This is a genomic window from uncultured Maricaulis sp. (genome assembly GCF_905480005.1).
Lineage (GTDB): Bacteria > Pseudomonadota > Alphaproteobacteria > Caulobacterales > Maricaulaceae > Maricaulis.
Window position 1 is genome coordinate 1 of sequence record NZ_CAJQOO010000040.1, and the last position, 55,572, is coordinate 55,572.

49 protein-coding genes and 1 pseudogene are annotated in these 55,572 nt (G+C 64.1%); 39 read left to right on the top strand and 11 right to left on the bottom strand.

What is annotated here, in order from left to right:
• Window positions 1–569 (bottom strand): annotated as a pseudogene (locus tag QZ266_RS04805) (12-oxophytodienoate reductase); the annotation flags it as partial.
• Window positions 570–742: 173 nt separating this feature from the next.
• Here QZ266_RS04805 and QZ266_RS04810 point away from each other — a divergent pair.
• The 6 genes from QZ266_RS04810 to QZ266_RS04835 all read left to right on the top strand — a co-directional run bounded on the left by QZ266_RS04810 (window position 743) and on the right by QZ266_RS04835 (window position 7,000).
• Complete coding sequence (locus QZ266_RS04810) at window positions 743–1,759, top strand: hypothetical protein (RefSeq protein WP_295692082.1); 1,017 nt, start codon at window positions 743–745, stop codon at window positions 1,757–1,759.
• Window positions 1,756–3,072, top strand: coding sequence for a cyanophycin synthetase (locus QZ266_RS04815; protein WP_295692083.1), 1,317 nt, complete (start codon window positions 1,756–1,758; stop codon window positions 3,070–3,072). Before QZ266_RS04810 ends, QZ266_RS04815 begins: the two co-directional genes overlap by 4 nt.
• An 81-nt stretch (window positions 3,073–3,153) precedes the next feature.
• Window positions 3,154–4,647: an NAD(P)/FAD-dependent oxidoreductase gene (locus tag QZ266_RS04820; RefSeq protein WP_295692084.1), complete on the top strand. Its 1,494-nt coding sequence runs from the start codon at window positions 3,154–3,156 to the stop codon at window positions 4,645–4,647.
• Complete coding sequence (locus tag QZ266_RS04825; RefSeq protein WP_295692085.1) at window positions 4,644–5,498, top strand: SDR family oxidoreductase; 855 nt, start codon at window positions 4,644–4,646, stop codon at window positions 5,496–5,498. The genes QZ266_RS04820 and QZ266_RS04825 overlap by 4 nt, the downstream gene beginning before the upstream one ends.
• 3 nt (window positions 5,499–5,501) lie before the next feature.
• The gene (locus QZ266_RS04830) at window positions 5,502–6,467 is read left to right on the top strand and encodes an alpha/beta fold hydrolase (protein WP_295692086.1); all 966 of its coding nucleotides are present in this window, start codon (window positions 5,502–5,504) and stop codon (window positions 6,465–6,467) included.
• 80 nt (window positions 6,468–6,547) lie between these two features.
• On the top strand, window positions 6,548–7,000 hold the full coding sequence (locus QZ266_RS04835; RefSeq protein WP_295692087.1) for a hypothetical protein: 453 nt from the start codon (window positions 6,548–6,550) through the stop codon (window positions 6,998–7,000).
• 317 nt (window positions 7,001–7,317) lie between these two features.
• Here the strand turns inward: QZ266_RS04835 and QZ266_RS04840 are convergent, their stop codons facing one another.
• Entirely contained in the window at window positions 7,318–10,758 is a 3,441-nt protein-coding gene (locus tag QZ266_RS04840) for a pyruvate carboxylase (protein WP_295692088.1), read from the bottom strand.
• A gap of 554 nt (window positions 10,759–11,312) precedes the next feature.
• Between QZ266_RS04840 and QZ266_RS04845 the strand changes: the two genes are divergently transcribed.
• The 6 genes from QZ266_RS04845 (at window position 11,313) to QZ266_RS04870 (ending at window position 15,823) form a co-directional block, all read left to right on the top strand.
• Window positions 11,313–11,702, top strand: coding sequence for a helix-turn-helix transcriptional regulator (locus QZ266_RS04845; protein WP_295692089.1), 390 nt, complete (start codon window positions 11,313–11,315; stop codon window positions 11,700–11,702).
• A complete protein-coding gene (locus QZ266_RS04850; RefSeq protein ID WP_295692091.1) occupies window positions 11,699–12,289 on the top strand; it encodes an SRPBCC domain-containing protein in 591 nt (196 codons plus the stop codon). The genes QZ266_RS04845 and QZ266_RS04850 overlap by 4 nt, the downstream gene beginning before the upstream one ends.
• Before the next feature lie 2 nt (window positions 12,290–12,291).
• A complete protein-coding gene (locus tag QZ266_RS04855) occupies window positions 12,292–12,861 on the top strand; it encodes a DUF4287 domain-containing protein (RefSeq protein WP_295692093.1) in 570 nt (189 codons plus the stop codon).
• A gap of 304 nt (window positions 12,862–13,165) precedes the next feature.
• On the top strand, window positions 13,166–14,440 hold the full coding sequence (locus tag QZ266_RS04860) for a threonine ammonia-lyase (protein ID WP_295692095.1): 1,275 nt from the start codon (window positions 13,166–13,168) through the stop codon (window positions 14,438–14,440).
• Between the two features lie 90 nt (window positions 14,441–14,530).
• Window positions 14,531–15,184, top strand: coding sequence for a fructose-6-phosphate aldolase (gene fsa, locus QZ266_RS04865; RefSeq protein WP_295692097.1), 654 nt, complete (start codon window positions 14,531–14,533; stop codon window positions 15,182–15,184).
• 204 nt (window positions 15,185–15,388) lie between these two features.
• Window positions 15,389–15,823 carry a hypothetical protein gene (locus tag QZ266_RS04870; protein WP_295692099.1) on the top strand — a complete coding sequence of 145 codons (435 nt, stop codon included), beginning with the start codon at window positions 15,389–15,391 and terminating at the stop codon, window positions 15,821–15,823.
• A 1,187-nt stretch (window positions 15,824–17,010) separates the two neighbouring features.
• Here QZ266_RS04870 and QZ266_RS04875 read toward each other — a convergent pair.
• Window positions 17,011–18,084, bottom strand: coding sequence for a DUF2855 family protein (locus tag QZ266_RS04875; protein WP_295692101.1), 1,074 nt, complete (start codon window positions 18,082–18,084; stop codon window positions 17,011–17,013).
• A 260-nt stretch (window positions 18,085–18,344) separates the two neighbouring features.
• Between QZ266_RS04875 and ccoN the strand changes: the two genes are divergently transcribed.
• From ccoN to ccoS, 8 genes are read left to right on the top strand one after another with little or no spacing between them, the layout of a single operon-like run.
• Window positions 18,345–19,997: a cytochrome-c oxidase, cbb3-type subunit I gene (gene ccoN / locus QZ266_RS04880; protein WP_295692103.1), complete on the top strand. Its 1,653-nt coding sequence runs from the start codon at window positions 18,345–18,347 to the stop codon at window positions 19,995–19,997.
• A gap of 9 nt (window positions 19,998–20,006) precedes the next feature.
• Entirely contained in the window at window positions 20,007–20,765 is a 759-nt protein-coding gene (ccoO, locus tag QZ266_RS04885; protein WP_295692105.1) for a cytochrome-c oxidase, cbb3-type subunit II, read from the top strand.
• A gap of 4 nt (window positions 20,766–20,769) precedes the next feature.
• Window positions 20,770–20,967, top strand: coding sequence for a cbb3-type cytochrome c oxidase subunit 3 (locus QZ266_RS04890; RefSeq protein WP_295692107.1), 198 nt, complete (start codon window positions 20,770–20,772; stop codon window positions 20,965–20,967).
• Window positions 20,954–21,877 carry a cytochrome-c oxidase, cbb3-type subunit III gene (gene ccoP, locus QZ266_RS04895; protein ID WP_295692108.1) on the top strand — a complete coding sequence of 308 codons (924 nt, stop codon included), beginning with the start codon at window positions 20,954–20,956 and terminating at the stop codon, window positions 21,875–21,877. The genes QZ266_RS04890 and ccoP overlap by 14 nt, the downstream gene beginning before the upstream one ends.
• Before the next feature lie 41 nt (window positions 21,878–21,918).
• Window positions 21,919–23,400 (top strand): cytochrome c oxidase accessory protein CcoG, encoded by a 1,482-nt coding sequence (gene ccoG, locus QZ266_RS04900; RefSeq protein ID WP_295692110.1) that lies wholly within the window; start codon window positions 21,919–21,921, stop codon window positions 23,398–23,400.
• Window positions 23,400–23,870 carry a FixH family protein gene (locus tag QZ266_RS04905; protein WP_295692111.1) on the top strand — a complete coding sequence of 157 codons (471 nt, stop codon included), beginning with the start codon at window positions 23,400–23,402 and terminating at the stop codon, window positions 23,868–23,870. Before ccoG ends, QZ266_RS04905 begins: the two co-directional genes overlap by 1 nt.
• On the top strand, window positions 23,858–26,053 hold the full coding sequence (locus QZ266_RS04910; RefSeq protein WP_295692113.1) for a heavy metal translocating P-type ATPase: 2,196 nt from the start codon (window positions 23,858–23,860) through the stop codon (window positions 26,051–26,053). Before QZ266_RS04905 ends, QZ266_RS04910 begins: the two co-directional genes overlap by 13 nt.
• Window positions 26,053–26,229 (top strand): cbb3-type cytochrome oxidase assembly protein CcoS, encoded by a 177-nt coding sequence (ccoS, locus tag QZ266_RS04915; protein ID WP_295692114.1) that lies wholly within the window; start codon window positions 26,053–26,055, stop codon window positions 26,227–26,229. The genes QZ266_RS04910 and ccoS overlap by 1 nt, the downstream gene beginning before the upstream one ends.
• A gap of 18 nt (window positions 26,230–26,247) precedes the next feature.
• On the opposite strand, the gene QZ266_RS04920 is transcribed toward ccoS, so the two are convergent.
• Entirely contained in the window at window positions 26,248–27,000 is a 753-nt protein-coding gene (locus QZ266_RS04920) for a DUF2189 domain-containing protein (RefSeq protein WP_295692116.1), read from the bottom strand.
• A 128-nt stretch (window positions 27,001–27,128) separates the two neighbouring features.
• Between QZ266_RS04920 and QZ266_RS04925 the strand changes: the two genes are divergently transcribed.
• The 6 genes from QZ266_RS04925 to QZ266_RS04950 all read left to right on the top strand — a co-directional run bounded on the left by QZ266_RS04925 (window position 27,129) and on the right by QZ266_RS04950 (window position 37,298).
• Window positions 27,129–27,842, top strand: coding sequence for a sulfite exporter TauE/SafE family protein (locus QZ266_RS04925; RefSeq protein WP_295692118.1), 714 nt, complete (start codon window positions 27,129–27,131; stop codon window positions 27,840–27,842).
• A gap of 125 nt (window positions 27,843–27,967) precedes the next feature.
• A complete protein-coding gene (locus tag QZ266_RS04930) occupies window positions 27,968–32,833 on the top strand; it encodes an alpha-2-macroglobulin (protein WP_295692120.1) in 4,866 nt (1,621 codons plus the stop codon).
• Window positions 32,834–32,835: 2 nt separating this feature from the next.
• Window positions 32,836–34,896 carry a penicillin-binding protein 1C gene (pbpC, locus tag QZ266_RS04935; protein ID WP_295692121.1) on the top strand — a complete coding sequence of 687 codons (2,061 nt, stop codon included), beginning with the start codon at window positions 32,836–32,838 and terminating at the stop codon, window positions 34,894–34,896.
• Between the two features lie 94 nt (window positions 34,897–34,990).
• Complete coding sequence (locus QZ266_RS04940) at window positions 34,991–35,512, top strand: hypothetical protein (RefSeq protein WP_295692123.1); 522 nt, start codon at window positions 34,991–34,993, stop codon at window positions 35,510–35,512.
• A 68-nt stretch (window positions 35,513–35,580) separates the two neighbouring features.
• Complete coding sequence (locus QZ266_RS04945; protein WP_295692125.1) at window positions 35,581–36,645, top strand: isoaspartyl peptidase/L-asparaginase family protein; 1,065 nt, start codon at window positions 35,581–35,583, stop codon at window positions 36,643–36,645.
• Window positions 36,645–37,298, top strand: coding sequence for a TIGR02466 family protein (locus tag QZ266_RS04950; protein WP_295692127.1), 654 nt, complete (start codon window positions 36,645–36,647; stop codon window positions 37,296–37,298). Before QZ266_RS04945 ends, QZ266_RS04950 begins: the two co-directional genes overlap by 1 nt.
• A gap of 6 nt (window positions 37,299–37,304) precedes the next feature.
• Here the strand turns inward: QZ266_RS04950 and QZ266_RS04955 are convergent, their stop codons facing one another.
• Window positions 37,305–38,213, bottom strand: coding sequence for a LysR family transcriptional regulator (locus QZ266_RS04955; protein WP_295692128.1), 909 nt, complete (start codon window positions 38,211–38,213; stop codon window positions 37,305–37,307).
• A 153-nt stretch (window positions 38,214–38,366) separates the two neighbouring features.
• Here QZ266_RS04955 and QZ266_RS04960 point away from each other — a divergent pair, with 153 nt between their 5' ends.
• The 4 genes from QZ266_RS04960 (at window position 38,367) to QZ266_RS04975 (ending at window position 42,407) form a co-directional block, all read left to right on the top strand.
• A complete protein-coding gene (locus tag QZ266_RS04960; RefSeq protein WP_295692130.1) occupies window positions 38,367–38,786 on the top strand; it encodes a hypothetical protein in 420 nt (139 codons plus the stop codon).
• A 194-nt stretch (window positions 38,787–38,980) separates the two neighbouring features.
• Window positions 38,981–39,610, top strand: coding sequence for a carbonic anhydrase (locus tag QZ266_RS04965; protein WP_295692132.1), 630 nt, complete (start codon window positions 38,981–38,983; stop codon window positions 39,608–39,610).
• A 109-nt stretch (window positions 39,611–39,719) separates the two neighbouring features.
• The gene (locus tag QZ266_RS04970) at window positions 39,720–40,727 is read left to right on the top strand and encodes a fumarylacetoacetate hydrolase family protein (protein WP_295692134.1); all 1,008 of its coding nucleotides are present in this window, start codon (window positions 39,720–39,722) and stop codon (window positions 40,725–40,727) included.
• A 174-nt stretch (window positions 40,728–40,901) separates the two neighbouring features.
• Window positions 40,902–42,407, top strand: coding sequence for a class I adenylate-forming enzyme family protein (locus QZ266_RS04975; protein WP_367178206.1), 1,506 nt, complete (start codon window positions 40,902–40,904; stop codon window positions 42,405–42,407).
• Between the two features lie 380 nt (window positions 42,408–42,787).
• Here QZ266_RS04975 and hspQ read toward each other — a convergent pair whose 3' ends face one another.
• A complete protein-coding gene (gene hspQ, locus QZ266_RS04980; protein ID WP_295692138.1) occupies window positions 42,788–43,123 on the bottom strand; it encodes a heat shock protein HspQ in 336 nt (111 codons plus the stop codon).
• 221 nt (window positions 43,124–43,344) lie between these two features.
• On the opposite strand from hspQ, the gene QZ266_RS04985 reads away from it, so the two are divergent.
• Both QZ266_RS04985 and QZ266_RS04990 read left to right on the top strand, forming a co-directional pair.
• On the top strand, window positions 43,345–44,469 hold the full coding sequence (locus tag QZ266_RS04985; protein WP_295692139.1) for a Ppx/GppA phosphatase family protein: 1,125 nt from the start codon (window positions 43,345–43,347) through the stop codon (window positions 44,467–44,469).
• Window positions 44,466–45,245 carry an RlmE family RNA methyltransferase gene (locus QZ266_RS04990; RefSeq protein ID WP_295692141.1) on the top strand — a complete coding sequence of 260 codons (780 nt, stop codon included), beginning with the start codon at window positions 44,466–44,468 and terminating at the stop codon, window positions 45,243–45,245. The genes QZ266_RS04985 and QZ266_RS04990 overlap by 4 nt, the downstream gene beginning before the upstream one ends.
• Here QZ266_RS04990 and QZ266_RS04995 read toward each other — a convergent pair.
• Window positions 45,242–45,661 carry a biopolymer transporter ExbD gene (locus QZ266_RS04995; RefSeq protein ID WP_295692143.1) on the bottom strand — a complete coding sequence of 140 codons (420 nt, stop codon included), beginning with the start codon at window positions 45,659–45,661 and terminating at the stop codon, window positions 45,242–45,244. The genes QZ266_RS04990 and QZ266_RS04995 overlap by 4 nt on opposite strands.
• 170 nt (window positions 45,662–45,831) lie before the next feature.
• On the opposite strand from QZ266_RS04995, the gene QZ266_RS05000 reads away from it, so the two are divergent.
• Complete coding sequence (locus QZ266_RS05000; protein WP_295692145.1) at window positions 45,832–46,545, top strand: DUF4336 domain-containing protein; 714 nt, start codon at window positions 45,832–45,834, stop codon at window positions 46,543–46,545.
• A 47-nt stretch (window positions 46,546–46,592) separates the two neighbouring features.
• Here the strand turns inward: QZ266_RS05000 and QZ266_RS05005 are convergent, their stop codons facing one another.
• Complete coding sequence (locus QZ266_RS05005; RefSeq protein ID WP_295692147.1) at window positions 46,593–47,510, bottom strand: fatty acid desaturase; 918 nt, start codon at window positions 47,508–47,510, stop codon at window positions 46,593–46,595.
• A gap of 118 nt (window positions 47,511–47,628) precedes the next feature.
• Between QZ266_RS05005 and guaB the strand changes: the two genes are divergently transcribed.
• From guaB to QZ266_RS05035, 6 genes are all read left to right on the top strand, one after another.
• Window positions 47,629–49,098 (top strand): IMP dehydrogenase, encoded by a 1,470-nt coding sequence (gene guaB / locus QZ266_RS05010; RefSeq protein WP_295692149.1) that lies wholly within the window; start codon window positions 47,629–47,631, stop codon window positions 49,096–49,098.
• 119 nt (window positions 49,099–49,217) lie between these two features.
• Entirely contained in the window at window positions 49,218–49,634 is a 417-nt protein-coding gene (locus QZ266_RS05015; RefSeq protein WP_295692150.1) for an MAPEG family protein, read from the top strand.
• Entirely contained in the window at window positions 49,631–49,996 is a 366-nt protein-coding gene (locus QZ266_RS05020; RefSeq protein WP_295692152.1) for a DUF3088 family protein, read from the top strand. The genes QZ266_RS05015 and QZ266_RS05020 overlap by 4 nt, the downstream gene beginning before the upstream one ends.
• 43 nt (window positions 49,997–50,039) lie before the next feature.
• A complete protein-coding gene (locus QZ266_RS05025; protein WP_295692155.1) occupies window positions 50,040–51,353 on the top strand; it encodes an RsmB/NOP family class I SAM-dependent RNA methyltransferase in 1,314 nt (437 codons plus the stop codon).
• Window positions 51,350–51,838: a hypothetical protein gene (locus QZ266_RS05030; protein ID WP_295692158.1), complete on the top strand. Its 489-nt coding sequence runs from the start codon at window positions 51,350–51,352 to the stop codon at window positions 51,836–51,838. The genes QZ266_RS05025 and QZ266_RS05030 overlap by 4 nt, the downstream gene beginning before the upstream one ends.
• Before the next feature lie 458 nt (window positions 51,839–52,296).
• On the top strand, window positions 52,297–52,923 hold the full coding sequence (locus QZ266_RS05035) for a hypothetical protein (RefSeq protein ID WP_295692160.1): 627 nt from the start codon (window positions 52,297–52,299) through the stop codon (window positions 52,921–52,923).
• Between the two features lie 9 nt (window positions 52,924–52,932).
• On the opposite strand, the gene QZ266_RS05040 is transcribed toward QZ266_RS05035, so the two are convergent.
• The 3 genes from QZ266_RS05040 to QZ266_RS05050 all read right to left on the bottom strand — a co-directional run bounded on the left by QZ266_RS05040 (window position 52,933) and on the right by QZ266_RS05050 (window position 55,381).
• Window positions 52,933–53,652: a sterol desaturase family protein gene (locus tag QZ266_RS05040; protein WP_295692162.1), complete on the bottom strand. Its 720-nt coding sequence runs from the start codon at window positions 53,650–53,652 to the stop codon at window positions 52,933–52,935.
• 66 nt (window positions 53,653–53,718) lie between these two features.
• Window positions 53,719–54,588, bottom strand: coding sequence for a sulfotransferase (locus QZ266_RS05045; RefSeq protein ID WP_295692165.1), 870 nt, complete (start codon window positions 54,586–54,588; stop codon window positions 53,719–53,721).
• Window positions 54,581–55,381: a sulfotransferase gene (locus QZ266_RS05050; RefSeq protein ID WP_295692168.1), complete on the bottom strand. Its 801-nt coding sequence runs from the start codon at window positions 55,379–55,381 to the stop codon at window positions 54,581–54,583. Before QZ266_RS05050 ends, QZ266_RS05045 begins: the two co-directional genes overlap by 8 nt.
• Window positions 55,382–55,572: the final 191 nt, after the last annotated feature.

A 55,572-nucleotide genomic window follows, 5' to 3' on the forward strand; every position in this document is an offset into this window, starting at 1 on the left:
TCATCGCGCTGATTCATGCCGTCCCAGAAAAACTGATCGAGCAGATAGCCATGGGCGCCGTGCAGCTCGATGGCGTCAAAGCCGATTTCGGCGGCCGCCTTGGCGGCCTTGGCGAAGGCCGCGATCGTATCGGCGATATCCTCGGCGCTCATCGCTTCGCCGACCTGTTTGCCACCGGGGACGATGCCGGACGGGCTGTCGGACTTGGCTTCAGGGTGAGGGCCGGTGCCCGGCTTGCGGGCCAGGCCAACATGCCAGAGCTGCGGCGCGATCTTGCCACCGGCGGCGTGGACCGCGTCCACGACGGTTTTCCAGCCGGCCAGCGAGTCGGCCTCATGAAAATTCGGTATGGCCGGGTCGAAACTGGCGCCGGGGCGGTCGACCGTTGTTCCCTCGGTGATGATCAGGCCGACCGCATTCTCGGCCCGGCGGCGATAATAATCGACGACCGGTTGTCCGGGCACGCCGCCCGGGCTTTTGGACCGGGTCATCGGTGCCATGACGATCCGGTTTGGAAGGGTGAGCGAGCCCAGGGAGAAGGGGCGGAAAAGAGCGTCAGTGGCGGTCATGCGGTGATCCTCGCGAAATGAACTGGCCCAACAGGTAGGGAAGTTCGCGACAAAATCGACCCTTCGGTATGTATTTCACCCATACATTTTGCGGCGGTGCAGCGTGAACCGGCGCGCAGGAGCGCGCGACTGCCGAGACTAGGCGCGGTCCGGTCGGCTCGGTACAAAGCCGCATGGCGTCACGCTCCCAACCCGATTCCCGGCCGGTATCCCGACCGTTCAATGCCCGCATGGTGGCGCAGGTCTGCGCGGAGCAGGGCTGGCGCTATGCCGATCTGGATGGTGGCGCAGGCTATCTCTTCGCAGTGGAAGATGCGGGGCGGCGAGTCCTGTCAGGCAGCGGCGCGGTGTGCGCCTATCCAACCAATCCGGCCAGCGCTTACTCGATCGCCCGGGACAAGTCTTTCACCCATGCCGCGCTGGTGGCGGCGGGTCTGTCGAGCATCCCGACCGAGCTGGTCTTTCTGGAAAGCGCGCGCCGACATTTGCGTGCGCCCGGTCGCGAGGGTGAAGACTTGCTGGCGCGCGCGGACCGGATGAACTTCCCGCTCTTTGTCAAACCCAATCGTGGCGCCCATGGCGACTTCGCCGAAACTGTCGCCGATCGCGCCGCACTCGCGGATTATCTGGGGCGTGTGGCCCGGCGCCATGACCAGATCGTCGTACAGCCCGTCATTGATGCGCCGGAATACCGCGTCCTCGTCGTCGGTGGTCAGGCGCGGTTTCAATACCGCAAGGCCGAGGGCGGGCTGGCCGGAGCGGCGGACGAGTCCTGGCAGGCTGTGTTCGAGCGGCTGAATACCGATCTGAAGCGGGAGGCGCTGAGCCCGATTCCGCACGGCCAGTTTGTGGCGGCGCTGGAGCATGCAGGCCGGCGCGCGGAGGCGATATCGGGCGACGGCGCCTGGCTGGAATTGCCCGGGCGGCGCAATCTCGCAACAGGCGGACATCCGGTCGATTTCCGCGTGGAGGCGGAGGCCGAGCCAGCCCAGCTTGCCATCGCCGCGACCGCCGCCCTGGGTCTTGACGTCGCCGGTGTCGATCTCTTCTGGTCCAAGGGCAACCCGCCGCGCGTCCTCGAGGTCAACGCCAATCCCAGCTTCGCCTCGCTGGAGAAGCTGGGTCAGACGGCGCTCGCCAGGCAGATATGGACGGACATCCTGGCGGCGGCCCTGGGCAGCGCAGGATGAGGCGGACAACGCTCGACCTGCCTCGCTTCGGCGCCGGCCCGGGCCTGGTTCGCACAGCGCGGCTGGCAGCCCGGCTGGACCTGGACCTCGCCGCGTTGGGCCAGCGCGCCGTCGTGATCACCGGCAGTAATGGCAAGGGCAGCACGGCGAGCCTTCTGACGGCGCTTCTGGCCGAGGCGGGCGAGCATGTCGGAAGCTTTATCTCCCCGCATCTCTTCGCTTTCAACGAGCGGTTTTGCGTGCAGGGCCTGCCGGTTGGTGACGGGCCATTGGCCGCTGCAGAAGCGCGTGTGGCAGCGGCAATCAAGGCGGATGTCGCCGATCACCCCGAGGACCAGTTCGGGGAGTTCGAGGCCTGGTTTCTCACGGCGCTTTGTCTCTTCGACGCGGCGGCCTGTAACCGGCTTGTGATCGAGGCAGGCATTGGCGGGCGCTATGATCCCTGTCGATTGTTGCAGGCACCGGTCACGGCCATCGTCAGCCTGGATCTGGAGCATACTGCCCTGCTTGGTGAGACGCGCCAGGCCATTGCGCTCGACAAGCTGGACGCTGCCCCACCGCGCGCTCGGGTTTTCCTGGGGCGCGGCTTTGATGATGTCCACGCGGACCTGGAGAGCGCTTGCGCGTCAGACGGTCGGGAGCTTGTGGACGCCTTGGCCAGCTATACTGCGGTGAGGCGACGGGATGCGGTGTCCGGACAGCAGGTTTCAACCATCCACGCGCGCCAGGGCGAGTTTGACTTTAGCCTGAATCTGCTTGGCGCCCGACAGGCCGAGAATGCGCTCCTGGCGCTTGAGTTGGCCCGCGCCGTGAGGCCCGATATCGCGGATGCGCGCTGGCCCGTTCTTGCGAGATCGGCATTCGCGCGGGCGCGGTGCGCCGGTCGATTGGAAGTCCTGCCGGGACAACCGCCTCTGCTGATAGATGTCGGTCATACGCCGGCGGCGGTCGGGTCCGCGATCGAGGCCGTTGCCGACATTCTGGATGTCGGCCGGACCGTCCTTCTTCTCGGCCTGTCGAAGAGCAAGGATGTCGATGGCATGCTGGCGCGCATCCTGCCGCATTTCGACCGGGTGATCATCGGAGCGGGCTATCAGGGTGTTGCCCCGCAGGTGCTGGGCGAGCGGGTCAGAAACTTGCGACCCGAAATCGAGGTACTGGCGGTTTGCGAGGATGCTGGTGCCTCGCTTGCGGCGGCGCGGCGCCTCTGCCGGGCCGGGGATGTTCTGGTCGGGCTCGGCGGATTGTTCTGGGCCGCGGCCTTGCGCGCACAGGTGCTGGGACTCGATGCCGACGGCCCGGACTTCACCTGATCAGGGCGCAACCGCCTCTTGCGCAGAAAAGAAAACGGTGTTCACTTTTCTCTCCCACCGAAGATGCGGTACGGAGGAAACATGTCCGATCACGATCTCGATGTCCTGATTGTCGGGGCTGGCCTGTCTGGTATTGGCGCTGCCTATCACCTGCAGACCCGATGTCCTGGCCGGCGCTATGCCATTCTCGAGGCGCGCGACGCGATCGGCGGGACCTGGGACCTGTTTCGCTATCCGGGTATTCGTTCGGACAGTGACATGTACACATTCGGCTATGCCTTCCGGCCCTGGACGGGTGGCAAGGCCTTCGCCGACGGTCCGTCCATCCGCCAATATGTCCGCGACACGGCCAGCGAAAACGGGATCGACCAACATATCCATTTCGGTCACACCGTGGTTTCGGCGAACTGGGAGAGTGACGCCGCGCGTTGGACGGTCACCGCGACCGATGCCAATGGTGACACGCAAGTCTTCACGGCGCGCTTCGTCATGCTGTGTTCGGGCTATTACCGCTACAAGCAGGGCTATTTGCCGGAATTTGCGGGCTATGATGATTTCAAGGGCGCCATCGCGCATCCCCAGCACTGGGATGGCGAGCTGGATTATGCCGGCAAGAAAGTCGTGATTATCGGCTCTGGCGCTACCGCCGTGACGCTGGTTCCTGCCATGGCGGAGACCGCGGGCCATGTGACGATGCTGCAGCGTTCGCCGACCTATATCGCCGCGCGTCCCTCACGCGATGCGATCGCCGAAACCTTGCGCAAGGCGCTGCCCGCCAAGCTCGCCTACCTTTTGGCGCGCATCAAGAATATCGGTCTTTCCATCTATGTTTATCAGCTCTCCCAGCGCTGGCCGAATGTCGTCAAGAAGGCGGTCATCAAGGCGGTGAAGGACGAGCTGGGCGAGGGCTTCGATGTCGAGAAGCATTTCACGCCGAATTATAATCCCTGGGACCAGCGCTTCTGCCTGGCGCCGGATGGCGACTTCTTCCAGACGCTGAGATCCGGCAAGGCGGACATTGTCACCGACCAGATCGAGCGTTTCACCGAAACCGGCATTCAGCTCGTCTCGGGCGAACATATCGATGCCGACATCATCGTGCCGGCAACCGGTCTGGAAATGCAGCTGGCGGGCGGGGCCGAGATTTCGCGCGACGGCGCGGTGATCGATCCGGCGGATCTCTATACCTATCGCGGCATGATGCTTGGCGATGTGCCCAATCTGGCGCTCGCATTCGGCTATACCAATGCCTCCTGGACGCTGAAGGTCGATCTGACCTGCGAACGCGTCTGCCGCATGCTCAATCACATGAAGAAGACCGGCACCGATATCGCTGTCCCGCAAGTGCCCGCTGACATCACGCCGGAGCCGTTGCTGAACTTCTCGTCCGGCTATGTCCAGCGCGCCATCGCGCACCTTCCCAAGCAAGGTGATCGCGCGCCCTGGAAGACCTATCAGAACTATGTCCAGGACATGCTCACCATTCGCTTCGGCAAGCTCGAGGATGGCTATATGAATTTCTCCAGGGCACCGGATCCGGTGTCGGATGAAGCCATGAAGGCGGCGGCCGAATGAGCCGGCGTTTCGAATTTTCCGGTCGTACAGCCCTGATCACAGGGGCAGCCAGTGGTATCGGTGCCGCGCTGGCGGCTGGACTGGCCGCGCGCGGTGCGCATCTGATCCTGGCCGATATCAATGCCGAGGGGCTGGAGGCCGTCGCAGCGCCGCTGCGCCAGTCGGGCCATCGCGTCACGACGCATGTCGTCGACATGGCGGACGCCGAGGCGATTTCCGGCCTGGCCCGGGATGTGGCGACGGCCGGTGAGCCGGTTCATCTTCTGATCAATAATGCCGGTATTGCCCTGGGCGGCCTGTTTGAAGAGGTCGACATGGCCGACTTTGAGCGTCTCCTGGATATCAATCTCTATGGCGTCATCCGAATGACCCGCGCCTTCCTGCCTCGCCTCCGGGCCGTCGAGGAAGCGCATATCATCAATATTTCCAGCATTTTCGGGATCGTCGCACCGGCGGGGCAAGCGGCCTATTCGACGGCCAAGTTCGGGGTGAAGGGTTTTTCCAACGCCCTGCGTCACGAGCTCGCCGGATCGACCATTGGCGTGACCACGGTGCATCCCGGCGGTGTGTCCACCAATATCGCCGCCAGTGCCAAACCGCCGCCGAATTCCAGCGCGGCCGAGATCGAGGCGGGCAAGAAGCAGACCCAGCGCCTGCTGGTCATGCCGCCAGCCGAGGCGGCGCGCATCATCCTCGACGGTGTGGCCCGCAAGAAGCCGCGCATTCTCGTCGGCCGGGATGCCCACACAATGATGTGGTTCGAGCGTCTGTTTCCGACCCGCTATTGGTCCCTGATGCAATCCATCATCGGCTCGCGCCGGTCCGGTTCCAAAACGCCGTCACAGGGGTAGTTCATGCTCACCATCATCCTTTCCGTCATTGGCGGCATTATCGGGTTGGTCCTGGTCGGACTTCTCGTGGCCTGGCGCTTTTCGCACTCGGTCGCGGCCAAGGCGGCAGCAGCCATTCCCCCAAAGGGGCATTTCACAGAGGTCGAGGGCGGGCGGCTGCACTGGATCGAAAAGGGCGAGGGGCGCCCGGTCGTGATGATCCATGGCCTGGCCGGTAATCTGCACAATTTTTCCTACGCGATGGTCGATCGACTGGCCGAGGCGGGGTATCGCGCCATTGCCATCGACCGACCGGGTTGTGGCTGGTCCGAGCGCGACAGTGATGAGCAGGCGCGCATTCCCGAGCAGGCCCGCATGATCGCCGAAATGCTGGCCAAGGAGGGCATCGAGAAGCCGCTTCTCGTCGGGCATTCGCTGGGCGGGGCCGTGTCGCTGGCCCTGGCGCTGAACCATGCCGATCAGGTTGGCGGACTGGCGCTGGTCTCGGCGCTCATCACGGCGCCGGAGACGCCGTCCGAGGCCTTTTCGGGCATCAATGTCGCGAATCCGGGGATGCGCCGTTTCATCGCCGAGACCCTGGCTGTCCCGATGTCCATCCGCAGTGGCGCCAAGACACTGGCGATTGTCTTCGGACCGGATGCGGCGCCGGAGGATTTCCGTTTCAAGGGCGGTGGCTTGTTGTCGCTTCGCCCGAACGCCTTTTATGCCGCGGCGACCGACATGCATGCCGTGGGCATCGACATGGGCAGCATTACTGCGCGCCTGAGCGAGATCGACCTGCCGGTTGGTCTGTTTTACGGCATGGACGACCGCATCCTCTCGGCCTCCGAGCAGATCGAGGCCCTGACGGCCGCTCTACCCGATGCCGATGTCGAGACAATGGAGGCGCGCGGCCACATGCCGCCGGTCATCGAGCCGGAGCGGTTGCAGGGCTTCATCCAGCGCATGGCTGGCAAGGCCGGCCACTGACGTCGAAACCGGGCGCACACACTGGTTTCAAGGTGATATAAAAATTAGGGTTTCACCGAATGGTCCGGGCGTGAGGGGCAATGGCCAAGTCGATACATTTGCGCATTGATCAGGGTTCACCGGCCGCGCGGGTGCTGTCGGTGGTTCTGTGGGTTCGAGCACTCTGGGCCTTTGGCCTGTTTTTGGTTCTGATCGGCTATCGTGGCGGCGTGCCGTGGCTGCAATTTGTCGACGGCGCCATCGGCCAGTTCGTCGGCATTGTCCGCCTGCCATTCCTGTTTCTCTGGTTTGGCTATGTGCTGGGATATCTGATCGCAGCCTGGCGTTTTCCCCGAAATCCAGGTCAGGCGCTACTGGTCTATTTCCTGGCCACCGCGCTCGACTTCTCGCTGTGGCTGATCGCTTCCATGTTCGTGGAATATGAATTCCTTCTCGGCGGTACGGCGCCTGTCATCGATTTCGTGTTCAACGCGCTGGACCTGCTATTGCTGTCATGTCTGCTCATCGCCGCCCTCTCCAGTCGCGCTCGATAGGGCCGAGCGGCTGGCGCGCACCGCACCATGGACCGCTTGCCGAGACTTCGCCGTCTCCGCTTCTTCAGGTCAAGGGCGCCGCAGGCGCCGCTTCGCGGTTCCACCCTTGAGCTGAAGAAGCGGATACGGCCTGCTGGCTGACAAGTGATCTATGGATGGCTCCGCGCAGAGCGCCGCGCGCTAAACAACGTGTTCCCTCTCCCTTGGGAGAGGGTGGCCGGAGGCCGGGTGAGGGGGGAGCCCCGGTGCCGTCCGAGTTGATCCCCCTCATCCGTCGCTTCGCGACACCTTCTCCCCGGGGAGAAGAGCCCGCCCGCTTACTCCACCACCGCCAGCAGATCCTTCGCGTCGACCTGGGTCCCGGCGCTGACGGGCAGGCGTTTCACCGTGCCGGCCTGCGGCGCAGTGATCGAGGTTTCCATCTTCATCGCTTCCAGCGTCATCAGCAGCTCGCCGGCCTTGACGGTCTCGCCTTCCTTGGCGGCAAGCGTGGCGATCAGGCCCGGCATCGGTGCAGGGATATGCGCCGTATTGGCCATGTCCGCCTTCTCGTTGGCGATGACGGTCGAGGCGACCGACTTGTCGTCGACGCGGACAACGCGCGGCTGGCCATTGAGCTCGAAGAAGGCCTCTCGCTCGCCGTGATCATTCGGTTCGCCCATGGCCATCAGGCGGATATTGAGCGCCTTGCCCGGATCAATATCGACGGAGATCTCCTCGCCCGGTTCCATGCCGTAGAAGAAGACCGGCGTCGGCAGGCGGTCGACCCGTCCGAATTCGCGGCGGTGATCCTCATAATCGGCGAAGACCTTGGGGTACATGATCGCGGAACACAGATCATTATCGTTCACGCTGCGCTCGCCATGACCCATGAGGGTCTTGCGAACCGCGTCGAAATCGACCGGCTCGAGATGCTGGCCCGGGCGTCCCGTGACTGGCATCTCGCCCTTCAGGGCCTTGGCCTGCAGAGCGGGAGGCCAGCCGCCGGGCGGTTGACCGAGATCGCCGCGCAGGAGGCCGATCACGCTTTCGGGGAAATTGATCTCGGTCTCATGGTCGAGCACATCCTCCGGGGTCAGGCCGGATGAGACCATGTAAAGCGCCATGTCGCCGACCACCTTGGAGGAGGGCGTCACCTTGACGATATCGCCGAACATCATGTTCACCGCGGCATACATCTTGGCGACCTCATGCCAGCGCTCGGCGAGCCCCATTGAGCGCGCCTGTTCCTTGAGATTGGTGAATTGTCCGCCGGGCATTTCGTGCAGGTAAACCTCTGACGCACCGGCGCGGAGGTCAGGCTCGAAGGCGGCATATTGGGTGCGCACATCCTCCCAGTAATCCGAGAAGCGGCGAATGACGGCGGGATCGAGACCGCTGGCGCGCGGCGTGTCGCCCAGTGCCGTGACGATCGAGCCCAGATTGGGCTGGGAGGTGAGACCGGAAAAACTGTCCATCGCCGCATCGACGGCATCAGCGCCCGCCTCGCAGGCCGCCAAGACGGTCGCGGCGGCGATGCCGGAGGTGTCATGGGTGTGATAATGGACCGGCAGGCCGGTCTCGTCCTTCAGCGCCTTCACCAGGGTGCGGATCTGGGCGGGACGGCACAGGCCGGCCATGTCCTTGATGCCGATGATGTGGGCGCCGGCGGATTTGAGTTCGCGGGCGAGGCCGAGATAATAGTCGAGCTGGTATTTGGGCCGTTCGGGATGCCCGAGATCGCCGGTATAGCAGATCGCCGCTTCGCAAAGCCGGTCGGTCTTGAGCACGGACTCCATGGCGACTTTCATGTTGTCCGCCCAATTGAGGCTGTCGAAAACGCGGAAGACATCAATACCGGTCTCGGCCGCTTGGCGGACGAACAGGTCAACCGCATTGTCGGGATAATTCGTGTAGCCGACGGCATTGGAGGCGCGCAGCAGCATTTGCAGCATCACATTCGGCATCCGTTCGCGCAGATCGGCGAGACGGTCCCAGCTATCCTCCTTCAGGAAGCGCAAGGCGACATCGAACGTCGCACCCCCCCAACACTCCACCGAGAAGAGCTGTGAGAGGTGTTCGGCATAGGCGTCCGACACGGTGACCATGTCGTGCGAGCGCATGCGCGTTGCCAGCAGGGATTGATGGCCGTCGCGCATCGTCGTGTCGGTGATCAGCACGCGCTCCTGGGCCAGCATCCAGTCGCGAAAGCCTTCCGGTCCGAGCCGGTCGAGCAATTGCTTGGTGCCGTCCGGTGCCTTGCCGGTGCTGGCGGGCGGAACCGGAATGACCGCATGGGCGGGCGGCAGCGGGCGTCCGGCGACTTCCGGATTCCCGTTGACCGAGACATTGGCAATATAGCCGAGCAGACGGGTGGCCCGGTCCCGGCGCTTGGGAAAGTCGAACAGGGCCGGCGTGGTGTCGATGAAGCGGGTGGTGATATTGCCCGAGACGAAGTCCGGGTGATTGATGACGTTTTCCAGGAAGGCGATATTGGTCGAGACGCCGCGGATGCGAAACTCGCGCAGGGCCCGATCCATGCGGCGCACGGCTTCCTCGGGCGTGGCGGCCCAGGCGGTGACTTTCTCCAGCAGGCTGTCGAAATAGCGGGTGATGACAGCGCCCGAATAGGCGGTCCCGCCATCAAGCCGGATACCGAAACCGGTGGCACCCCGATAGGCGGTGATGCGGCCATAATCCGGCGTGAAATTATTCTGCGGGTCTTCCGTGGTGACCCGGCATTGCAGGGCGTGACCGTGCAGCACGATTTTCGACTGTTCGGGGACGCCGGTCTCGGACTCGATACCGATATGGCCGCCGCGGGCGATCTGGATCTGGGCCCGGACGATGTCGATCCCGGTGACCTCCTCGGTCACGGTGTGCTCGACCTGGACGCGCGGATTCACCTCGATGAAGTAGAATTTACCGGTTTCGGCATCGAGCAGGAACTCCACCGTGCCGGCGCCGCAATATCCGGCATGACGCACCAGTCGCAGGGCGGCCTCGCAAATGGCGCTTCGGGTCTCTGCAGCCATGTCCGGCGCCGGCGCGCGCTCGACGACTTTCTGATTGCGGCGCTGGACCGTGCAGTCACGCTCAAACAGGTGGACGAGATTGCCATGGCTGTCGCCGAGGATCTGGACCTCGATATGGCGTGCCTTGCGGATGAGTTTTTCCAGATAGACCTCGCCATTGCCGAAAGCCGCTTCGGCCTCCCGGCGTCCGGCCCGGGCCTGGTCATGCAGCTGGTCGGCATTCTCGATCACGCGCATGCCGCGACCGCCGCCGCCCCAGCTGGCCTTCAGCATGAGCGGATAGCCCACCTCATCCGCCCGTTTCGCCCAATCGTCCTCGCCGTCGGGCAGGGGGCCGGTTGCCGGCACGACAGGCACATCGGCCTCGACCGCCATATTGCGGGCGGCGACCTTGTTGCCGAGTGATTTCATGACATCGGGTGAGGGGCCGATAAAGGTCAGACCGGCCGCAGCGCAGGCTTCGGCGAAGTCCGGGTTTTCCGACAGGAATCCATAGCCGGGATGGATCAGGGTCGCGCCGCACTTCCTGGCGATGGCGATGATGCCCTCGATATCGAGATAGGCTTTCACCGGACCCAGCCCGGCCCCGACCCGATAGCTTTCATCCGCCTTGAAACGGTGCAGGGCCAGCTTGTCCTCTTCGGCATAGATCGCGACCGTCCGCAGGCCGAGCTCGGTGGCGGCCCGCATGATGCGGATGGCAATTTCACTACGATTGGCGATGAGGAGTTTTTCGGTGGGCACGCGGCGTCTCCCGGTAGAGTCAGGGGTGGCGCGCGCGAGGCAGCGCGCCGTTATCGGTAACATACAACCCGCTTCGCGTGGCTGATGGAAGCGAAATGTTGCACTGCGAAAGATGGGCGCGCGCTTTCACCGTCGCCGCGTCTTCCATCGGCCTGGGTAGACGGTGCGCCAGAGGACGGATCAGGGAGGCGTCGCGCGGAGGCCGGGTTTTCACCCTCATCCCGACCCGCTGCCGGGGGTGAGGGGAAGTCGCTGGTTCGGGCAGGTTCACAAACCCGCCCCGGCTCCCGGCACTGAGATGGGCTGAGCCGAAAGGCGTGGTCGCAGTCTGCTTGCCGGGCCTGACCGGGTGCGGGGTGGGTGCGAAACGGGTGTGTGCCGCCATTAATCAGGGCGCCTTGCCCGTGCGTGCGCCCTCCCGGAGAGCCGCTGGCCCGGAGCGTCGTTGGTCCCTGGCGGTTAGCAGTTGAAATTATGAAGCTTTTTGGGATCGCTTGTTTCTGCTTGCGCCGCGCGCCCCAATAGGTAACATGATCATTACATATGAGGATGAAATGATATCTCCGGCTTCCATGGATGCGGTTTTCCAGGCGCTCGCCAATGCGACGCGGCGCGAAATGCTGGACATCGTGCGCGATGATCCGGGCATTTCGGTGGGCGCGGTTGCCAGCCGTTTCGATGTCAGCCGGATCGCGGTGATGCGTCATCTTTCCGTGCTGGAGGAGGCCGGCCTGGTCATTTCCGACAAGCGCGGCCGGACCCGCCATCTCTACATGAATGCCGTGCCGATCCAAATGATCCATGATCGCTGGACGAGTGAGTATTCGGCCCTGTGGGCCGGTCGCATGCTGGATATCAAATATCTTGCCGAACAAAGGCGCGCTCGCGAGGGGCGCGATGATAAGGCGGATACCGACGCTCGCAACAAGGGGGAAATGTCATGACAGAGGCTGCTGCCAAACACATGTCCGGCGAGGTGCGAACCTCGATGTACCGGGTCATCATCAAGGCCGGTATCGACCAGGTCTGGTCGGAACTGATCCGGACCGACCGGCCCATGCCGTTCTTCTTCAACGGACAGTATGACACGCCCGGCCTGGGCGAGGGCGCGGCCTTTGCCATGCGCACGCCGGATGGCAAGCACACCCTGGTCATGGGCAAGGTGATCGAGTTCGAACCGCCGCACCGTTATGCCCACACCTTCCGCTTCACCACCTCGGATGATCCGGTTTCGATCGTGCGCTACGTCCTCAAGCCGGTGGATGGCGGGGTCGAATTCACCCTCATCAATGAGCATGCCGCGTCTGATCCGGTCTCGAAGTCCGAAAAGCAGATGGCGCAGGGCGCGAAGTTTATCTGTGAAAATCTCAAGGCGCTGGTGGAGACCGGCAAGGCGACGATGGGTGGGCGCATGATGCTCTTCATGTTCTCGTTGATGGCGCCCATGACACCGAAGGCCGCGCTGTCGACCAACTGGCCGCTTGAGCGCGCGCCGGACCTGTCCGAGAATTCCGTCAAAGAGGAGGCTTGATCATGGCGCAATCACCGGAAGACATGGCGCGGTCCATGATTGCCAACATGCCGGAAAAGACCGGCAAGCCACTCGCCGACTGGGTGGCGATCGTCAAGGCGAGCGGGCTGGAAAAGCATGGCGAGATGGTCAAGCTGCTCAAGTCCGAGCACGGCATGACCCATGGCTTCGCCAATCTTGTGGCGCATGAAGTGAAGGGCCGCGTCGTCTCTGCGCCGGCCGCCGCAACGGATCTCGTCGAGGCGCAATATGCCGGACCGAAGGCCGGGCTGAGGCCGATCTATGAGGCGCTGGCGTCTGCCGCGACCGGCTTTGGCGGGGATGCCGAGCTGGCGCCCAAGAAGGCCTATGTCTCGCTGCGACGGGCCAAGCAATTCGGTCTGGTCCAGCCCTCCACCAGGACACGGGTCGATCTGGGGCTGAATCTGAAAGGCATCGAACCGGCCGGCCGTCTGGAGGCCTCCGGCTCTTTCAACGCCATGTGCACCCACCGGGTTCGACTGGACAGCGAGGAGGCCGTCGACGCCGAGGTCATCGCCTGGCTCAAACAGGCTTATGACGCGGCCGGGTGAGGGGGCGACCGTTTAAGCGCTGGACAGGATTGTCGGGTTTGGGCATGGTGACGGTGAAATCTTGTTGGAGATTGGCGTCATGCGCCTGAATGCGAGCAAAATCATGCAGAGGCAGTCGGCGGGCACACGAGCCGCTTGCTCGCGCATGGCCGCTCGCTTTCCGCTTATTTCGATTATCACCGTCATAGCGCCGTCTGGAGCGATGACCGCCACGACCTGACCCCTTTTTAGGTATCGTGCAGTTTCACCCCGCTTCTGACACCAGAAGCGGGGTTTTTTCTGTGCGGTCTGCCGGAGACCGACCATGCCCACGACTGCCCAATCACCGATGATGGACAGGCGCACCGCGCCTGAGCCTCGCGACGCTGCCATCGAGGCGGCCTTTGATCATGTCGAGCAATTGCGCGCGGACGGGTTTGGCGGGATTTTGCGGGCGCCGCTGATCGCCTCGCCGGGCCTGTCGGACGTGGCCGGCTGCGAGCTGTTCGTGAAGCTGGAGAACCTGCAGGTGACCGGCTCCTTCAAGGAGCGCGGCGCCTTTGCCAGGCTCGCGGCCCTCAGTGCCGATGAGCGCGCGCGCGGGGTTGTGGCCGCCTCTGCCGGTAATCACGCCCAGGGTGTGGCCCGCAGCGCAGCGGCGATGGGGGTTCGCGCGCGGATCTTCATGCCGAACGGCACGCCCATGGTGAAAGTGCATGCAACCCGCGCCCTGGGCGCCGAGGTCGAGATCGCCGGGGCTGATTTCGATGCCGCCAAGGCGCTGGCCCTGACCGAGGCGGAGACGGGCGGTGCGGTGTTTATCCATCCCTTTGACGACCCGGTCGTGCTGGCCGGGCAGGGTACGCTGGCCATGGAGATGCTCGAGGACCGGCCTGATCTCGATGTGCTGGTCTTCCCGGTGGGCGGCGGCGGCCTGGCAGCCGGTGCCGGGCTGGCCGCGCGTCGGATCAATCCGGACATCGAACTGGTCGGGGTCCAGTCCGATCTCTTTCCGTCCTTCGCCAACCGGTTTCATGGCGAAGACCGCCCGGTCGGGGGTTTTACCCTTGCCGAGGGGATTGCCGTGCGTGAACCGGGCGGGCTGACCAGTCGCCTCCTCATGGACCTTCTCGATGATGTCCTCCTGGTCGATGAGCGACAGATCGAGCGGTCGCTCAATCTCTTCATCTCGCAGATGCGGGTTCTGCCGGAAGGGGCCGGCGCGGTCGGCCTTGCGGCAGTGCTCGCCCACCCTGAACGCTTTGCCGGCAAACGGGTCGGACTGGTCCTGACCGGCGGCAATGTCGACACCCGCCTCCTGTCCTCGCTCCTCCTGCGCGACCTGGCGCGCTCACACCGGCTGGCGCGTTTCCGGATCGAACTCGTGGATGTGCCGGGGCAATTGTCGGCGGTCTCGGACATCATCTCCGGTGCCGAAGGCAATGTGACCGATGTCGCCTATCACAAGACCTTCTCGGATCTGCCCGCCAAGGTGACCTATATCGATATCTCGCTGGAGGCCCAGGATGGCGCCCATATGGACCGGATCCAGGCGGCCCTGCAGGCGGCCGGCTTCCGGGTCGAACTGGCGGGCTACTGAGTTGATCTGCCCATCGGGCTTTGAAATGTCACATCCGGCCGTTACCGGTAACGGCAAGCAAATACACTGACCGACCGCGAGGAGCGCATCATGAAATTCTTTGTCGACACGGCCGAAACCGCAGAGATCGCCGAGCTGGCTGAAGCCGGTCTGGTCGACGGGGTCACCACCAACCCGTCCCTCATCGCCAAATCAGGCCGCGACTTCCTCGAAGTGGTCAAGGAGATCTGCGATCTGGTCGAGGGACCGGTCAGCGCCGAAGTCACCGCGCTCGACGCGCCGGCCATGATCGCCGAAGGCAAGAAGCTGGCCCAGCTGGCCGACAATGTCGTGGTCAAGCTGCCGCTGACCTTTGAAGGCCTCAAAGCCTGCCAGGCGCTGACGGCCGAGAATATCCAGACCAATGTCACGCTGTGCTTTTCCGCCAATCAGGGCCTGCTCGCCGCCAAGGCCGGAGCGACCTATGTCTCGCCCTTCATCGGCCGGCTCGATGATCTCGGCGTTGACGGCATGGAGCTGATCGCCAATCTGCGCCTGATCTTCGACAACTACGCCTTCGACACCCAGATCCTGGCCGCCTCGATCCGCTCGGCCGATCACATCCAGCAATGCGCCCTGCTGGGCGCCGACGTCGCCACCGCCCCGCCCTCAGTCCTGAAAGGCCTGGTCAAGCACCAGCTGACCGACAAGGGCCTGGAAGCCTTCATGGCCGATTGGCAGAAGACGGGTCAGAGCATTCTCTAGCGGGGCTGTCGGGGGCAGGGCGGAGCGGCTTGTTTGGTCGCTTTGAGGGACAACGGTCTGAACCCAACCCGATCATTCCCGGTCCGTGGCGCAGTTATTTTTGCTTTCGGTTGTCGAGGATGCCACAGCAGTAGTGAATAACTGGGGCATGAGCGATAGGCTTCCTGAGTAAACTGGATCCATTCAAAAGCGGGAGGTGAATCCATGTTGAATTCGAATTCGACCATGGCATTGAGCTTTAGTGTTCATTTTGCATTCGCTCTTGTGGCGAATGTTTATAAATTTGAAATTGGGGGCCTGCTTCCTGCTTTTGTGCTGGTCGGCTTTTTGTCGTCACTTTCTTTGTCTGTTTCTGCATTACTCTCGTTTGGGCCGGTGGGCCTGAAAAAGTATCTTCTTTCGCGGGGGGTAGGCGATGTGTCGATCACATCGCAATTCCTAATATTACTCTTCCTAACGGCCGGGATGATACTTTTTTTAGCCACGGTAGCGGTGCCAATACGATGTGAGTTCAGGTATTTAGATGGTTGTTACAGTAACGGGATTTCGGAATTTGCGTGGGGCATGACGCTAGTCGGTCTTGTCGCATTTCTCTTGTGGGTGGTTTTGGAGTGGTTACAACGCTTTCTGCGCAAGTGACGCATACTTCAAACTTTCTTGACGCTCATTTTTGTAAAAAAATCGAAGCTTACGCCAATCTTCGGCGCCCAGGCGTAGCCTGAGCCATTGATTTCTGGCCAGCGAGCGGGCCGTATCCGGTTCTTGAGGTCAAGGGCGCCGCAGGCGCCGCTGCGCGGTTGAAACCCTTGAGCTCGAGAACCGGCTACGGCGAACTCCCGGCAAGGGATTTATGGGCGGGCGTGCGCATTACGTCGGCTTTTAGTCCCTCCAACACCTCACCACCGTCATCCCCCGGCTTGTCCGGGGGACCTCGTCCACCCGCTCGACGGGGAAGCGCAGGTCCCCCGGATCGCGGCTTGTCCGCGACCGTGGGATGACGCCGGTGTGGGTGCGAAGAGGCTGGGACCATGGCACAGACCTTCGTCTCCGCACGCCAATGCGCCGGAGGATGGGAGGGAACGGGATGCCGGTGGACACCGGGGTGTCCGTTTGGCTGGTAGGCGGTGTCCGTGGTGTCCTCGGCATCCCGCTCGCGGAGTTTTCCCGGGCTGTCTCCACCCCGATTCCAATGCGTCAGGTAGATGGGGTCGGTCGTTTAGTGCCCCGCGACCTGGTCGCACGCCCTGCCGGAGCTCTGGACTGTCACATCCATCGCGCGGACAGGCTCCGCTCGTTTCCGGGCACAAGTGACTGAGCTCGTGCCTCCCGTCCCGAAAACCGAAGGCATTATGGGTCGGCTATCGAGGGGTGGGGATAAGTTCACCTCTATCCCCGCCCCACACACCGTCAACCCGATGACAATCGGGACCCAGACTGCGACGCGAAGTGGTTGCCATTCTTGGTGAAATCCAGCTTGCGAGACTGGGTCCTGACCTTCGTCAGGATGACGGTTGATGGCAGGTTGTGCGGGGGATAAGTCGGCTCACACAGGTCCTTCCCCTTGATGGGGAAGGTGGGCCGAGGCGTAGCTTCGGGTCGGATCGGGTGAAACGCGGCAGCGTTCCGGCACCGACGGCAGATCACCCACTCCGTCTCGCCGCTGCGCGGCGATCCACCTCGCCCATCAAGGGCGAGGACCTGTCAGGGGGGCTTCCCCACAGCTTCCGGGACCCATCCTTTCGCGAGCTTCGCGCGCAATCATCCATAGACCCCTTGTCAGCCAGCGGGCCGTATCCGGTTCTTGAGCTCAGGCGCGCCCTACCCGATCAGACCTTGATGCTCACCCCGTCCCGCGGCTTGGCCTGACCGTCCAGCAAAGACTTGTAGACCGATAGCGCGCCGTCGCTTCCCGCCTCACTCCGAAAGTCGAAATAGCCCGGTGCCGCGTCGGCAAACTTGCGCCAGGCGGCCTTGTATCTCTGATCGAACGCTTCCGGTCCCCATTGCTTGATGAGGGTGCGCGCGGCGTCCGGGGCGAAGAAGAATTGCGGCTTGGGTGGTGGCAGGTCGCGCGGCGGGGCGGATTGCTCCCAATGGGCGCCGCCGACGCGGATATTGGCGGCGAGCTGGCCGGCGAGACTCTCGTGGAGCGCACGGTTCACATTGGCATCGCCGGCGAAGTCGACGATTGCCGCCGGTGCGTCGGTCGCGAGCGTATCGATCGCATCATAGGTCGCGACCGCGTCATAGAGGCCCAGGCCCGACACGAAGTCGGCATTTCCCTTCGAAGTCAGTGCGATCGCCTGGCGTCCGCCGCCGGCCTTGAGCGCGAAGGCGAGGGCGATGGCGGTCTTGCTGGAGGCGCTGGTCAGGATGACCGGGGCGTCGGTGAGGCCGTTCTCCGGGTCGCGCAGGAAGAAGTCGAGCAGCCAGGCCGTGATGAAGAGCGGCTGCAACACCATTTGCGCGGCCTCGCCCGCAGGTGACCAGCCGGGATCGGCGGCGCAGCGGACGTAATTATTGTAGGCAGGCGGCAATTCGGCGCGATGAGCGGCCATGTCGACAAAGGCGCCGGGGCTGACCTTGCCCGGCTGGACGATGAGTTCACCGCCAGCGGGGAAATAGCCGTATATCCGCTCGCCGACACTCAGCCCGTCAGCGCGGCTTTCCGCGACATCCGCGAATCCCCAGACCGGAAGCCGGCAGCGACCATCTGCGCCCGGGAAGAAGTCCCAGTAGCGCATTGCATCGCCGAAGGCGGCATAGGTGATATTATTTGCAGTCAGCGCGAAGCTGTTGATGGCGAGGCGGACCTCGCCGTCATCGAGGGCGCGGACCGGCTCCTCGACCAGTTGCACGTCGGTAATGGTTTCGCGGTCAATGGACAGGGCCCAAGTCATCGATCTCTCCCGTTGGCGGCTGTCTGTGCAGCCTGATCGGGGAGAGTTGACGGGTTCAGGCACGCGATCAACCCGCAAGGCTCACAGGCGCGCATTTTTGTCCGGAATATCCGGGTGCCGGGACGCGTGTGCAGGGCGCGTCAGGCTCGCTCCAGGGATGTGGCAAAGGTCCGCTGTGTCGCACGTGACAAATTGCCATAGATATTTTGGGGGAAACTGCGTTACACCCGGATCATGAAAGCCAATCTCCGGGGGCGCACATGATATCCGCTCAAGGGCTGAAGCGGGCGGGTTCCGACCCAAGCACAGCCATCGTTCTTCTCATCACCATTCTCGGTGCCATCTGGTCGCTTTTCGCAGCAGCCTATGCGCCGGACGCCGCTATGCGAGGTCAGTCCTGGCTGATCCTCGGCGGTTTCCTCACCGGGATATTCCTGCTTGTCGGTTCGATCGCCGGCGGCGGCGTCATCACGGATGAGCGCGAGTACAATGAAAACCTTATAAAAGCTGGTGTCATTGCCTCTCTATTCTGGGGTGTGGCCGGGCTTCTGGTCGGTGTTGTCATCGCCTTTCAGCTCGCTTTTCCGGTCCTGAACATCGAAGCTTTCGGGTTCACCAATTTCGGCCGTTTGCGCCCGCTGCACACCTCGGCGGTGATCTTTGCCTTCGGCGGCAATGTCCTGCTGGCCACGTCCTTCTACGTTGTCCAGCGAACCTGCCGGACGCGCATCGCCGGCGGGATCTGGCCCTGGTTCGTGTTCTGGGGATATCAATTCTTCATCCTGATCGCCGCTTCGGGTTATCTGATCGGGATTACCCAGGGCAAGGAGTACGCCGAGCCGGAATGGTATGCCGATATCTGGCTGACCCTCGTCTGGGTGGTTTATCTCCTCGTCTTCCTCGGCACGCTGTGGAAGCGCAAGGAAAAGCACATCTATGTGGCGAACTGGTTCTTCCTGGCCTTCATCGTCACGATCGCTGTCCTGCATGTGATCAACAATCTGTCGATGCCGGTCTCCTGGGTCGGATCGCGCTCCTATTCGGCCTTTGCCGGGGTGCAGGATGCGTTGATCCAGTGGTGGTACGGCCATAATGCGGTTGGCTTCTTCCTGACCGCCGGCTTCCTCGGGATCATGTATTATTTCATCCCCAAGCGGGTGAACCGGCCGGTCTATTCCTACCGCCTGTCGATCATCCACTTCTGGTCGCTGATCTTCATCTATATCTGGGCCGGTCCGCACCACCTGCACTATACGGCCCTGCCGGAATGGGCGCAGACACTGGGCATGACCTTCTCGATCATGCTGTGGATGCCGTCCTGGGGCGGGATGATCAACGGCCTGATGACGCTCTCGGGCGCCTGGGACAAGCTGCGTACCGACCCGGTGGTCCGCATGCTGGTCATGTCGGTCGCCTTCTACGGCATGTCGACCTTTGAGGGTCCGGTCATGTCGATCCGTGCCGTGAACGCGCTGTCGCACTACACGGACTGGACGATCGGGCATGTGCACTCCGGTGCGCTCGGCTGGGTCGGCTTCGTCTCCTTCGGTGCGCTCTATTGCCTGGTTCCATGGTTGTGGAAGCGCAAGGGCATGTACTCCAAGGCGCTGGTCGACTGGCACTTCTGGATCGCGACGATCGGCATCCTGCTCTACATCACCTCGATGTGGACGGCCGGTATCCTCCAGGGCCTCTGGTGGCGCACCTATGACGCGCTCGGCTTCCTGGAATACTCCTTCGTGGAGACCGTAGAAGCCATGTTCATTCCATACGTGATCCGGGCGGTGGGCGGCGTGCTCTACCTCGCTGGTGCCCTGATCATGGTCTATAATGTGTACCGCACCGTTCGGGGCGACGAGGTTGAGGACGACGAGAATGTCGTCGAGCAACCCGCCCTCCAGCCGGCGCAATAGGAGGTCGCAATGTCAGGGAAAAAATCTCTCTGGAGCGATCTGCACAAATCGCTCTTCGAAAAGAAACCGCTCGTCCTCACCGTTGGTGTTCTGGTGACCGTGTCCATCGGCGGCATCGTCGAGATTGCACCGCTCTTCTACCTCGACTCGACAATCGAGGAAGTCGAAGGGGTGCGGCCATACACGCCGCTCGAACAATTGGGCCGGGACATCTATATCCGCGAGGGCTGCTATAATTGCCACTCGCAGATGATCCGCCCGCTGCGCGATGAGGTGGAGCGTTATGGCCACTACTCGCTGGCGGCCGAGAGCATGTATGACCATCCCTTCCAGTGGGGGTCGAAACGGACCGGGCCGGACCTGGCCCGCATCGGCGGGCTCTATTCGGACGAATGGCATCGCGACCATATGCGACGCCCGCAATCCGTGGTCCCGGAATCGGTGATGCCGGCCTATCCCTTCCTGGAGAATTCCGAGCTCGCTTTCGACAATGTCGAAGCCAATCTGCGCGCCTTGCGCACGGTCGGCGTGCCCTATGATAACGGCATGCTGGAAGCGGCTGTTTCGGACGTGGAGACCCAGCTGGATCCCTATGCCGAGGATTATGATGGCTTCCAGGAACGCTATCCGGGCGCGGTCATGCGTGATTTCGACGGCAATCCGGATCAGGTGACCGAGCTCGATGCGCTCATCGCCTATCTGCAGGTTCTCGGCACCATGGTGGACTTCTCCACCTATGAGGCCGAAGCCGATGAAAATCTGAGGTAGGCCGATGTATGAGATCCTCTCAACCTTCGCGCAGACCTGGGGCTTGCTGATCTTCGTGGCCTTGTTCGCCGCGGCGCTTGTCTATGCGCTCTGGCCGCGCAACCAGGCGCTGTTCGACGCGGCTGCCAGCGCCCCGCTCACTGAAAACGATACGCCGGCTGCGGCCGACGAGACCGAGGACGAGACCCATGTCCGAGCATGATGAAACGCGTGAAACCGACGCTCATTCCGGCACCGAGACCACTGGTCATGAATGGGATGGCATCAAGGAACTCGACACGCCCCTGCCGCGCTGGTGGCTGTATATCTTCTACGCCAGCTGTGTCTGGGCCGTAATCTACTGGGTGCTCATGCCGGCCTGGCCGGCGCTTCCCGGTCTGGCGGGCGAGACCGATCACACCCGCGGGCTGCGCAATCACTCCGAACGCGCCAATGTGGCCGAAGCGCTTGATGCGCTGGCCGAGCAGCGCGCGGTCGGATTCGCCGCCCTGGAAGGCGCCTCGATCGGCGAGATCGAGAATGACCCGGAATTGCTCGGCTTCGTGCTGGCAGCCGGTGAGACCGTCTTCCGGGACCGCTGCGGCACGTGCCACGGCGTCGGCGGGCAGGGCTTTGTCGGCTATCCCAATCTGAATGATGATGTCTGGCTGTGGGGCGGGTCCTATGACGATATCCGTCATACGCTCCAGGTCGGCATTCGCTCCGAGCATCCTGACACCCGCTTCTCGCAAATGCCGGCCTTTGGTCGTGACGAGCTGCTGAGCCGCGCCGAGATCGGTGAGGTCACCGATTATGTCCTCTCCCTTTCCGGGACCAGCGCCGATGCCGGCGCGATCAGTCGCGGGCAGGCGATCTATGACTCGCAATGTGCCAGCTGCCATATGGCTGACGGACGCGGTGACCGTGCGCAGGGCGCACCGAGCCTGACCGATCAGGACTGGCTCTACGGCGGAAGTCGCGAGCAGATCATGGCCTCCATCCATCGCGGTCCATACGGTGTCATGCCGGCCTGGGAAGACCGCCTGGAGGAGACCACGCTGGACGCGCTCGCGGCCTATGTCTTCCTGCGGGGCGGCGGCGAGGATGCGACAGCTGGTCCCACGGGGCAGTAGGTCGCATAGTGACCCTATGAGAAATCCGGTTTAACGCTGTCATGTCCAACGCCACTCCCAAGAACATGGCAGCGCCCGGGATCTCCCGGTCCAAGGCCGAGGCGGTCAATGCCGCCGACACGCGTGAGCTCTACAAGAAGCGCGAGCCGATCTATCCCAAGCTGGCGCACGGCAAGTTCCGCTTCGTCAAATGGGTGATCATGGCGCTCGCGCTGGGGGTGTATTACCTCATCCCCTTCCTGCGCTGGGACCGGGGTCCCGGGGCGCCCGACCAGGCCGTCCTGGTCGATTTCGCCCATGGCCGCTTCTACTTCTTCTTCCTCGAGATCTGGCCGCAGGAAATCTACTACGTCACCGGCTTGCTCATCATGGCGGCGCTGGGCCTGTTTCTGGCCAGCGCGCTGTTCGGTCGGGTCTGGTGTGGCTATGCCTGCCCGCAGACCGTCTGGACCGATCTCTTCATCATGGTCGAACGGATGTTCGAAGGGGATCGCAATGCCCGGATGAAGCTGGACCGCGCGCCCTGGTCGCTGAACAAGGCCTGGCGCAAGGTCGGCAAGCACGCCATCTGGCTGATCATCGCCTTTGCGACCGGGGGCGCCTGGATCCTCTATTTCCATGATGCCTGGGACACGCTCGCGAATTTCTTCGCCGGCACGGCTGCGCCGTCCTCCTACGTCTTCGCCGGGGTTCTTACCTTCACCACCTATACGCTGGCCGGCACGATGCGTGAGCAGGTCTGCACCTATATGTGCCCCTGGCCGCGCATCCAGGCGGCGATGACGGATCGCGACGCGCTCAATGTCACCTACCGGATCGATCGTGGTGAGCCGCGCGGTGCCCACAAGAAGACCGAGAGCTGGGACAATCGGGGCGATTGCATCGATTGCAAGCAATGCATCGCGGTCTGCCCGATGGGGATCGATATTCGTGACGGGGCGCAGCTGGAGTGTATCCAGTGCGGGCTTTGCATTGATGCCTGCGATGACATCATGGGCAAGGTCGGGCGTCCGACCGGACTGATTACCTATGAGACAGACGACAATGTCGACCGCTTCGTGAGGGGCGAGAAACCCCGCTATCCCTTCATCCGGCCGCGCACCATGGTCTATGCGGTCTCGCTGGCCATTGTGAGCGCCCTGATGCTGGGCGCCCTGGTGACCCGGACCCATCTGGAACTGAATTCCCAGCGCGACCGCAATCCGAATTATGTGCGCCTGTCCGATGGCGCCGTGCGCAATGGCTATACCGTCAATGTCATCAACAAGGCCAATGCGCCACGCGTGATGGAGCTGGCGGTGGAGGGCGATCCGGCGATCGGCGTGCGCATCCTCGGCGCGGCTGACATGACGCCGGACCGGATCGAGATCGGTCCCGACCGCTCGCAGGACTATGTCGTCTATCTGACCCTGCCAGGGGCGGCGATTGATGGCCCGAGCGAAGACATTGCCTTCGTCGTGACCGACCGGGAAACCGGCGAGACGGCACGATCCTCATCCGTCCTGATTACCGGAGCCGAGTGATGCGAAACCCCTTCAACCCCCTGCGCGGCTGGCATGTCCTGATCCTCATCCTGGCCTTTTTCGGGGTCACGATCGGGGTCAATGCGACCTTCATCACCCTCGCCCTGCGGACCCATCCGGGCGAAGACGTGCCGCGCTCCTATGTCCAGGGGCTGAACTACAATGACACGCTGGACCGCCGCCGCGCGCAGGAAGCCCTGGGCTGGACGGCTCGTGTGAACCTGGTCGAGCGCGATGTCGTCCTGGCCATCAGTGCCGCCGATGGCAGCCCGGTCGCAGGGCTCGATCTCGTCGGGACGCTGATTCATCCCGCCGACACGTCGCGCGACTGTCCGCTGGCCTTCGCCGAATCCCGACCGGGCGTATACCGTGTGACCCTGCCCTGTGACGGGCAGGGCGATTGGCGCCTTGAGGCGCATAGTCGCGATGATGCCCCGTTCGAGATGGTCAGTGAGTTATGGCTGCCTTAGATGCCACCCATTCCGGTCTCGCCGCCGCCAGCGGTGCGGACCCGCAAGCCTTTGTTCGCCGCAGTGAGGGGCTCTGCGAGCTTGACCTGATGGTGCGCGGGGCGACCTGCGCCGGGTGTATCGCGCGGATCGAAGGCGGGTTGCGCGAGGATGATCGCGTCCAGCAGGCGCGGCTCAACCTGTCGACCGGGCGCCTGGCCCTGGCCTGGCGCGGCGATCCGGCGATGGCAGCCGATTATGTCGGCAAGCTCGGCCGTCTCGGCTATCCGGCCACGCCCTACGAACCCGAGAGCGAGGCTGATCCCAATCGCGAGGAGGAGAAGCGTCTCCTGCGTGCGATGGCGGTGGCCGGCTTTGCCATGATGAATGTCATGTTGTTGTCGATCTCGGTCTGGTCCGGCGGACTGGAGATGAGCGAGACCATGCAGGCGCTCATGCACCGGATATCGGCTCTCATCGTCCTGCCCGCTGCCGCCTTTGCCGGTCAGCCCTTTTTCCGTTCGGCCGTGCGGGCTCTGCGGGTCGGTCATGTCAATATGGATGTGCCGATTTCGCTGGCGGTCCTGCTCGCCTGCGGCCTGTCGGTCTGGGAAACATTCATCGGTCACGGCCAGACCTATTACGACGCCGCGGTCATGCTGCTCTTCTTCCTGCTCATCGGCCGCTTTCTCGACATGCGACTGCGCGCGCGTGCGGGAGAAGCCGCACGGGGTCTGGCCGCCATGCAGGCGGCGACGGCAAACCTGCTCGATGCGGATGGGCATATCCGGGCCATTCCGGCCCGAGACGTAAAGGCCGGCGACCGCCTGGTCCTGGCCGCCGGCGACCGGGTTCCCGTTGATGCCCGCATCCTGGAAGGCGAGGGCGCGCTGGACGGTTCTCTGGTCACCGGAGAAACCGCGCCGGTGACCGCCAAGCCCGGTCTCGACGTCTGGTCGGGCATGCTCAATCTTGATGGCAAGCTGGTGCTTGAAGCGCGAGCGGATCGCGACAATTCCCTGCTCGCCGAGATTACCCGTCTCGTTGAAGCGGGCGAACAGGCTCGCTCGCGCTATGTGCGTCTCGCTGATCGCGCGGCCCGCCTCTATGTGCCGGTCGTGCACGGGCTGGCGGCGTTGACCGTGATCGGTTGGCTGCTGATCGGCGGTGAGGTGCGTCCGGCAATCATCAATGCCATCGCTGTCCTGATCATCACCTGCCCCTGTGCGCTGGGGCTGGCGGTTCCAGCGGTACAGGTCGTGGCGTCAGGACGGCTCTATCGCGAAGGCGTGCTGGTCAAGTCCGGAGATGCGCTGGAACGCCTCGCCGGGGCAGACACCATTGTCTTCGACAAGACCGGGACGCTGACAGAGGGGCGTCCACGACTGGTCGATGCGGACGGATTGCCGGCAGGCGCGCTCGAGGCCGCGGCCCGGCTGGCCCGCACCAGTCGCCACCCGCTTTCGCGCGCGATTGCCGACGCTGCGGGCATGGGGGAGGCGGCTGCCGATGTCAGGGAAATCCCCGGCGGCGGACTGGAAGCCAGGGTGGAGGGTCAGCGAGTGCGTTTCGGCGCGGCCCGCTGGCTGGGCGTTGATGCCGCCAGCGATCCGCATACTGAATCCTGGCTGGTCATTGGAGACGAGGCGCCGGTCCGCTTCTGTTTCGAGGATCGTCTGCGCGAGGATGCAGCGGACGTGATCGCGGCGCTCAAGGCGCGCGATTGCCGAATTCATCTCCTGTCGGGAGACCGGACCGGGCCGGTGGAGGCCGTCGCCGCCGCGCTCGGCATTGATGGCTGGCAGGCCGAGATGCAGCCCCAGGACAAGATCGCGCGCCTGGAAGACCTGAAGGCGGCAGGCGGTACCATTGCCATGGTCGGTGACGGGATCAATGACGCCCCGGCCCTGGCCGCCGCGCACGTCTCGATCTCGCTGGCCTCGGCCGCCGAAGTCTCCCAGGCCGCTGCCGATTTCGTGCTGCAGGGCGATCGTCTTGCGGCCAGTGTCGTGGCGCTGGACGTGTCCCGCGGTGCCAAGCGGCGCGTGCTCGAGAATTTCGGTCTGGCCGCCGCCTATAACGCCATCGCCGTTCCGATGGCCGTGGCCGGTCTGGTCACGCCCCTGATCGCGGCCATCGCGATGTCGGCCTCGTCCATCCTGGTCACGTTGAACGCGCTGAGACTGGCGCGGGGAGGCCGCTGATGACAGCCCTCATCTGGCTCATCCCGGTCGCGCTCATCATGGGCGCGCTCGGCCTTGCGGGCTTCCTGTGGAGCCTGCGCAGTGGCCAGTTCGACGACATGGATGGGGCTGCCCATCGCATCCTGATGGATGATGACCAACCGCTCCCCGGCAATGATGAGAGCCCGGACGACTGAGGTCAGCCGGTGAGTGGATCAGCCCTCTTCCTTCGGCATGAAGTCGCGATAGGCGTGCCAGGTGGCCAGCGCGATCCACGGGAAGGCAACAGCCAGGCCGACCCCGAAGACGGCGATTCCGGCGCCGATGATGAAGGCGATCAGCCAGGCCCAGGTGAACATCACGAAGGGCTGTTTCAAAACCGCATTGAAGCTGGTGGCGAGCGCCGTGATGGCGTCGACATCGCGATCCACCAGCAGCGGGAAGGCGATCACGGAAATCGCAAAGGAAAGCGTGGCCAGCACGCCGCCGAAGACGGTTCCGACAGCCAGCAGTGTCAGTCCGGATCCATCGGTGAAGAGGAAGTTGAGAAAGGCGCTGGGTTCCAGTGGCGCAAAAGGCGCCAGCACGACCAGCAGGATTTGCGCGACGCGCATCCAGATCATCAAGAGCAGGCCGAGCAGAATGCTCAGGAAGCCGATTTGCGCGATGCGCTGGGGAAAGCGGGAAATGATCACCCGAAAGCGCGGAATCTCGCCCTTCTCGAAGGCCCGGCTGACCTGGTAGATCCCGACTGCCAGCGCCGGTCCAACAAGCGCGAAACCGCTTAGCGCCACGGGAATGGTGGAACTCATTCCCACAGCCACCAGTCCGAAGACGAATAGCGCGCCGATGGCCACGAAGATGGCGCCATAGGCGAGACAGACACCGGGCGCCATGCGGAAATCATTCCATCCGGCGCGCAGCCATTGCCAGGGCGCATCACGCCTGACGGTTCGAAGTGGCATCATCTTGCTCTCCCCCAGGCATCTTAGCGGCCCGATTGAATTAGGCTTTGCGTCATTACGCCACACTTTTTCTATGGCTTTCCAGCCTTTCCCGCAGTGGCCCGGTCGAGTGGGCCATGGCAAGGAGGGGTATGACCGCGAACCTGCTTTCCCAATTGAGTCTCGCCGGCGGGCTTCTCGCCGGTCTGGCCTCCAGCCTGCACTGTGTCGGGATGTGTGGCGGGATAGCCTCCAGCCTCACCCTGACCCTCGCGCCCGGAGCCGGGCCGATGGCGCGGGCTCGGACCCTGATGCTGGCCCAGGCCGGACGTGTTCTTGCCTATGTGATCGCCGGCTCCGTGCTCGCGGCTCTCGGCTCGCAGGTCTATTTCGGCTTTGACCGATCCGTCGCCCATGTCGTTTTGCGTTGGGCGGGCGCGCTGGTCCTGGTTTATATCGGCCTGTCGGTGATCGGCTGGGCTCCGTCACTGGCCGGGCTGGATCGGCTCGGACACGGCGTCCAGCGCGTCATCCATCAGCGGTTCGGGGGCGGGTTCAGCGCCACGACGCCGGTGCTGGCAGGGCTGGTCTGGGGGCTTTTGCCCTGCGGTATGGTCTATGCGGCGCTCTTCTATGCCCTGTTATCGGCCAATCCGGTCTCGGGCGGTCTGATCATGCTGGGCTTTGGCCTGGGAACGCTCCCCGCCGTCACCGCCGCGGCCTTTGGCGTGTCGCGATTTGTTGATTTCGCGCAGTCGCCGCGCAGCCGATTCGCGATCGGCGCCGCCATCATCGCCCTCGGTTTTGCGTCCGCCGCACTGCCCTGGCGCGCGATCGCGGCCTTTTGCGGAATCCCGCTCGATTGACCACAGTCAGGCACTGATGCCTGAAGGCCGCGCAGGGGCCAGAAAGCTCAATGTTTCGGTTGCTTTATAGGTGCTTTCTGGCTGGCCCTGTCGTAAGGTCCCGGGGTGTCGACAGGGGAGAGGGCATGATGGGGAAATGGTCAGCAAAATGGTTGGTCGGCGCATTGGCGCTGGCTGTCGCGGCCTGTTCGGGCGGGTCCGAGGACGAGATTGCAGGACCGGAACTGGCCAGTCGTGAGGCCGCGGCACCGCGCGCCGAGACCGGAACACCCAGCCAGTTTGCCTTCCTGCGCTATTCCGTCGGCGTTGATGGCGATGCCCCGAGCCTGTGTCTGGGCTTCACCCACCCGCTCGACCCCGACGCTGATTATTCGCCCTATGTCGCGATCTCCCCGGACCGGCCTATTGCCCTCGATGCTGACGGCCAGACCCTGTGCGTTGGCGGGCTTGGTTTCGGCGAGGACCAGACCCTCACCCTTCGCGCCGGATTCCCGGCCGCCAATGGGGATGGCCTCCTGGTCGATGAAGATGTGGTCGTCGATTTCGGCGACCGACCGGCCTATGTCGGCATTGCTGGTGATGGCGTCATCCTGCCGCGTCTCGATGCCGACGGGCTCGCGATCGAGACCGTCAATGTCGACAGTGTCGATGTCACCCTGCGCCGGATCAATGACCGGGCCCTCGCATTCCGCTCGATCACTTCGGGCGCCAATATTGCGGCTGGCGATTACTACTGGTCCGGCCAGGAAGAGAACCCGGACGCGGTCGGCGAGATCATCTGGCGCGGCGAAATGGACACGGCCGGCCTGCTCAATACGCCGGTCACGACCGTCTTTCCGCTTGCCGAGACAATCGGCACACTGACCCCGGGCGCCTATCACATCACGGTGGTCGACGCGGCGCTCGCCGATGATGACGTGCGTCAGCCGGCGCGCGCCAATCGCTGGCTGGTGATTACCGATCTGGCCCTGACCGCCTATCGCGGCGCCGACGGCGTCGATTTCATGGTGCGCTCTTTGCAGACCGCGCGTCCGGTCGAGGATGTGCGTGTGGAACTCGTCGCGCGCTCCAATGAAGTCCTCGCCTCGGTCGTGACCGATGCCAGCGGGCGGGCCCGATTCGACGGGCCTTTGACCCGCGGCGAGGGTGCCATGGCGCCGCGCCTGCTCACGGCTTACGGACCGGACAATGATTTCGCCGTGCTCGATTTCCAGCGCAATCCGGTCGACCTCTCCGGTCTCGATACGGCTGGTCGCCAGCGCCCGGACGGGGCGGATGGCTTCGTCTATCTCGACCGCGGTATCTATCGACCTGGCGAGACGGTTCATGTCTCCGCCCTGGTGCGCGATATCGAGGCGCGGGCCATCAGCGACCGTCCCGTCGAACTGACGGTTTTCGGACCCAATGGCATTGAATCCGCCAATATCCGTTTCCCCGAGGCGGCGGCAGCGGGCGCCGTCAGCTGGAGCTGGGATGTGCCGCGCACCGCGGCGCGCGGTGAGTGGCGGATTGTCGCCGAAATGGATGGTTTTGGCCGCGTCGGCCAGGTCCGTTTCTCGGTCGAGGACTTCGTGCCGCAGCGCGTTGGACTGGAGCTGGATGCCGATGACGAAACCCCGGTTCGTGCCGGCGAAACCCGCGACATTGATGCGCGTGTGCGCTTTCTCTATGGCGCCCCTGGCGCCGGTCTCGTGGTGGAAGGGCGGGTGCGGATCGAGACCGACCCCGCTCCATTCCCCGACCATGCGGATTTCAGCTTCGGTCGCCCTGACGAACCCTTCCGAGAATTCACGCGCGATCTCGCCGACACCGTTGCCGATGGTGCCGGGCGTGCGGTCCAGACCATCGAGCTGGGCGATGCCGGTCGCGATGCCAGCCAGCCCCTGCGTCTCCGGGCGGTGATCTCGGCCATCGAACCGGGCGGACGTCCGGTCGCCGATGATGTTCGCATTCCCTATCGTCCGGCCGACCTTTATCTCGGCCTGCGCCCGCAATTCGACGGGCGGGCCCAGCGCAATAGCGAGACCGCGATTGATGTGGTCGCGCTCGGGGCGGACGGTGGCGCGCTCGAAACCTTGCTGAACTGGCAGCTGGTCCGTATCGACTGGAATTACGACTGGTACCGCGTCGATAATGGTCGCTGGCAGTGGCGCCGCACGCGCGAGGTCGTCGCGATTGAACAGGGCGTGGTCACCACCGGCGCTGATGGTCTGGCCGAGATCGGCATTCGTGCGCTCGACTGGGGCAGTTATCGTCTCGTCGTTGAAGCGGCGGACGCCGGCCAGAGCGCCTCCACCGACTTCTGGGTCGGCTGGGGTGCCAATGCCGAAGAGGGCAGTGAGGCGCCGGACCGGATTGCCTTGTCCATTCCCGATCAGGCGACCGCCGTGCGCGACACTGTCACGCTGAGTCTGCTGCCGCCCTATGCCGGCGAGGCCGAGATCGTGATTGCGAGCGACCGGGTCATCGAGACGCGATCGCTGACCATTCCGGAAGGCGGCACGGAAGTCAGTTTCACCGTCACCGAGGCGTGGGGCGCCGGGGCCTATGCCATGGTCTCGCTCTTCACCCCACGCCATCCGGTTGATCAACCGGTACCGCGCCGGGCGGTCGGGATTGCCTATCTGCCGGTCGATACCGGCGAGCGGACATTCGACATCGCGCTGGATGCGCCGGAGCGGATTGAGCCGCGCCAGAGCCTGGATCTCGGCGTGACGCTTGAGGGGCCGATGCGAGGCGGCGCCTGGGTGACGGTTGCGGCCGTGGATGAGGGTATTCTCGCCCTGACCCGTTTTGCCTCACCCGATCCGGTGGACTGGTTCTTCGGTCAGTCGGCGCTGGATGTGGATCTTTATGACGACTACGGACGCCTGCTCGACCCGAACCAGGGCGCCGCGGCGGCGGTTCGCTCGGGCGGTGACCAGATAGGCGGTGCCGGTCTGACCGTCGTCCCGACACAGACGGTCGCGCTGTTCAGCGGTCCGGTCGAGGTGGACCGCAATGGACGGGCGACGATCGCGCTGGACATCCCCGACTTCAATGGCGAGCTGCGCCTGATGGCGGTCGCCTGGAGCGAGACCGGTGTCGGCGCGGAGAGCCGGCCGCTTACCGTACGTGACGACGTCCCGGCCGAGCTCATCCTGCCGCGCTTCCTGGCGCCAGGCGATGTCTCGACGGCGACTTTGACCATCGACAATGTCGACGGCGCCGCCGGGACCTATGAAGCGGTTATCGAGGCCGAAGGATCGGCTGTGGCGTCAATCTCGGATGCGGTGGAACTGGCCAGCGGCGAGCGTGTCGATCGACGTTATCCGTTGAGCGGTGAGGATGCCGGCATCGGCTCGGTGGGTCTGGCTGTGACCGGACCGGACGCATTCACCGCCGCCCGCAGCTACCCGATCGAGGTGAGAACCGCCTGGTTGCCATCGTCCAGTGTCAATCGCGGCCGCTTGCTGCCGGGAGAGAGCTGGACCCTGAGTGCCGAGGCACTGGCGGCCTATCTGCCGGGGAATTCGGCTGTGACGCTCAGCTTTTCGCCGACCCCGCTCGACGAGACGGCCCTGCTGAGCTCGCTCTCACGCTACCCCTATGGCTGTACCGAGCAGATCACCAGTCGGGCCCTGCCGCTTCTGATGGCCGACCCGCTTGCCCGGGCTGCGGCACTGGACGGTGTCGATGGCAGCCGCGCGATCATCCAGGAGGCGATTGCCACCTTGCTCAACCGGCAGGCCAATGACGGCGCGATCGGTCTGTGGCGGATCGGGGATCGCGATGCGCGGTCCTGGGTCGGGGCCTATGCGGTTGATTTCCTGTCGCGCGCCCAGGAGGCCGGTTACACCGTCCCTGACGCGGCGCTGGAGCGTGCCTATCGCGTACTCGAACATATCGCGGCGCAGGAAGCCTGGCGCGCGAGCGGCTATTCAACCCGCATCTATAGCTGGCGTGGCCAGACCGATACGGCCGAACGCCTGTCCGACCGCAGCGCGGCCTATGCGCTCTACGTGCTCGCCCGGGCCGGTCGGGTCGATCGCTCACGCCTGCGCTACATGCATGATGAACGGCTTGATCAGATCAGCAGCCCGCTGGCGCGGGCTCAACTCGGCGCGGCCCTCTATCTGATCGGTGACCGGGCCCGCTCGCGCAGCGCCTTTGACGCGGCCGAAGCAGCCCTGGGCTATGAGAATCGCGGCGATTGGTACCAGTCTGCCCGCCGGGACCTTGCGGCGGTCGTCGCCTATGCCGCAGAGGCCGGTGATGCCGAGCGTGTCGCCCGCCTGGCCGAGCGCCTTGTCTCGGACCTGCCCGAGCCGGCGCGTCTGACAACGCAGGAGAAAGCCTTTCTCCTGATGGCCGCGCAGGGCTTGTCCGGTGGCGCTGATGCGCTGTCCGTCGAGGGGCCGCTCAGCCATCCCGAAGGCGGACGCCCGGTCTTCGAGGTGACGCCGGACATGCTGGATGAGCCATTGACCTTCACGGCGTCCGGCGAGGGGCCGGTCTGGGTCACCCAGCTGGCTCATGGTGAAACCCGCATGGCGCCGGATGAGGCGTCGGAAGGTGTTTCCGTACAGAAGCGTGTTCTCGGGCTTGATGGCAGCGCGGTGGATCTGGAAGCGCTGGTCCAGGGCGACCGCCTGATGATCGACATCACGGTGATGCCGCACGAGCAGCGTCTGATTCCGGCCATCCTGGTGGATCTTCTGCCGCCGGGTTTCGAGATCGAAGCCGAGATCTCCCGCGGTGATGCCGGGCCTCGCGGTCCTTACCGCTGGCTGGGCGAGATCTTCACGCCCTCCATGAGCGAGGTCCGCGATGACCGCTATGCGGCGGCGATGGATCTGACCAATGCCCGTCCGCGGCGTCTGGCCTATATCGTCCGCGCTGTGACCCCGGGAGAATACACCCTGCCCGGCGTCGCGGTGGAAGACATGTATCGCCATGATGTCTTTGCGCGCTCGGAGACGCGCCGCATCGTGATCGCTCCGCGCGACTGATCATGTTCGGGCTGGGTCGGGCATACTGGATCATCCTGGCTGCGCTCGGCGGGCTTGTCGGCCTGCTCGCGCTCGACCGTGCCCTGCCGCCGCCCCTGCCATCGGCGGACGCGGTGTCAGCCGCGGTTCGCGATCGCCATGGCGAGGTCTTGCGCGCGTTTCCCGTCGAGGAGGGGCGCTGGCGTCTCGCCGCTGATCTTGACCGGATCGATCCTGACTTTCTCGACGCCCTGCTGGCCTATGAGGATGAGCGCTTTCACCAACACTGGGGCGTTGATTTTCCAGCCCTGGTTCGTGCCAGCCGGGATAGTCTGGCGGCCGGTCGCATCGTCTCCGGCGGCTCGACCATCACCATGCAGCTGGCGCGCCTGATCGAACCGCGCGAGCGGACCCTTGGCGCCAAGCTGATCCAGATGGCGCGGGCGCTGCAGCTGGAAATACGTCTCAGCAAGACTGAAATTCTCGAGCTTTACCTCACCCTGGCGCCCTATGGCGGCAATCTGGAGGGGGTGAGGGCGGCCAGCTGGGCCTATTTCGGGCGCGAACCGGATGACCTGACCATCGACCAGATCGCGATGCTGATCGCCTTGCCGCAATCGCCGGAGGCGCGTCGACCCGACCGCCAGCCCGAGCGCGCGGTTCGGGCTCGCGGGCGGGTTCTCGAACGGCTCGCCAGCGTCGGTCTCGCCTCACCGCAGGCGGCCGCTGACGCAGCCGGTGACCCGGCGCCGATGCGTCGACCCTTTCCTGCCGATGCCTGGCATGCCGCCGATGCGATCCGGCGCGCGGCCCCGGACATGCGCGAACCGGTCTCGACTCTGGATCGCTCGCTCCAGCTCATGCTGGAGGACAGTCTGGCGGATGAGCTCGCCGACACGGATGAAACGGTCCAGTTCGCGGCCATGATCATCGAGACCGAGACCCGCGCCGTGCGCGCTATGGCCGGTTCTGCGAGCCGGGCGCGACCGGGAGGCTGGATCGATCTGACCGACCGGCCCCGCTCACCCGGCTCGACCCTGAAACCCTTCATCTACGGCATGGCTTTTGATGATGGCCTGGCCGCGCCCGGGACCCGGATCGCAGATCTGCCGCGACGCTTCGCCGGCTATCAACCGGACAATTTCGACCGCAGTTTCCGCGGCGATGTAACCATCGCCGAGGCGCTGCAGCACTCGCTTAACATCCCCGCCGTCACCACGCTGGACGGGGTCGGCGCGCGCCGGTTCAATGCGGCCCTCGGTTTTGCCGGTGCCAATCCGCTGCGCCCGCGCCAGGCCGGTCAGGATGACGGTCTGGCCGTTGCACTGGGCGGTGCGGGACTGACCCTGCGCCAGATCGGTGTGCTGTACGCGGCGCTTGCCGATGGCGGGGAGGCCCGGCCATTGGCCTGGCAGGAAACCGCACTGGACGATTTCGCCCCGGTCGGGAGTTTCCGCCTGCTGTCTGCCGAGTCCGCCGACGAGATCGTACGGGTCTTGCGCCGGGCGCCCCATCCCGGTGGTCGGATGCCGGCGCTGTTGGCCCGCGGCGCTCCGGATATCGCGTTCAAGACGGGGACATCCTACGGGTTTCGCGATGCCTGGGCGGCGGGCATTGTCGGCGGCTATACGCTTGTCGTCTGGACCGGGCGGGCCGACGGCGCGCCGCGCGAAGGCGTGACCGGTCGTGCCGCTGCCCTGCCAGTCCTCTTCCGGCTTGCCGACGGGGTCAGTCAATTGGCGCCGCGGGGTGATATGGGCGTGGATCGTCAGGCCGAGCCGCCGGAAGAGACACCGCAAACCCTCGCCGATTTCCGCGCGGATGCCGCCCCGCACATCCTGTTCCCGCCGGATGGTGCCGAAGTCTGGTCCGATCGCGCCGGTCGCGGCTTCATTCTCGCAGCCCAGGCGCCCGGGCCCGTGCGCTGGTTCGCGGATGGCGAGACCGTGTCGGAAAATGCCCTGGGCGAACCGGTCTGGATCGCGCCGGGACCCGGATTTTACGCCGTCAGCGCGGTTGATGAAGCCGGGCGTACCAGCGAGGTCCGGGTCCGGGTTCGCGGCGCAGGGCAAGGTGCCAATTAGGGCCTGATCGCGCGCACGCGCTTGTGATTGATATGTGTGCGGACAAAATCACCTCGAATGCCTAGTGTGCCAGCATGAGGAGGCGCGAATCCCGATGCTGAAGGCACTTGTCCTGTCACTGGCGGTGACATTCGGAGTGGTCGGCGAAGGTGAGGAAATGGTGGTCGGTACGAGTACCGATTTCCACTCCAGCCTGATCGCTCTGCCCGGGCATGATTTCCACGGCTTGCAGATCGCGGTACGCCGCGCGCGCCCCTGCCAGGTCCGCGCCTTTTTCCAGGGCGCGCCGCCGCGTGCGGCCCAGTTCTGCGCCGGACGCGTGACGCAAAGACATGTCGAAGAGGCCGGTCGTGCGATTCTGGAGGATGGTGCACGGGTCAACGGTATTGCGGCCTGCCTGACCGCGCGTGAACGGATCGGCGCTGTGCGGCTCTATACCTTCTCGGGCGAAGCCGTGACGGCGCGGGTCGGCGAATGCGTCACCGAATTTCGGACGGTCTGGTGCCAGCGCGGCTGGACGGTGCAGGGGCTGCAGCTCTATTTCGACCGTCCCGCCGGCGGGCTCGCCCATGGCGGCCTGGTCGGCCTGCGGCCACTCTGCGTCGACTCGGCCTGAAGCCAGCCCTTGCCAGACTGTCACGGGCGCGGGACCCTGCTGTCACGACAGATGGGGGAGCAATCATCATGTTTCGAGTCCTGATTTCCGCAGCCGCCCTGGCGGCATCTTCCTTCGCGATTGCGCACGCACAGGAGTCCGATGACGCGTCCTGGGCTCTGGTGATTCACGGCGGCGCCGGTGTCATCGAGCGCGGCGCCATGACGCCGGAGCGTGAAGCCGAGTATCGCGCCGCCATGGCTGCCGCCCTAGAGCGCGGCGAGGCCGTCCTGAGCGCGGATGGCAGTGCGCTGGATGCGATCGAGGCGGTGATCCACGGGATGGAGGATGATCCGCTTTTCAATTCCGGGCGCGGCGCGGTCTTCACCGCCGCCGGGCGGAATGAGCTCGATGCCTCGATCATGGACGGAGCCACGCTGAATGCGGGCGCCGTGGCAGGTGTGACGCAAGTCCGCCACCCGATCTCCCTGGCCAGGCATGTGATGGATAATTCCCGTCATGTGATGCTGCAGGGCGAGGGCGCCGAGACCTTTGCGCGTGAGCAGGGCCTCGAGATCGTGCCGCCGGCCTTCTTCTTCACCGAGCGCCGCTGGGCCGCCATGGAACGGACCCTGACCTCGCTCGGTCTGGATATTCCCGCCCGCCCGGACGGAGCACCGGACGCGGCTGAAATCGATCATGGCGAACTGGATCGCGATGCGCGCGAACACCGTTTCGGGACTGTCGGCGTGGTCGCGCTCGACCGGGCCGGCAATATCGCAGCCGGGACCTCGACCGGCGGGACGACGGCCAAGCGGTGGGGCCGGGTTGGCGACAGCCCGATCATCGGCGCCGGCACCTATGCCAATAATCAGAGCTGCGGTGTCTCGGCGACCGGAACGGGTGAATTCTTCATCCGCCTCACTGTGGCCAGCCGGATATGTGCTCTGGTCGAATTCCAGGGCCTGGATCTGCAGGCGGCCGCCGATCGCGTCATCATGGATGAACTGACCGCGATGGACGGGGATGGCGGTATTGTCGCGCTGACCCCCTCGGGCGAAATCGCCTGGAGTTTCAATACGCCGGGCATGTATCGCGCCCGCCTCAGCGAGGGTGGCTTTCCGGTTGTTGCGATCTACGGAGATGAGGACTGATGGCAGACTGGAATTTGGCGCCACGACAGACGGTCCACCACCTGTTTGCGACTCCGGTGATCGAAGTCTGGCCTGCCCAGGGCAAGACGTGGCTGGGTGCCTTGCGCGACCGGGTTCTGGCGCGCCGTGCCGAGGATCCCGGAATCGCCCGCTCCAACATCAATGGCTGGCATTCTGATACCCGCATGCTCGAATGGGGCGGCGATGCCGCGATCGAGCTGGCACGCGAGACCTTGGCTGTGTGCGCGCGCTATACCAGCGATGTATCAGCGGCCCAGGGGCAGTCGCGTTATGAAATGGGCATGGAGATGTGGGCCAATGTGTCGCCGGCCTCCGCGTCCAACCAGATGCATTGCCATCCCGGTTCCTTCTGGTCGGCGAGCTTCTATGTCGATGACGGGGGCTGTACCGAGGATGGCTTCTTCGTGGCCCAGGATCCGCGCTTTCCCAGCATTCGGATGAATGCGCCTGACCTGGTCTATCAGGATGAGACCGGCACCAAGCAGATGTCCCAGCACCGGATTCGCCCGGAGCCCGGCAAGCTGGTTATTTTTCCATCCTGGATGATGCATTCGGTTCGCCCGCACAAAGGGCCGCGCGAACGCATCTCCATTGCCATGAATGTGCTGGCCTTGCCGACCGCGCCGCAATAGCCGCGTCTACAGGATGGAGGGCGCGCCGCGGCTGAAATAGGCCGCGTCAGCATTCATCTGCGAGATGATGTGGTCAAAGGCGGCGCGAACCCGCGCGCTCTTGCGCACGGTTTCGTGGGCGACGACCCACAAGTCCAGCGAGCTCTCGAAGTCCGGCAGGATACGTTCCAGGACGTCGCTGCTGCGGGCCAGTCGGTGCGAGGTCACACCGACGCCGAAACCGGCTTCCAGGCCTTTGACATGGCTCGCCGGGCTGTTGGACTTGAAGGAGACATGGCGCGGCAGGACAGGCGCTCCGGTCTCGGTTGCCGGCCAGCCGAAATAATCGCCGATCGACCAGCCGACACCGGCATGGTCCGCGAGGTCATCGACGCGCTCGGGACGGCCATGCTTGTCGAGATAGCTGTGCGAGGCATAGAGACCCGCGCCGACTGTGGCGCCGCGTCGGCCGACCAGGCTCTGCTGTGTGCCCGGACCGTTCCAGCGCAGGGCGATATCCGCTTCACGGTCGGCGAGATTGGCCGAGTTATTCTTGATCGTGATGTCGATCCCGATGCCCGGATTGGCCACCTGGAAGGAGGCGAGGGCGCGTGGCAGCCAGTCGGCGCCCAGGCCTTCGGAGGCCGAGACCACGACGAGACCGGCCAGCGTCTGGTCCTGCGCCACGGCGGCGCGTTCAATGGCCGAGGCCTCGTCGCGCATGCGAGCCGCGTGGGCGGTGACCTTCTGGCCCAGCGGGGTGAGTCGGGTCTGCCCCTGCTCGCGCTCGAACAGCGGTTCGCCGAACCGGGTCTCGAGCGCCTGCAGGCGGCGCGTGACAGTGGGTTGGCTGACGCCGAGCTGGTGGGCCGCGGCGGTCAGGCTGCCAGCCTCGGAAACGGCGAGGCAGACGAGATAATCAGACCAGTCATCCATACGAATATGTATTCTGATGATCCTGATATCGTCAATTCCATTCACAGAACTTTGTTCTAAATATAAACGCTGTTCACCGCGTTATTCGTGTCAGAGGGAGTGATCATGCGCTCTATGTTTCTTGCCGCCGCCCTGGCGGTCCTAGCTACCCCCATGTCTTTCGCCCAGTCCTGCCAGACAGAGCCGAGCCTGGCCGGCCATCGCACCGCCAATGGCGCCGTGCGGGCCCAGTACACGGCAGTCGAACGGGCCGAGTGGCACAATGTGGTCCATATCGGTGAAGGTCTTGTCGAGACCGGCCTGTCCGCCCGCAATCGCACGGCGGCCTGGTCGAATCTGTGCGCCGGATATGCGGCGACCGGCGAAGTGGATGCCGCGGTCGCTGCCTGCGATTCGGCCCTCGAACTGCGCGCCACGGCGTGGCGTGCGCTCAATAATCGCGGTGTGGCCCATTGGGTGGCCGGCAATCGGGAGGCAGCCCTGGCTGACTTCGAGGCTGCCAATGCCGCCTCGTCCGGAGAGGACGAGGTCGAGGCCAACATCGCCATGGTGACGTGCACACCGGCAAGCTGATCCTCCCAGACTGGTAAGTCGCTGCACACACTGGCGGCCGGGGCGTGTTGTGCCCCGGCCGCTTTTTCATGTCTGGCGCCCAGGCCGCACCGGCTGCGGGCGCAGGCTTCTAAATGCGTCCAATTGCAATTAGAACAACGGCATGGATGTGATCGACCGGCACACGCCTTGCCGGGACGATGCGGGGGAAGGCCATGACAATCCAACCACCCAAGCCTCTGCTGGACGGCTATCGGGCCTTTTGCCGCGATGCCTACAAGACCCAGCGCGCGCATTATGAAGAGCTGTCCAAGGGGCAGAGCCCGCATACGCTGATCATTGCGTGTTCGGATAGTCGCGTGGATCCGGCCGTGGTGTTCAACGCCCGGCCCGGAGACCTTTTCGTGGTTCGGAATGTCGCCAATCTCGTCCCGCCGATGGATGATGATGGCGGACGTCACGGCGTCTCTGCCGCCATCGAGTTCGCGGTCCGCGCGCTGGGCGTCGATCATATCGTCGTCATGGGACATGGTCAGTGTGGCGGGGTTGCCGCCAGCGTGGCCGGCCTGGACACGCTGTCTTTCAAATATCTCGGCCCCTGGCTGGAGCCGCTCGAGCCTGCCCGTGCCGAAGTGCATGCCGAGCACGCGGGCGGTGACAATGAGACGCTGTGTGACGCGCTCGAGCTCAACTCGATCCGCCATTCTATCGAGCGCCTGCACCAATTCGACTTCATCGAGCGCGCCATTGCAGACCGGGGTCTGCAATTGCACGGCGCCCGCTTTTCCATCCATGACGGCGTATTGGAGTGGATGGGGGCAGACGGCGCCTTCGCGCCGGTCTAGATTCTTTCACTGATCGAGCGGGCGGCTCATCGCGCCGGCGCCACTCGTCATTGCTTCCTCAAACCGGTCGAGACAGGCCGGACCCACTCCACAAGCAGGGAATAACAGGATGAAACTCGCAACGCTCAAATCGGATGGTCGCGACGGCCGCCTGGTCGTCGTCTCCCGTGATCTGGCCTGGTGTGCCGATGCCCATCAGGTTGCCCCGACCTTGCAGGCGGCCCTGGATGACTGGGAGCGATGCGAGCCGGAATTGCGGTCGCTGTCCGACGAGCTCGAGCGCGAGACCATCCCGCGCGAACGCTTCCACGAGCGTGACGCGCTCTCGCCTCTGCCACGGGCCTTCCAGTGGGCGGATGGCTCAGCCTACGTCAATCACGTCGAACTGGTCCGCAAGGCGCGCAATGCGGAAATGCCGGCGACGTTCTGGACCGATCCGCTGATGTATCAGGGCGGATCCGATGCCTTCCTGGCCCCGCGGGCCGAAATTCCGCTCGGTGATACGGCCTGGGGCTGTGACATGGAGGGCGAAGTCGCCGTCATCACCGGTGATGCGCCGGCGGGGTGTTCGGTCGAGGATGCGGCCAAGTCGATCCGCCTCGTCATGCTGGTCAATGATGTGTCCCTGCGCGGCCTGATCCCCGGCGAGCTGGCCAAGGGCTTCGGCTTCTTCCAGGCCAAGCCGCCGAGCGCCTTCTCGCCGGTCGCGGTGACCCCGGACGAGCTGGGTGAGGCCTGGGACGGCAAGAAGCTGCACCTGCCACTGCTGGTGAAATACAATGGCGAGCTGTTCGGCAAGGCCGAGTGCGGCGTCGACATGACCTTCGATTTCGGCCAGCTGGTCGCGCATCTGGCCAAGACGCGTCCGGTCACGGCCGGCACGATTGTCGGATCCGGCACGGTCTCCAACAAGCTGGATGACGGACCGGGCAAGCCGATCAGCGAAGGCGGCGTCGGCTATTCCTGCATCGCCGAGATCCGCATGATCGAGACCATCAATGACGGCAAGCCGACCACGCCTTTCATGCAGTATGGCGATACGGTCCGGGTCGAGATGAAGGACAAGGACGGCAAGTCCATCTTCGGCGCGATCGAGCAGGAAGTGGTCAAGGCCTGATCCGGACCGCTGATTGGACGGCTTCCATACCGCGTCGTCGATCAATAGACTTCTTTGCAAGTACGGAGAGGCGGGGTGGCATACCTCGCCTCCAATTACGTCGGGGAGTCCATCATGTCCGCCATTCAGGCCTACGCCGAGGAGCCCTTCGGGACCTTCTCTGACTTCGTCGCCATGCAGGCCGTCGCGCGTCCGGACCAGGACGCGCTTTGCTGCGCTGAAATGCGGCTGGACTATGCGGGTTTCGATGCGCGGGCGAACCAGATCGCCGCCCGCCTGCAGGCCGATGGCGTTCGCCCCGGCGGTGTGGTTGCCATCTGTGCGGCCAGTTGTGTCGACTATCTCTGCGTCTTTCTTGGAACCCTGCGGACCGGTGCGGCCATCGCGCCGCTCTCGCCCTCGGCAACGCCGGCGCAGCTGGCGGCCATGATCAATGATTGTGGCGCCAGCCATGTCGTGCTCGATGCGGCTGTATCAGATCATCTCTCCGAGGCTCTGGCCGCCCGCCCGGGCGGGCTCAAGGCGGTCCCGCTGGCGCTTGAAGCCGGTGCCGTGGGGACGCGGCTGGATGCCTGGCTTGCGGACGCTCCCGCGCGCCCGGAACCGGTGACCATCACGCCCGACATGGCCTTCAACATCATTTATTCCTCCGGCACGACGGGGACGCCCAAGGGGATTGTCCAGTCACACGCCATGCGCTGGCCGCACAATCATCTCACCGACCCGGTCGGATTCGGTCCCGATGCTGTAACGCTGTGTGCGACGCCGCTTTATTCCAACACCACGCTGGTCAGTGTCCTGCCGACCCTCGCGGGTGGAGGCACGCTGGTTTTGATGCCAAAATTCGACGCGCACGGCTTTCTCGAGCTCGCCGAGGCCCACCGGGCGACGCATTCCATGCTGGTCCCCGTCCAGTATCAGCGCATTCTCGCAGAGCCGGACTTCGATCAGTTCGACCTCTCATCCTACCGTCTGAAATTCTGCACTTCGGCGCCTTTCTCGGCGGCGCTCAAGGCCAAGGTTCTGGAGCGATGGCCGGGCGGGCTGGTAGAGTATTACGGCATGACAGAAGGCGGCGGATCCTGTGTCCTGGTCGCCCACGAGCATCGCGACAAGCTGCATACGGTCGGCAAGGCCATGCCGGGCCATGATCTGCGCGTGATCGATGCGGAGGGTCAGGAATGCGCGCCCGGCGAGATTGGCGAGGTCGTTGGTCGATCCGGCGCCATGATGACCGGCTATCACGGTCAGCCGGAAAAGACCCGCGAGGCGGAATGGTATGGCCCGGACGGCGAGCGTTTCATCCGCACCGGCGATCTGGCCTCACGCGATGCGGACGGCTTCTTCACCATTGTCGGCCGCGCCAAGGACATGATTATTTCCGGCGGCATGAACATCTACCCCGCCGATCTCGAAGCCATCCTGCGCGAGCATGACGCCGTGGCAGATGTTGCGGTGATCGGTGTGCCGTCGGAGGATTGGGGCGAGACGCCGGTGGCCTGTGTCGTGCCGGTGGCGGGCCGTCCGGTGACGCCCGAAACGCTCAAGACCTTCGCCAATGCGCAATTGGGCAAGATGCAGCGGATCAGCGCGGTGCGCCTGATGGACGAGCTGCCGCGCAGCGCCATCGGCAAGGTGTTGAAACGGGAATTGCAGGATGGTTGGTCAAAGGCAGGGTGAGTGTCCGGCAAGGGATGGGCGTCAGGCCCGGGACACACACCATTTTGCGCGCTCGCCGCGCGCGGACCTGCCCATAAATCCCATGTCAGCCAGCGGGCCGTATCCGGTTCTTGAGGTCAAGGGCGCCGCAGGCGCCGCTTCGCGGGCAAGCCCCTTGAGCTCAACAACCGGATACGGCTTTCTCCCGGCAAGTGATTTATGGATCGGCGGGCGCGCTGCGCCCGCCTTTCCCTTCCCCGCAATATCCCCTAACCACCGTCATCCCCCGGCTTGTCCGGGGGACCTCGTCCACACAGTCGACGGGGAAGCGCAGCTCCCCCGGATCACGGCGTTGATATGCGACGAGGCAGGAGTGCGTCGGCGCTGGGCCTGACGCCCCGTCAGTGCGCCTGGTCCGGGCTGGTCTTGAGCTGATAGCGCGTGCCGTCAAAGCCTTCGAAGGCTTCGGCGATCTGGGGGTGCTCGACAGGCCCGTTTTCGGAGTCCGGCAGAAGATTGCCCTCGGAAACATAGGCGCCGTAATAGCTGTCGTCGTTCTCGGCCAGCAAATGATAGAAAGGCTGGTCCTTGGACGGGCGGACATTTTCCGGAATGGATTCGTACCATTCCTCGGTATTGGCGAATTCCGGATCGACATCGACCACCACCCCGCGGAAGGGGAAGAGACGGTGGCGCACCACATCGCCGAGACCGAATTTGGCGTTGCGAACGATCATGCTCAACACTCTGACACAAACTTGACCGCGCGGACCATCCTCGCGCTCGGACCCCTATCTAGGGTGTTTCGAGCAATAAGCTACGGCCTCTGCTGCCAGACGTCACGCATCCTTGCAGGCGCGACGCTTCCTTGTATCCTGAAGCCAACACTGAGTTCAGTCCGACTCGAGCCGCGCCGTGCGACCCTGCATGTGGCGCGCTGATCGGCGAGAGGTATATCATGGCGGAGCCATCCGCCCGGTCCGCGCCGGGCAATGATGCCGCCGCACGCAAGCGGAAAGGGCGCCGACGCGCACCCTCTCCCGTGTACGGCGCAATCGATCTTGGAACGAATAATTGCCGCATGCTGCTGGCCCAGCGGTCCGGCAGCAGTTTCCATGTTGTGGACGCTTTCTCGCGCGTCGTGCGGCTGGGCGAGGGCATTACCGGCACCGGCGCCCTGTCCCAGGGGGCGATGGATCGCGCTGTGGAGGCGCTCAAGGTCTGTGCCGACAAGATCCGTCGCCAGAATGTGGTCAAGCATCGTTCCATCGCAACCCAGGCCTGCCGCATGGCGGATAATGGCGCGGAATTTCTCGAACGGGTGGAACGCGAGACCGGACTCAATTTTGACCTGATCTCGGCCGAGGAAGAGGCGCGGCTGGCGGTTCATGGCTGTGTCGACCTGCTCGATGAGGAGAAGGACGCCGCCCTGGTGATCGATATCGGCGGTGGCTCGACCGAGCTGTCCTGGGTCGATCTGGCTGAATGGCGCCGTCGGGGCGGACGCGCCAGTGGCGGGCGCCCGCCGATGAAGTCCTGGACCTCGACACCGGTGGGTGTGGTCACGCTGTCGGAACGCTTCCCGGAGCGGGAGGACAGGGCCGAATGGTATGACGAGATGAAGACCTATGCGCGCGACCTGATGAAGACGCCGCGCGGCGCCCGGGCGATGCGGCCGATCTTCGACGATGGTCGGGCGCATCTGGTCGGCACATCGGGCACCGTGACCTCCATGGCCGGTGTGCATCTGCGCCTGCCGCGCTATGACCGCTCGAAGGTCGATGGCTTGTGGATGAGCGGCGATCAGGCCCTTGATGCCTGCAAGCGATTGCGAGAGCTGGATATTCACGGTCGATCCCAGGAGCCGACCATTGGTGCTGATCGGGCCGAGCTGGTGCTGGCCGGGTGCGCGATCTACGAGGCCGTTGCCGAGCTCTGGCCGGCCCATCGCCTGCGGGTCGGCGATCGTGGCTTGCGCGAAGGCATGTTGCTCAATCTCATGCGAAAGTCCAAGAAGCGCAGGCGTCGGCGCCGCAAGCCCGGCGCGGACGCCGCAGAGACAGCGACAGGATCGGGCGAATGAGCGACGACGACGATCAGACACCGGATGATGAGGGTGAACGCGAAGGCGAAAACCTTCCCGGCTGGGGCAGTAGCGACAAGCGTCGACGCCGTCAGGGCGGCCCGGTCAAGAAGGGCGGCGATGCCCGCGCGGCCAAGCAGATGTTCGAGCGCGTCAAGACAGCGCGCGGCCGCAAAAGCTCGTCCACGCGCTGGCTGCAGCGTCAGCTCAATGATCCCTATGTGAAGAAGGCCCAGATGGAAGGCTATCGTTCGCGCGCGGCCTACAAGCTGCTGCAGCTGGATGAGCGTTTCAAACTTCTCAAGCCGGGCATGCGCGTGGTCGATCTCGGCTCGGCGCCGGGTGGCTGGGTGCAGGTGGCGCTGAAAGCCGGTGCCGCCGAAGTGGTCGGTATCGACTTGCTGGAGATCGAGGCCATCGCCGGCGCCACCCTGCTGCAAAAGGATTTCACCGAGGATGATGCGCCGGCCCTGGTGAAGGCGGAAATGGGCGGCAGCGCTGATGCGGTCATCTCTGACCTCGCGCCCTGGACCACCGGTCACAAGAGTACCGACCATTTGCGCATCGTCGCCCTGGCCGAGATGGCCGCTCATTTCGCCGTCGAAACGCTCACGCCCGGTGGCTTCTTCATCGCCAAGGTCTTCCAGGGCGGTTCCGATGACGGGCTCCTCAACCTTCTCAAGACCAATTTCGAGAAGGTCCGGCATTTCAAGCCGGATGCCAGCCGCTCGGAAAGCGCCGAGACCTTTGTTGTGGCGATGGGGTTCAAGGGCTAGGGCTCTCCGCCATCCCCGTCCGTTCGTTGGATCGAGACCGGCACGCCATTGGCGCCCATATCATCCCAGATCCGCACCACGATGCCGTGACTGCTCTCGTCATGGACTTCGAGCAGGACAGCGCTGTCCGGCTGTTCGGCGCGATGCCTGTTGATGGCGGCGAGCACGCGCTCGACATCGGTCCGGTCGCCATTGACGAATATCTGGTTGTCATCATCCACTTGAACGACGATGGGCGGAGGGCCTTCGACACAGTCCGGGCCGGTGCAATCCGGCGGCGGACGCATGTCGATACCCTCTTCCGACAGGAAGGTGGCGGTGACGATGAAGAAGATGAGCAGGATGAAGACGATATCCAGCATCGGGGTCATATTGACCTCGGCCTGGTCATCGCGTTTGCGATTGCGTTTACGCATGTGGGCCTCCCCATTGGCCGTTGTGATGCGCCAGCCTCACCCGGCGCCTGATCACTGCAACGCCCGTCCGGGGCAAGAGCGGGGAGGCGGGAAGGTGATTTGCTGGCCGGAATGGGGCGAGAGGCGGGTGCGTGCTTGTCCTGGCCGTGCCCGGCGCCTAGCCTGACAGCATGGACACTCAACCGGTCAGTTCGACGCTGCAATGGATGTCAGATGGTCTGTGGACCGCATCCGGTGACGTCGTCACGGCCGTTGCGGGGTTTCACTATCCAACCCGGATGATTGTCATCCGTCTCGATGATGACCGGCTGTGGGTGTGGTCGCCGGTAGCGCTCACCGAGGCCCTGAAGCGCGAGGTCGACGCGCTCGGACTGGTCGCCCATATCGTCGCGCCGAACAGCCTTCATCATCTTTCCTTGCCGGACTGGCAGTCCGCCTTTCCGACGGCCCGCCTGCACGGGGCGCCGGGCATGGCGGCCGTGTTGCCAGATCTGCAATTCGACACCGAACTGACCGACGTCGCCGATCCGGCCTGGGCGGGCCAGATCGATCAGGTCGTCGTGCGCGGCAATGCGATCACCACCGAGATCGTCTTCTTCCACCGGGCCAGCGGCACCGTGATCTTCACCGACCTCATCCAGCACCTGCCGGACGACTGGTTTTCCGGCTGGCGGCGCTGGGTCGCCCGCTGGGACCGGATGACCGGCCCGGAGCCGGCCGTCCCCCGCAAATTCCGCCTTGCTTTTCGTGACCGGAAACAGGCGCGTGCCGCCATCGACCCGATCCGCGCCTGGCCGGCCAGAACCGTCCTGTTTGCGCATGGTGAGCCGGTGGTGGAGGAGGCGCAGGCTTTCTTGACCCGGGCCTTTGCCTGGTTGCGGTGAGTGCAGGCCCAGCTGCACCGCCCGGATGCGGCCATGCTCGTCTTCACTTATTCGGCGGCTTGCGGCCCGGACGCGTGAATCGGGCCGGCCTTCGGAACAACGCCTTCCTCATGCCGCGCGCCCTTGTCCTCGAGGATCGGCTGTATGCGGTGGTAGAGGCGTTCGTAATTATAGAAGGGCACACCGGGCCAGAGGTGGTGCATCAGGTGCCAGTTCTGCCAGATGAAAACGGCATTGAGCCAGCGGCGCCCGGTATTGCGGGTGGCGCGATAGCGGCTGGTTTCACTGAACGGGTGGTGGGGCAGCCACTGGAAGAAAATGATCAGGAGATTGGCGGCAAAATAGACCGGCAGATAGTATAGCAGCAGGACCTGCCAGCCATATCCGGCAAGCACGAATCCCCACATCGCCAGGACCAGCGCGATATTGGCGGCATGGTGCTGGATGCGCTCGGACCGGCTCATAATCTCATCGGCATTAATATAGCCGCGGGACAGGGAGCGGTCCTTGAAGACCTGTCTCAGCAGCAGGATCGGCAAGGCCTGCAGCGCCCAGCTGACGAGATTGCGAAGCAGGAGTCGCGGGAAACTCATCTTCACATAGAGGTCCGGATCCTTCTCGCTATTGACGTGGGAGTGGTGGTTCTTGTGGGTGCGAGACAGCAGCGGCCAGGTGAGCGACAGCATCAGCGAACCATACCAGCCGATCAGGGTGTGCAGCCAGGCGAGGTTCCGATCCCGCAGGATATTGCCGTGGATGCTCTCATGGACCAGCGTGTAATGGGCATAGGTGGTGAAACCGAGAGGCAGGACCAGTGCCAGCATGGGCACGCGGCCACTTAAGCCGAGCCAGACCATGCCCCAATGCACGATGATCAGGGCCGTCATGAAGCTCAATGTCGGCCACGCTATCCGGGGCATCAGCGCCTTGGCTTCGGCTTTCTCATTGATCGTTTCGCGCGTCATGCGGGAACGGTAAACGCTGTTCACTTTAAATCAAGTGGCGCGCCGCCCGCATCCCTCTCTTGCCACGCGCTCGAATCCATTCTATTGCCGCGCCGCAAGCAGCAATGAGGAGTCTCCCATGGAGATTCGTGAAGGTCTCACCTTCGATGATGTGCTATTGCAACCGGGCCCGTCCGAAGTTCTTCCCGCCGATGCCGATGTCTCCACGCGCGTGGCCAGCGATGTCTCGCTGAAGATTCCCATGCTCGCAGCGGCCATGGATACGGTGTCCGAGAGCGGAATGGCGATCGCCATGGCCCAGGCTGGCGGTCTCGCCGTCATCCACCGTAATCTCACCATAGCCGAACAGGCCGAGGAAGTGCGCCGCGTGAAACGCTATGAAAGCGGCATGGTGGTCAATCCGGTGACGATCGCGCCGGATGCGACCCTGGCTGACTTGCGCGCCCTGATTGCCCAACACCGGATTTCCGGCATTCCCGTCGTCGAGGGCGCCACGCCCGGACGCCCGGGCAAGCTGGTCGGCATCATCACCAATCGCGATGTCCGGTTCGCCGACGACCCGAATGAGAAAGTCGGCAATCTGATGACCCGCGACGTGGTCACGGTGAAGGTCGGCGCCTCCCAGGACGAAGCCCGCGCCAAGCTGCACAAACACCGGATCGAACGCCTGCTGGTCGTCGATGACAGCGACCGCTGTATCGGCCTGATCACGGTCAAGGACATGGAGAAGGCGCAGGCCTTCCCCAATGCCGCCAAGGATGCCCAGGGCGCGCTCCGCTGTGCCGCTGCGACCACGGTGGGTGAGAGTGGCTTTGAACGTGCCGAGGCGCTGATCGACGCCGGTGTGGATGTGATCGTGATCGATACCGCGCACGGCCAGTCTAAATCGGTTCTCGATCAGGTCACCCGGGTCAAGAAATCCTCCAGCCTGGCCCGCGTCGTGGCTGGCAATGTTGCCACTTATGACGGTGCCAAGGCGCTGATCGAGGCGGGTGCGGACTGTGTGAAGGTCGGGATCGGCCCGGGCTCCATCTGTACCACCCGCATCGTGGCCGGTGTCGGCGTGCCGCAATTGACGGCGATCATGGATGCGCGCCGCGCTGCAGAGGGCACAGATGCCTGCATTATCGCCGATGGCGGGATCAAATTCTCCGGCGACATGGCCAAGGCGATCGCCGCCGGCGCCGACTGCGTCATGGTCGGCTCCCTGCTGGCCGGTACGGAAGAGGCACCAGGCGAGGTCTTCCTCTATCAGGGCCGTTCCTACAAATCCTATCGCGGCATGGGCTCGCTGGGCGCCATGGCGGCCGGTTCCGCCGACCGCTATTTCCAGAAGGATACCGAGCGCATGAAGCTGGTGCCGGAAGGGATTGAAGGCCAGGTGCCCTACAAGGGCCCGGTCGGACCGATCCTGCACCAGATGGTCGGCGGATTGCGCGCCGCCATGGGCTATACCGGCTCAAAGATGATCGCCGATCTGCATCAGCGTGCGCAATTTGTGCGCATCACCAATGCAGGCCTGCGCGAAAGCCACGTCCATGACGTCAAGATCACGCGCGAAGCACCGAACTATCCGACGACGAGCTGATCATGTGATCGGTGAGGGCAAGCCACCATGTTCGCATGGAGGCCATGCCGGAGCAGAGATTGCCGGGTGAGGGTGGGGTGGCTACCCCGTCCTCATCCATGTTCTCAAGGAGGTTTCCAGTGTCTGACGCTCTGATTTACCCGCTTCTGCTGCAAGTTGCCCTGACCTTTGTCCTGCTCTTTGCCAATGCGCTGATGCGGACTGGCGCGGTCGGGGCCGGCAAGGTCAAACCGGCCGATATCGTGCTGGGCCAGCGCGCCTGGCCGCGCCAGGTTCAACAGGTTTCCAACGCGTTCCAGAACCAGATGGAAACGCCGACACTGTTCTTCGTCGGCATCATCCTGGCGGTGATCCTGGGCGTTGGTGGTCCGATCCTCCTGTCGCTGGCCTGGCTGTGGGCCGGGCTGCGCATTGTCCATGCGGTGATCCACACCACGACCAATCATCTGCGCTGGCGTTTCTACGCCTTTGCGGCCGGCTTCTTCGTCTTGCTGGCATTCTGGGTCACGCTCGCCATAGGGATTGTCACGCGATGATGCAGGAACAGCCGATGATCGAGACCGGCAAGGATGTCCTCTTCCTGCTGACCGGCGCCTGGGATGACGGCGAGGGCGGTCACCGTCTGTGCATAGATTGCTGCACGATGGAGGGCGCGCTGAAGGTCAATCCGCACTGGCGCGATGCGGTCACGCTTGTGCGGGTCGAGCATGCGCGCCCGCGGGCAGCGATCGTCGACCTGCTCGACGATGACAACCAGAATGCCCCGACCCTCGTCCTGGCCGATGACACGATCGCCCATGTCGAGCCCGAGGCTGTTATTCAGGGGCGTCGTATCTACACCGAGCCGAGGCTCATCTGCGCCCAGCTGGCGGCGTGCTATACCGGCGCCAAACCCTGATCTATTCGCGCCTTCGTGCGCCCTTACAAGACGGATATCCGACATGAGAGACGGCGCTCGCATTGCTGCGGCCATGGAAATTCTCGACACGCTCCAGACCCAGCACCGACCGGTGAAGGATGCCGTGCGTGACTGGGGCAAGGCCAACCGCTTTGCCGGCTCCGGCGATCGCGCCTGGATTGGCGGGCTGGTTCTTGACGCGCTGCGCCATCAGTCCTCGATCACCCATGCCATGGGTGAGGGCACGGCCCGGGCCCTGGCAATCGGGACGGTTGGCCGCGTCTGGGGGCTTGAGGCGGATGCCATCGACGCCCTGTTCGACGGTGATGATCATGCTCCTGACAGGCTCACCAATGCCGAGCGCGAAGGCCTGGCACGCGACATTTCCGACGCGCCCCTGCACATTCGCGGCGACGTGCCGGAATGGCTCGAAGGGAGCCTGATCCGGGCCTTTGGTGAGGCCGCGGCGGAAGAGGGCTCCAGGCTCTCTTCGCGGGCCCCTGTCGATCTTCGGGTGAATGAAGTAAAGGTCGAATTTGACCGTGCTTTCAAAGAGGTATCGTCAAAACTGAAAGCGGCTGAGAATAGCCCCCTGGTTCGCTCGGGTATTCGGATTCCGCAGCGGGATCCGCGTGGCAAGGCTGCCGCTGCCGAGAGCATCCCGGCCTATGGCAAGGGCTGGGTCGAGGTCCAGGACATGGGGTCCCAGCTGGCAGCGCTCGCCTCGGGCGCGCGTTCAGGCCAGCAAATACTGGACTATTGCGCCGGTGCGGGCGGCAAGACGCTGGCCTTGTCGGCCCTTCTTCACAATACCGGACAGGTTCATGCCTGGGATATCGACTGGCGCCGCCTGCGCGCCATCTGGCCGCGCCTCAAGCGCGCCGATGTGCGCAATGTCCAGGTCCATGATGACAGTGAAGACAAGGCCTTGGGTGACTTTGTTGAGAAAATGGATGTCGTTTTCTGCGACGCACCCTGCACCGGAACCGGCACCTGGCGCCGTCGTCCCGACGCCAAATGGCGCCTGAAGCCGGCCGCCCTCGAGCGTCGCATGAAAGAGCAGGACATCGTGCTGGAACGCGGCCATCGCTATGTGAAGCCGGGCGGTCGTCTGGTCTACATCACCTGCTCGGTCCTGCCGGAAGAAAACGGCGACCGGGTCAATGCCTTCCTCGACAAGGTCGCGGGTTTCAAACCGGTGCCGGTGATGGATGTGCTCAAGTCGGGCGGCGGACTGGCCGAGGGCGCCGAGGAATTGCTGGAATCCTGCCTCACCGAACACGGCGCCCTCCAGCTCTCCCCGGGGCGGACGGATACGGACGGGTTCTATATCTGCGTGATGGAGCGGGTGGGGTGAGTGAGGGCAGCTGGCCAGTTATTGAGGTCTTTCCGGAGCGGACCAGACCCGCTGTCCAGTTGAGCTTGGAGAGCTATGACGGAGGTACCGCGCAAGATGTAAAATATCACACATCAGACCTGGTCCAGGGCGAGGTGATCGGTGGTTTCGCAGAGCGCCATCCGGGCGCGCCGGGTGTCCTGATTGTTTATTATGTTGTGCGTGCACTGCAGGACGCGACGCTGTCTTCCACAAACCGCCAAGCGAGCCTCGAGTCCGGAAGGGCTTACGTGGTGCGACAGCAGCAGAAGGAAGGTGAACTCAACTTCCGTCGGATTGCCGAGGCTTGCGATGAATATCCGATGTCGCTGCGTCGCGGGTCAGAGCTTGAGTGGTTAAGCGCCCCATTTGACCGGAGCGACTGCCTCTCTGGCAGCCCGGGAGCAACGCTGTGTGTCGCGCCCGGCCTGGAGCTGTCTCTGCCTGCGGGTTGGCAAGTGATTTAAAAGGGAATCCGCTGTGCCTTACCGTTCCAGGACTGTGGGTCACTAGGGCGGTCTATTTCGTGTGATGCGGCACACGCGTACCATCGGAGCGGCCGGTTTATCCTGTGGAATGCCTATCGTCTCGGTCTTCTTCGGCATCACGATCGGGATGTAATTCGGCGATCACCCGCCGCCGCACATACATGTGGCCACAGGAGCTGGCCGATCTATTGAACAAATACCGCGATGCCGCGCTCAGCGACACGCTCGATAGTGTTGGGAAATGCGAGCGATCTTGATCGTCCTCATTCCCTTCTGCGCACGCGCGCATGCCCCACCATAAATCGCTTGCCGGGAGGTCGCCGTATCCGGTTCTTCAGGTCAAGGGGTCTTCCCGCTTTGCGGCCCCTCGGGCCCTTGACCTGAAGAACCGGATACGGCCTGCTGGCCGACAAGCGAATTATGGATAGCGCCGCGTCGTGCGCCGTTTCATCAGATTTGGATTGGTTTCCGCTATTGGCCGCTGGTTGCCTATTCCCGGTGCGGCAATGAATGGTTTTTTGGGGGGCGGTGAAGTGTTGAGCTATGTGGCGGGGTATGTCTTGGGCTTTGCCTTGGTTGCGGCCATTCATTGGCGGCACCGAGCGAGGCGACGTCTTCGACATCCGGGGTTTGCGTTCGTTGAGGCAATCCCAACTCCGATGTTGTTGGGCATTCTGTTGCTTGTCATCACCCTGCACAATGTGGTCACCGGCCCGACCGGATTGGCGGCACAGGAGGGGCGCGAAGTTGCACTCGTGACTGTCGGATTGGGGCTCTTCGTGGCCTGCGCTCTGCTCTATCTGACCCGATCAGAGATCCGGTGGTCCGATGATACCCTGGCCGCGCGGCGATGGCCTGGCCCGGATATCGAGCTGGCCTGGGACGATATCCGGCAGGCGGGCATCTCCGAGATATTCATGCGCGTGTGGGTCATCGATGCCCAAGGACGAACACTCGTGATCGGCAAGGCGACAAAACCATCAAGCCTCGCTGACGAAATGGCGGCGCGCTTGGGCGACCGCTTCATCGGCATCCGAAAGCCACAGCCTGCGGCGGCGGAGTAATCGATACACTCAGCCCCCCACATCCTTCATCAGCAACATCTCGCGCACCTTGAACTCGCGGTCGGCCGCAAAGCCACATTCCACTTGGCCTTCACGCGGATTGCGCCAGGTTCCGAACACCATGTCCCACAGCGGCAGTCCGTAATTCGAGCGATGGCTGTGCCGTTCATGATGAAGACGGTGCATCTCCGGGCGCTGCAGGAGATAGCCGAGCCACCACGGTGTCCTCTGGTCGGCATGGGCGACGAGGTTGAAAACCGAGACGAGGGCCAGGACGAGCGCCGCTGTGAGCGGGCTGGCACCAAAGACCCAATAGGCCACGATCGCGTTCAGCAAGGTGGCCAGGAAGCTGTCCAGCGGGTGAACATAGAAGGCGGTCAGGGCCTCGATGCGCGAGGGGCTGTGGTGGAGCTGGTGTACGCAGCGCCACAGGGTGTCGGACGCGTGGGTCAGTCGATGCCAGCCATAGGCCAGAAGGCTGGCGACCAGGAAAATGATCAGGCTCTGTACCGGAACGGGCATGCTGTCGGGCAGGGGCAGCAGGGCGTGGCGCCCGATCCAGCCGCTGAACAGCCAACCGGCAGCGAGGACGACGACCAGATTTGCGAGGTTGAGGCTGCCGGCGAATATCCGCCAACGCTTGTCGCAAGACGCACCTGATGCCGGTGCGATGACTTCGCGCGTGAAAATCAGCGTGAACAGGGCTGCAGTGAAGAGGTAGACCAGCATGGCGCCACACTGGCCCGCGCGTTGTCAGGCGGCAAGTTGCGTTGTCGTCGCAGGTTCCAATTTGCCTCAGCGCGTACCCAGCCGGTTCCGCCTCCGTCCAGGCTTGGCGCTGCCCGCCCCATAACCCAACTCGTCCAGCCTCTGCCGCGTCGGCGCCGTGACCCGACCGTCCAGGCCCGCACCGGCCCCGACCCGGCGCCGGGTCAGGGGCTGGTTGATGAGCGGCAGGCTGTCCAGTTCCAGACCATGCAGCTCGATCTGGCGTGTGGCGTAGTGGAGCTGGGTCGGTTCGAATTTCAGGCCGAGAAAGCGCATCAATCCGGTGATGGTCGCCTTGGGCCGGGTCGCGAGGTCTTCATAGCGGATACGCAGGATGCGACCGGCCAGCGCGCGCTCGGCGGCGAGGCCGATTCCGGTGAGGTCGGTCCAGTATTTCAGGGCCGCGCCCGTGTCGCTGACATGGGGGAAGGGGCGGCCCTGAGGGTCGCGCCAGTCGCGGGCGAGCAGGGAGTTGGCGACATCGCGGCCATCGCGCACGACATGGATGAAGCGCGCCTCGGGCAGGAGCCGCCCCAGCGGGCCGAAGGCGGCGACATTGAGCGTGGTTTTTTCAACCAGGACATCAATGTCCGCTGCCTCCAGCGGGGCGCCGATCATGCCGGTCAGGAGATCCGCCATGGTGCGCTGCATATCCTCGGCCCCGAGATCGAAATCCCGGGCATGCAGCGGTCCCAGCTCGCGGGCGAAATTCTGCCATTGCATGGCGATCGATGGCGGCAGGCCGGTATCCGGGCCGCAATGCACCTGGCGGTGCGGTTCGATCAGGCGACGCAGCAGGGTCAGGCCGGAGCGTGGACAACCGCCGGCAAAGACCAGACCGGCCCCGTCGCGGCGGCCGTCCGGCAGTTCGGGGGCCGAAACTTCAGGGTCAGGCATAGCCAAGCTCGCGCAAATGCCCCCCGGCAATGCCCATGACCGTGTCGATTTGCGCGGCGGTGAGCTTGCTCTGCCAGCGCCCGATGGCGCTGCGGTCAATCGGTTGGGCGACACGCGCCGCACTCGACTCGCCGGTCCCGGCCGCGACATCGAAATCGCGGGCATGGTCGAGGGCGCGCGCCTTGGCGGCGTCAGTCTCGCCCAGCGCGTCGAAGAGCGGAGCGATTGTCCCGACCGGGTCGGTGGCGAGCGCCTCATAGCGAAGCTCGAAGTAAGCCGGGTCGTCCTGCATGCGGCGCCCGGCCTCGATACTGGCGCACCAGAGACGCGCGGCCGCCGCGGCGTCGCGGGTGATGGCCATGGGTTGGCCAGTGGCGCTGTCCGTCCAGTCCATCGACAGGAGCGACGCGACGACATCGCGCCCGTCACGGACAATGCCGATCAGCGGGCTGTCCGGAAAGATCTGACGCAGGCGCGCAAAGTGGAGAATGTTGGCCGGGGTCTTCTCGGCGACGCGGGCGCCGGTGCGGGCATGGAGCGGAGCCAGAAGGGTGTCGATGGCCCGGGCGAACTGGGTGTGCAGGGCTTCGCGGTCGACGCCGTATCCGCTCTCCAGGACGCTGGCCTGGTTCCGGTCGATCTGTTCAGCGAGGTGACACAGGGCCGGGATGACCCGCATTTCCGGACCGCAGACAATATTGCGGCTCGCATTGACCATCGCCCTCAGCAGCGTCGTACCGGATCGCGGGGCACCACCGATAAAGATGGGGGACTTGCCGACCGCATACTGCATGAGGAACTCCGGACACACGAAAGAGTGTCTCAGGTTAGCAGTCCGGTTCTCGCTTTATAAGTTACAATAAATCAATAGGTTACGGAAAGTTCATGGCGAAGCAACCCGGCGTCAATCTGCTCCCGTTCGGGGCCGGTTTCCTGTCATTCGTCGCGTTTGAGTTTGGCGATCTGCTTCTTTCCGGCCGCCAG

What these genes read in the sequence shown, in the direction of transcription:
- QZ266_RS04965 (WP_295692132.1), top strand. Translation starts at nt 38,981, where the DNA reads ATGACAATCCAACCACCCAAGCCTCTGCTGGACGGCTATCGGGCCTTT.
- QZ266_RS05025 (WP_295692155.1), top strand. Translation starts at nt 50,040, where the DNA reads ATGAGAGACGGCGCTCGCATTGCTGCGGCCATGGAAATTCTCGACACG.
- QZ266_RS04995 (WP_295692143.1), bottom strand. Translation starts at nt 45,661, where the DNA reads ATGCGTAAACGCAATCGCAAACGCGATGACCAGGCCGAGGTCAATATG.
- hspQ (WP_295692138.1), bottom strand. Translation starts at nt 43,123, where the DNA reads ATGATCGTTCGCAACGCCAAATTCGGTCTCGGCGATGTGGTGCGCCAC.
- QZ266_RS04960 (WP_295692130.1), top strand. Translation starts at nt 38,367, where the DNA reads ATGTCTTTCGCCCAGTCCTGCCAGACAGAGCCGAGCCTGGCCGGCCAT.
- QZ266_RS04870 (WP_295692099.1), top strand. Translation starts at nt 15,389, where the DNA reads ATGTTGAATTCGAATTCGACCATGGCATTGAGCTTTAGTGTTCATTTT.
- ccoG (WP_295692110.1), top strand. Translation starts at nt 21,919, where the DNA reads ATGTCCAACGCCACTCCCAAGAACATGGCAGCGCCCGGGATCTCCCGG.
- QZ266_RS04845 (WP_295692089.1), top strand. Translation starts at nt 11,313, where the DNA reads ATGATATCTCCGGCTTCCATGGATGCGGTTTTCCAGGCGCTCGCCAAT.
- QZ266_RS04830 (WP_295692086.1), top strand. Translation starts at nt 5,502, where the DNA reads ATGCTCACCATCATCCTTTCCGTCATTGGCGGCATTATCGGGTTGGTC.
- QZ266_RS04815 (WP_295692083.1), top strand. Translation starts at nt 1,756, where the DNA reads ATGAGGCGGACAACGCTCGACCTGCCTCGCTTCGGCGCCGGCCCGGGC.
- QZ266_RS04875 (WP_295692101.1), bottom strand. Translation starts at nt 18,084, where the DNA reads ATGACTTGGGCCCTGTCCATTGACCGCGAAACCATTACCGACGTGCAA.
- QZ266_RS05005 (WP_295692147.1), bottom strand. Translation starts at nt 47,510, where the DNA reads ATGACGCGCGAAACGATCAATGAGAAAGCCGAAGCCAAGGCGCTGATG.
- QZ266_RS04850 (WP_295692091.1), top strand. Translation starts at nt 11,699, where the DNA reads ATGACAGAGGCTGCTGCCAAACACATGTCCGGCGAGGTGCGAACCTCG.
- QZ266_RS04910 (WP_295692113.1), top strand. Translation starts at nt 23,858, where the DNA reads ATGGCTGCCTTAGATGCCACCCATTCCGGTCTCGCCGCCGCCAGCGGT.
- QZ266_RS04970 (WP_295692134.1), top strand. Translation starts at nt 39,720, where the DNA reads ATGAAACTCGCAACGCTCAAATCGGATGGTCGCGACGGCCGCCTGGTC.
- QZ266_RS04820 (WP_295692084.1), top strand. Translation starts at nt 3,154, where the DNA reads ATGTCCGATCACGATCTCGATGTCCTGATTGTCGGGGCTGGCCTGTCT.
- QZ266_RS04945 (WP_295692125.1), top strand. Translation starts at nt 35,581, where the DNA reads ATGTTTCGAGTCCTGATTTCCGCAGCCGCCCTGGCGGCATCTTCCTTC.
- pbpC (WP_295692121.1), top strand. Translation starts at nt 32,836, where the DNA reads ATGTTCGGGCTGGGTCGGGCATACTGGATCATCCTGGCTGCGCTCGGC.
- QZ266_RS04835 (WP_295692087.1), top strand. Translation starts at nt 6,548, where the DNA reads ATGGCCAAGTCGATACATTTGCGCATTGATCAGGGTTCACCGGCCGCG.
- QZ266_RS05020 (WP_295692152.1), top strand. Translation starts at nt 49,631, where the DNA reads ATGATGCAGGAACAGCCGATGATCGAGACCGGCAAGGATGTCCTCTTC.
- QZ266_RS04955 (WP_295692128.1), bottom strand. Translation starts at nt 38,213, where the DNA reads ATGGATGACTGGTCTGATTATCTCGTCTGCCTCGCCGTTTCCGAGGCT.
- QZ266_RS04950 (WP_295692127.1), top strand. Translation starts at nt 36,645, where the DNA reads ATGGCAGACTGGAATTTGGCGCCACGACAGACGGTCCACCACCTGTTT.
- QZ266_RS04940 (WP_295692123.1), top strand. Translation starts at nt 34,991, where the DNA reads ATGCTGAAGGCACTTGTCCTGTCACTGGCGGTGACATTCGGAGTGGTC.
- QZ266_RS05000 (WP_295692145.1), top strand. Translation starts at nt 45,832, where the DNA reads ATGGACACTCAACCGGTCAGTTCGACGCTGCAATGGATGTCAGATGGT.
- QZ266_RS04985 (WP_295692139.1), top strand. Translation starts at nt 43,345, where the DNA reads ATGGCGGAGCCATCCGCCCGGTCCGCGCCGGGCAATGATGCCGCCGCA.
- ccoP (WP_295692108.1), top strand. Translation starts at nt 20,954, where the DNA reads ATGTCCGAGCATGATGAAACGCGTGAAACCGACGCTCATTCCGGCACC.
- QZ266_RS05050 (WP_295692168.1), bottom strand. Translation starts at nt 55,381, where the DNA reads ATGCAGTATGCGGTCGGCAAGTCCCCCATCTTTATCGGTGGTGCCCCG.
- ccoS (WP_295692114.1), top strand. Translation starts at nt 26,053, where the DNA reads ATGACAGCCCTCATCTGGCTCATCCCGGTCGCGCTCATCATGGGCGCG.
- QZ266_RS04990 (WP_295692141.1), top strand. Translation starts at nt 44,466, where the DNA reads ATGAGCGACGACGACGATCAGACACCGGATGATGAGGGTGAACGCGAA.
- QZ266_RS04860 (WP_295692095.1), top strand. Translation starts at nt 13,166, where the DNA reads ATGCCCACGACTGCCCAATCACCGATGATGGACAGGCGCACCGCGCCT.
- fsa (WP_295692097.1), top strand. Translation starts at nt 14,531, where the DNA reads ATGAAATTCTTTGTCGACACGGCCGAAACCGCAGAGATCGCCGAGCTG.
- QZ266_RS04825 (WP_295692085.1), top strand. Translation starts at nt 4,644, where the DNA reads ATGAGCCGGCGTTTCGAATTTTCCGGTCGTACAGCCCTGATCACAGGG.
- QZ266_RS05045 (WP_295692165.1), bottom strand. Translation starts at nt 54,588, where the DNA reads ATGCCTGACCCTGAAGTTTCGGCCCCCGAACTGCCGGACGGCCGCCGC.
- QZ266_RS05040 (WP_295692162.1), bottom strand. Translation starts at nt 53,652, where the DNA reads ATGCTGGTCTACCTCTTCACTGCAGCCCTGTTCACGCTGATTTTCACG.
- QZ266_RS04925 (WP_295692118.1), top strand. Translation starts at nt 27,129, where the DNA reads ATGACCGCGAACCTGCTTTCCCAATTGAGTCTCGCCGGCGGGCTTCTC.
- QZ266_RS04905 (WP_295692111.1), top strand. Translation starts at nt 23,400, where the DNA reads ATGCGAAACCCCTTCAACCCCCTGCGCGGCTGGCATGTCCTGATCCTC.
- guaB (WP_295692149.1), top strand. Translation starts at nt 47,629, where the DNA reads ATGGAGATTCGTGAAGGTCTCACCTTCGATGATGTGCTATTGCAACCG.
- QZ266_RS04930 (WP_295692120.1), top strand. Translation starts at nt 27,968, where the DNA reads ATGATGGGGAAATGGTCAGCAAAATGGTTGGTCGGCGCATTGGCGCTG.
- QZ266_RS04975 (WP_367178206.1), top strand. Translation starts at nt 40,902, where the DNA reads ATGCAGGCCGTCGCGCGTCCGGACCAGGACGCGCTTTGCTGCGCTGAA.
- ccoO (WP_295692105.1), top strand. Translation starts at nt 20,007, where the DNA reads ATGTCAGGGAAAAAATCTCTCTGGAGCGATCTGCACAAATCGCTCTTC.
- QZ266_RS04920 (WP_295692116.1), bottom strand. Translation starts at nt 27,000, where the DNA reads ATGATGCCACTTCGAACCGTCAGGCGTGATGCGCCCTGGCAATGGCTG.
- QZ266_RS04810 (WP_295692082.1), top strand. Translation starts at nt 743, where the DNA reads ATGGCGTCACGCTCCCAACCCGATTCCCGGCCGGTATCCCGACCGTTC.
- QZ266_RS04890 (WP_295692107.1), top strand. Translation starts at nt 20,770, where the DNA reads ATGTATGAGATCCTCTCAACCTTCGCGCAGACCTGGGGCTTGCTGATC.
- QZ266_RS04855 (WP_295692093.1), top strand. Translation starts at nt 12,292, where the DNA reads ATGGCGCAATCACCGGAAGACATGGCGCGGTCCATGATTGCCAACATG.
- ccoN (WP_295692103.1), top strand. Translation starts at nt 18,345, where the DNA reads ATGATATCCGCTCAAGGGCTGAAGCGGGCGGGTTCCGACCCAAGCACA.